Below are 57,671 nucleotides of genomic sequence, written 5' to 3' on the forward strand. Positions count from 1 at the left end.
CCCCTTCTGGATCCGCGGACTGGACCGTCACCTTGGCCTTGCCGGCCGCCGCGCCGCCGTAGATGGCGATGCCCGCAGAATCCGGACCGCGGTCGGTCATGGTGATCAACATGTCCGAGAGCAGCGCTCCGAGCTGAGGCTCCAGACTCTTGTCCTTCAGGAACAATCCAACAATGCCGCACATGGCTGCCATCTCCATTTCTCGATGGAGACAGGGGTAACAGCAGCTCTAGCGGAAATCAATCTGTAAGAATAAATTTTTCCTACGAAGCAATTTTCATTGTTGTGAATAGGAGATGATCGACAGGTAGCGGGCCGGCAGTTTCACCAGCTGCTCGGGGCCATGCGGAGCATCGGCATCGAAGAACAGGCTGTCTCCCGGCTGCATCCGGTAGAGGCTCTCGCCGTGCCGATAGACCACCTCGCCTTCGAGCATATAGAGGAACTCCATCCCCTCGTGCTGGAAGGTCGGAAAGATGTCGGATTCCGCATTGAGGGTGATGAGATAGGGCTCGACCGCGACACCGGAGGTGTTGTTCTCGATATGGCCGAGCAGGCTATAGTGGTGGCCGGCCCGCGTCCCGCGCCGCTCGATGTTGACCCCTTCGCCCGCCTTGACGAAACTGGCGCTGCGCGGCTCCTCGTAGCCACGGAAAAAGGCAGTGATCGGCACGCTCAACGCCTTGGAAAGCGCCTGGAGTGTGCTGAGCGACGACGAGATATTGCCGTTCTCGATCTTCGACAGCATCCCGACTGACATGCCGGTGGCGGCGGCGAGATCGGCGACCGTCAACCCGAGTTTCTTGCGATAGGTCCGAACCTCGTGCCCGATCGCCATCTCCAGATTGTTGGCCCGCGGCTCGCGGACAGCATGCGGATCCTGAGCCAGAACCGCCTTTGCCGTCTTCGCCGATTTGTTGCTGTCCGCCGTCATCCGTCCCTCGCTCCTCGTGCGGGGCCATGCCCTGCCCGCTTCTTCCGAACTACGATCTAGCGGATTTCGGTCGAATGCCAAAACGCTGTTTGTAGGCCCGCGAAAAATGCGACGCACTCGAAAAACCCGTGGCAAAGGCGACCTCGGAGATCGCGAGCGGGCTCTGTTCCAGCAGCCTGCGGGCATGGGCAAGCCGGACGTCGCGATAGGTCTCGAGGAAACCCTGTGCCATCTGCTCGGCAAAGAGCCGGTCGAGATGGCGCGGGCTGATGCCTGCCAGACGGGCCATGTCCTTGCGGCTCAAGGGATGCTCGATCGTCGTCTCCATCGTCTCGAGGACGGTGACCAGCGCCGGATGGCGGGTGCCGAAGCGCTCGACCGAAGAGCCGCGCTGCGGGCCGCCGGGCTCGGCGATGGCGGTGTGCAGATACCAGTCGCTGACCCGCCGCGCGAAGGCCGATCCCATGCGCTCGGAGATCAGCGCATGCATCATGTCGAGCGGCGCCACGCCACCGCCGCAGGTGATGCGATCGCCGTCCAGCACATAGCGCGCCTGGCGGGGAGCAAGGTGAGGAAAGGCCTCGGCAAGTGCCGGCGCATGTTCCCAGTGGATGGTGAAATCGCGCCCGTCAAGCAGGCCGGCGGCGGCAAGCAGGAACGAACCGCTCGAAATGCCGCCGATGCGCACACCCTGCCGCCCCAGACGACGCAGGGTCGGAAAGATCGCGGACGCCGACCGCCAGTCCGAAGGATTGCCGCCCGCCACGACGAAGATCGTGTGGCAACGCGCGCCTTCTTCCGCGAGGTCACCACACGGAATGGCAAGGCCGGAGGAACTGACCACGTCCGAGCCGTCGCACGACAGGGGCTTCACGGAGAAGAGTTTGGTTTGCGCGATCAGGTTGGCGGCGCGCAGGGGCTCGGTAGCGGACGCATAGGACATCAGCGCGAAATTGGGCACGAGGACGAAGCCATAGCCATGGGTCGACGACGAGAGGCTTTCCGACATGGCCCGAACTTATCTCTATTCGTCCCATTTATGCAATTCTCTTCGCATGTTCCGCCGTACCGTCAGGATCTCCTCAAATCAGCAGGCAGCCCTGATGCGTTACTCCGCCCTATCGATCTTTCTCAACGGCCTTCGCGGCAACAGGAACTGGGCGGCCCATTGGCGCCAGCCGGATCCGAAGCCGCATTATGACGTGGTGATCGTCGGTGGCGGCGGTCATGGCCTGTCGACCGCTTACTACCTGTCGAAGGTCTTCGGCATCAGGAACATCGCCGTCGTCGAGAAGGGTTACATCGGCTCAGGCAATGTCGGCCGCAACACGACGATCATCCGCTCGAACTACCTTCTTCCCGGCAACAACCCCTTCTACGAACTGTCGATGAAGCTCTGGGAGGGCCTGGAGAAGGATTTCAACTTCAACGCCATGGTCTCCCAGCGCGGCGTTCTGAACCTCTATCACTCCGACGCCCAGCGCGATGCCTATACCCGCCGCGGCAATGCCATGCGGCTGCATGGAGTAGACGCCGAATTGCTCGATCGCGAAGCGGTCAAGGCGAAGCTGCCCTTTCTCGATTATGAGAATGCGCGTTTTCAGATCCAGGGCGGCCTGCTGCAGCGCCGCGGTGGCACGGTCCGTCATGACGCCGTCGCCTGGGGTTATGCCCGCGGCGCCGACACCCATGGCGTCGACATCATCCAGAATTGCGAAGTGACCGGGATCCGCCGCGAAAACGGCAAGGCCGTCGGCGTGGAGACGACCCGCGGCTTCATCGGCTGCACCAAGCTTGCATTGGCCGCCGCCGGCAATTCCTCGCGGGTCGCCGAAATGGTCGATCTCAAGCTGCCGATCGAGAGCCATGTCCTGCAGGCCTTCGTTTCCGAGGGCCTGAAACCCTTCATCGACTGCGTCGTCACCTTCGGCGCCGGGCATTTCTATGTCTCGCAATCCGACAAGGGCGGCCTCGTCTTCGGCGGCGACATCGACGGCTATAACTCCTATGCCCAGCGCGGCAATCTCGCGACCGTCGAGCATGTCGCGGAAGCCGGCAAGGCGATGATCCCGGCCCTGTCGCGCATTCGCGTCCTGAGATCCTGGGGCGGCATCATGGACATGAGCATGGACGGCTCGCCGATCATCGACAGGGTCCATCTCGACAACCTCTACCTGAACTCCGGCTGGTGCTACGGCGGTTTCAAGGCCACGCCGGCCTCCGGCTACTGCTTTGCCCACCTGATCGCCCGCGACGAGCCGCACGAGACGGCACGCGCCTTCCGCCTCGACCGGTTCCGCCGCGGCTACCTGATCGACGAAAAGGGCCAGGGCGCCCAGCCGAACCTTCACTGATTTCTCCGGAAGCAAAACGACATGGCAAGCCGCATTCCCTGCCCCCATTGCGGGCTCCGACCCAAGGAAGAATTCACCGTCAAGGGCGCCGCACTCGCCCGCCCGGCCCCGGACGCCGGCGAGGACGCCTGGTACGACTACGTCTACCTGCGTGACAATCCGCGCGGTGCCTATGAGGAATACTGGCACCACACCTCCGGTTGCCGCCGCTGGCTGGTCGTTTCCCGCGACACCGCCACGCACGAAATCCACGGCAGCCGCGACGCCGCCGACAAGACGAAGGTGAACGCATGACGTCCCGCCGCCTCGCCAAAGGGGGACTGATCGACCGGTCCCGCACCATCTCCTTCACCTTCGACGGCAAGCCGATGCACGGCTTTGAGGGTGACACGCTTGCCTCTGCGCTGCTGGCGAACGGCCGGCAGCTGGTCGGGCGAAGCTTCAAGTATCACCGGCCGCGCGGCATCCTGACCGCGGGTGCGGCAGAGCCGAACGCCCTGATGACCATCGGTCGCGGCGGTCGAACCGAACCGAACACCCGCGCCACCATGCAGGAGCTCTATGACGGGCTGGAAGCGAAGAGCCAGAACCGCTGGCCCTCGCTGGAACATGACGTCGGGGCGATCAACGGACTGGTTTCACCATTCCTGTCGGCTGGCTTCTACTACAAGACCTTCATGTGGCCGGGCGCGCTTTGGGAAAAGCTCTACGAACCGGTGATCCGCAAGGCGGCCGGCCTCGGCAGGGCGACCTACGAAGCCGATCCTGATGCCTACGAGAAATGCTGGGCACATTGCGATGTGCTGGTCGTGGGCGCTGGTCTGACCGGCCTTGCCGCGGCGCTTGCCGCAGGCCGTGCCGGCGCCCGCGTCATCCTGATCGACGAAAATGCCGAGCTCGGCGGTTACCTGCTGACGGACGGAGCGCTGTTCGACGGAAGTCCCGCTTCCGCCTACGCCCGTGGCTTGATCGGAGAGCTCGACGGCCTTGCGAACGTCCAGCTCCTTCCGCGTACGACGGCCTTCGGCTGGTATGACGGGAACGTGTTCGGCGCGGTCGAACGGGTGCAGAAGCACGTCGCGAACCCTGTCCCGAACCGGCCGGTGGAGCGGCTCTGGCGCATTGCAGCGAAGAAGACGATCCTCGCGACGGGCGCCGAGGAACGGCCTCTGGTGTTCGGGGGCAACGACATCCCCGGCGTGATGATGGCCGGCGCCATGCGCAGCTACCTAAACCGGTACGGTGTTGCCCCGGGCAACAGGACGGCAGTTTTCACCACCAATGACAGCGGCTACGCTCTGGCTGCCGATCTCGAGGCGGCCGGGATCGAGGTCGTCGCCCTGATCGACAGCCGTCGCGACGCGACGCTGTCCTATTCCGGCAAGGCGCGCCTGGTGCGCGGCGGCTTCGTGTCGGACGTCAACGGCGGGAAATCCGTGAAGTCTCTTGATCTGTGGCGCGAAGGCCAGACGGAAAAGCTGGAGATCGACAGCCTCGCCATGTCCGGCGGCTTCAGCCCGATCATCCATCTCGCCTGCCACCGCGGCGGCAAGCCGCAATGGTCGAATGCCCACTCGGCCTTCCTGGCGCCCGAAGGTCTGAGGGACCTGACGCTCGCCGGCTCGGCGGCCGGTGTCTTCTGGCTGAGCGCCGCCTTCACCTCCGGCCTCGATGCCGCCAATGCAGCCCTTTCCGAACTCGGCATGCGCACGGTCGCCATCGACCGGCCGACGATCGAAAACGATGTGGCCCCGGCACCGGCCAAGCCGCTCTGGTCGATCCCCGGCATCAAGACCAAGGCCTTCGTCGACTACCAGAACGACGTGCACCTGAAGGATCTGGGCCTCGCCGTCCAGGAGGGCTATGGCCATGTCGAACTTGCCAAGCGCTACACCACGAGCGGCATGGCGACCGATCAGGGCAAGCTCTCAAACGTCAATGCGATCGGCCTGCTCGCGGAGGCACGACGGATCTCGCCCGCCGACGTCGGCACGACGACCTTTCGCCCGTTATACACCCCGGTCTCCTTCGGCGCCCTGGCCGGCGCCTCCCACGGCAAGGACTTCCAGCCGGTCCGCAAGTCGCCACTACACGACTGGGCGGCCAAGAACGGTGCAACGTTTGTGGAGACGGGCCTGTGGTATCGCTCCGCCTGGTTTCCACGCGCCGGTGAGACCGGTTGGCGCGAAAGCGTCGACCGCGAGGTATTGAACGTTCGAACGAATGCCGGGCTCTGCGACGTCTCGATGCTCGGCAAGATCGAAGTCTGCGGGCCGGACGCGGCCGAATTCCTCAACCGCGTCTACAGCAACGGCTTCCTCAAGCTTCCGGTCGGCAAGGCCCGTTACGGCCTGATGCTGCGCGAAGACGGCTTCATCTACGACGATGGCACGACCAGCCGGCTCGGCGAAGACCGCTATTTCATGACCACCACCACTGCCTATGCGGCGGGCGTCATGAACCATCTGGAATTCTGCGCGCAGGCGCTCTGGCCGGAACTCGACGTGCGGCTCGCCTCCGTGACCGACCAGTGGGCACAGATGGCGCTTGCCGGACCGAAGTCCCGCGCCATCCTGCAGAAGATCGTCGACGAGGATATTTCCAACGAGACCTTCCCCGCCCTGGCGGCGAAGGAAGTCTCCCTGTTCGGCGGCCGCCTCAAAGGCCGCCTGTTCCGCATCTCCTTCTCCGGCGAACTCGCCTATGAACTGGCGGTGCCGGCCGACTTCGGCGAGAGTGTCGCCGACGCCCTGATGGCTGCGGGCAAGGACCATGGCATCTGCGCCTACGGAATCGAGGCCTTGGCGGTGCTGCGCATCGAAAAGGGGCACGTCACGCACAACGAGATCAACGGCACCATGGTGCCGGCCGATCTTGGCTTTGGCAAGATGGTCTCGACGGCAAAGCCGGACTTCGTCGGGAAGCACATGCTCGCCCGCGAAGGCCTGACCGATCCGGCAAGGCCTCAACTGGTCGGTGTTGTCCCGATCGATGCAAGGACGACCTTCAAGACCGGCTCGCACATTCTCGCAAGCAATGCCGCGGCAACGCTCGAAAACGACCAGGGCTATGTCACCTCGAGCTGCTTCTCGCCGCATATCGGCTCGACGATCGGCCTTGCGCTGGTCAAGGGCGGCGCCTCCCGCCACGGCGAAGAGGTTGTGGTCTGGAACGGTCTGCGCAACGAATTCACGCCCGCTCGCTTGACCAGCCCGGTCTTCTTCGATCCTGAAAACGAGAAGCTTCATGTCTGACGCCATCATGTCCGATTTACCCCTGATCCGCAGACCGGCCATCGCAGCCGACGCGCCCTATCATTTTGGTTCGTTGACCCTGGAACACATAGTTGACGGCTCGGTCCTGCAACTGCTCGGAAAGCCCGGGGTCTTCTCAGAAGCTGATGCAAAAGGCGCTCTTACGTCCGATGGCTCGGCGAGCCTGCGGCCCGCTGGCCCCGGGCAATGGTTTCTGGTCTCCGACCGGGCAGCCGATATCGACGGGATAGCTCGCAGCCTCGCCGACAAGGCCTATGTCGTTGACCAGACCTGCGGCAGAAGCCGGATCCGCCTAAGCGGGCCTGCCGTCAGGCAGTCGCTGGCGAAGGGCACCGGCGTCGATCTCCACCCGGACCAGTTCCCTGTCGGCCACGCGACGATGACGCTGATCGGCCATATCGGCGTCAACCTTGCCCGAACCGGCGAAGATACGTTCGAGCTGCTGGTTCTGCGCGGCTTTGCCGAAAGCCTGTGGCATGAGTTGAAGGTCATGAGCGCGGAATTCGCCTGACGGTCAAGCATCTGCGGCCCAGAGATACCGTGCGACAGAGGGAAAACCGCGTTCGTCCACGCGGTTCTTCAGGGAAAGGCTTGCCGTCGTCCGGTTTTTGGTAGACCATAATACCAAACTGATTTCCCTTGGCGGCAATGCGGACATCCTCATGACCAATTCCTCGGCCGAAGGCGCCATTCGCGTCGAACGCCCCTCCAAAACCCTCCGGGAACTGGCGCTCGAAAAGGTGCGAGATGCCATCTTCAGCGGCCACTTCAAGCCGGGCGACCGGCTGGTGGAGCGCGACCTGTGCACGCAACTCGGCGTCAGCCGAACCATCGTTCGCGAGGTCTTGCGCCATCTCGAATCCGAAGGGCTTGTCGCCAATCCGGTCAACAACAAGGGCCCGATGGTCGCCCGGCTGGAACTCGATGAAGCCCGGCAGATCTACGAGATCCGCGCGGCACTCGAAGGAATGGCGGCGCGGCTGTGCGCCGAGAAAGCCGATCCTTCGGTCGTCGCAAGTCTGGAGGAAGCCCTGGCCGGCATCCGCCAAGCCTACGAGGTCAACGACATGGCCGAGGTCCTGGCCCGGACGACGCAGTTCTACGAGACATTGTTCACCAGCATCGACCGGCATGTCGCCTGGGGCGTGGTCAAGCTGATGATGGTGCGGATCAACCATCTGCGATCCATGACGATCAAGACCGAGCGCCGCTCGGTCGAAGGTCCGGCGCAGATGCAAAAGATCGTCGATGCAATCCGCACTGGCGACGGCCCGGCCGCCGAACGCGCGGCCGCCGAACACGTCCAGCGCGCCGCATCGATCGCTTCTGCCGTGTTGCAGCAGCAGGAGCCCGCGGGCGACTGAGACATAGGAATTGACGTCGCAGGCCATGCCGCGACGCCGCCGAGCAATTTGCCCCCTCGCAATCAAGTCGCCAGGGTGGTTTTCTGCACCTAAATTATTCCCAAAGAGAAAAAAACATTCCCTTCCGACAAGTCGCTTGACTCACTTATATGATGGTATACCATAATATCATTCAAGGATTGAGACACGACCATGACCCTTCAGATACGCAAGACACTTCTGCAGATCGAAACCACGCTGATCGAGGGCGGCAAGCAGGCGCCGAAACCCCTCAAGCTCTATTCGGCCTTTGCCGTCGTGAAGAATCCGTGGGCGGGTCGCGGCTTCGTCGAGGACCTGAAGCCGGAAATCCACGCAGCAGCACCGATCCTGGGAGAACTGCTGACGGGTATGATCCTCGAAGCCGTCGGCTCGGGTGATGCGGTCGAAGCCTATGGCAAGACGGCCGTCGTCGGTCTTGACGGCGAGATCGAGCACGCCTCGGCGCTCATCCACACGCTGCGCTTCGGCAATCACTATCGCACCGCCGTCGGTGCAAAGTCCTACCTCGCCTTCTGCAACACCCGCGGCCCGGCCAATACGGCGATCATGATCCCGCTGATGGACAAGAATGACGAAGGCCGCCGCTCCCACTACCTGACCATCCAGACGTCCATCCCGGACGCCCCCGCCGCCGACGAAATCGTCATTGGCCTCGGCGCTTCAGTCGGTGGCCGTCCCCATCACCGGATCGGCGACCGCTACCAGGATCTCAAGGATCTTGGTCAGGACGTCAAAAACCCGGCCGGCGTCTGAGCGAGACAGAGACGATGGCCGCCCTCGACGCTCCCCTCGCAAGCATGGCGCCGCCTTCGTTTCGGCGCATGACCGCATCGAACGGCGCGGCCTATTACGAGGCCGGCCAGGGGGAACCGCTCGTCCTCATCCACGGCGTCGGCATGAGGCTCGACGCCTGGGCGCCGCAGATCGCGGTGCTGAGCGAAAGCCATCGCGTCATTGCCGTTGACATGCCCGGACACGGAGAGAGCAGGCCCTTGCCGACCGGCAGCGACCTGACAGCTTTTGTCGCTTGGCTCGCGACCGTCCTCGATGCCCTGTCGCTCAAGCGGGTGAACCTCGCCGGTCACTCCATGGGCGCCCTCATCTCGGGCGGTGCGGTCGCGACTTTTCCCGAGCGCATTCGTCGCGTCGCCCTGCTCAACGGGGTTCATCGGCGCGATGCGGCGGCAAAGGCGGCCGTCCTCGCCCGCGCAGCCTCGATCCCGACGACAGGCATCGACATCGCTGGCCCGGTCTCCCGCTGGTTTTCCGAGGACGAGGCAAGCCTCGTCGCCCGCGAACTGACCCGGAAATGGCTGAGCATGATGGATGTCGAAGCCTATGCCACCGCCTACGGCGCTTTCGCCGCCGGCGACGAGACTTATGCCGACCGCTGGCGCGATGCCACGTGCCCCGCGCTATTCCTCACCGGAGCGGACGACCCCAATTCGACACCGGCCATGGCCGAGGCAATGGCCGCGAAGGCACGGAACGGCTATGCCCGGATCATCCACGGCCACCGCCATATGGTGAACCTGACCGCCCCCGAGGAGGTCAACCGCCTCCTTCTCGAATGGCTCGAACTGCCGGAGGTCCCAGCATGACCGCGACCGCATTTGACCCACGAAGCCTGCGCGATGCCTTCGGCGCCTTCGCCACCGGCGTAACCATCGTCACCACCGTCGGTCCGGACGGCCAGCCGCTCGGCTTCACCGCAAATTCCTTCAGCTCCGTGTCCCTCGACCCGCCGCTGCTGCTGATCTGTCTGGCAAAGACCTCCCGGAACTTTGGCGCGATGACGGAGGCGAAGGGGTTCGCCGTCAACATCCTATCGGATGGCCAGAAGGACGCGTCCAACACCTTCGCCCGTCCGGTCGAAGACCGTTTCGCAACCGTGGAATGGCATCCCGGCCCGCACGGCTCACCCGTTCTCGCCGACGTCGCGGCCTGGTTCGACTGTAGCCTGGAGCAGGTGATCGAGGCCGGCGACCATGTCATCCTCCTCGGACGCGTCGAAGCCTTCGAAAACAGCGGACGCAACGGTCTCGGCTATGTGCGCGGCGGCTATTTCACGCCGACCCTTGCGGCAAAGGCTGTCTCCGTGGCCAGCGAAGGCCATCTGCATCTGGGCGCCGTGGTCGAACGCGCCGGCGAGATCCTGCTCGTGGGCGAAGACGCGAAATCGCTGCCGGGTTGCGACGTCGATGAAGGCGAACCACTCGAGGCGCTGAAATCCCATTTGGAACAGCTGACCGGCCTGCCGATCACGATCGGCTTCCTCTATTCGGTCTACGAGGGATTGAGCGACGGCCGCCAGCACATCGTCTACCGCGCCTTCGCCGGCGAGGGGGATCCGAAGGCGGGAACCTTTGTCAGTCTCGACCAGCTGGCCAGGACCAGCCTCTCCGGCTCGGCCACGGCCGACATCCTGAACCGCTTCGCCATGGAAAGCTCGATCGGCAATTTCGGTGTCTATTTCGGCAACGAGACCGCCGGCCGCGTTCATTCAATCGCCAGGAAGGCACAAGCATGAAGTTCTCGCTTTTCGTCCATATGGAGCGGCTCGACGCGAGCCAGAACCACAAGAGCCTCTATGAGGAATTCGTTCAGCTCTGCGAGATTGCCGACAAGGGCGGCATGCACGCGATCTGGACCGGCGAGCATCACGGGATGGATTTCACCATCGCGCCCAACCCCTTCGTGACGATCGCCGATCTTGCCCGCCGCACCGAAAACGTGCGCCTCGGCACCGGCACGGTGATCGCACCCTTCTGGCATCCGATCAAGCTCGCCGGCGAAGCCGCAATGACCGACATCATCACCGACGGTCGTCTTGATCTCGGCATCGCCCGTGGCGCCTACAGCTTCGAATATGAACGTCTTCTGCCGGGACTCGACGCCTGGGGCGCCGGCCAGCGCATGCGCGAACTGATCCCGGCAGTGAAGGGCGTCTGGGAAGGTGACTATGCCCACGACGGCGAATTCTGGAAATTCCCGGCAACGACCTCGGCCCCGAAACCGCTCCAGGCTCCGATCCCGATGTGGGTTGCGGCCCGCGACCCGAACTCCCACGAATTCGCCGTCGCCAACGGCTGCAACGTGCAGGTCACGCCGCTTTGGAACGGCGACCCGGAGATCGAAAGCCTGATGGGCCGGTTCAACGCCGCCTGCGACAAGGCGCCGGACGTCGCGCGGCCAAAGATCATGCTGCTGCTTCACACGTATGTCGGCTCGGACGGCGACGACGTCGCGCAGGCGACGAAGGAGCTGAGCGTCTATTACAATTACTTCTTCGCCTGGTTCAAGAACGAGAAGCCGATCCGGCAGGGACTGATCCAGCGACTGACGGAAGAAGAGATGGCGGCGAACGCCAACCTCTCGCCCGAGGTGATGCACAAGAACCTGCCGATCGGCACCGCCGACGATGTCATCGCCCGCCTGAAGCACTACGAGGCGCTCGGCTATGACGAATACTCCTTCTGGATCGACACCGGCATGAGCTTCGAGCGCAAGAAGGCCTCGCTCGAACGCTTCATCCGGGACGTCATGCCGGCCTTCGCGGAGTAAAGCCCATGCAGCGCTTCCAGCTCTATATCGACGGCCAATTCGAAGACGGCGAAGCGCGGTTCGAGAGCCTCGACCCCGCAACCGGAACTGCATGGGCCGACATGCCGGAGGCGCGCGAGGCCGATGTCGACCGTGCCGTGGCGGCAGCAACGCGGGCACTGCAGGACGGCCCCTGGGCGAAGATGACGGCCACCCAGCGGGGAAAGCTGCTCTACAAGCTGGCGGACCTGATTGCGGCCAACGCGCCGAAGCTTGCCGAGCTCGAGACCCGGGACACCGGCAAGATCATCCGCGAGACCTCCTCGCAGATCGCCTATGTCGCGGACTATTACCGCTACTATGCCGGCATTGCCGACAAGATCGAGGGCTCCCACCTGCCGATCGACAAGCCCGACATGGAAGTGTGGCTGCGGCGCGAGCCCGTCGGCGTGGTCGCCATGGTGGTGCCGTGGAACAGCCAGCTCTTCCTCTCTGCGGTCAAGATCGGCCCGGCGCTTGCCGCCGGCTGCACCATGGTGGTCAAGGCGTCCGAGGACGGCCCCGCACCGCTGCTCGAATTCGCCCGCCTCGTGCATGAGGCCGGATTTCCGGCCGGCGTCGTCAATGTCGTCACAGGATTCGGCCCTGCCTGCGGGGCAGCGCTGACGCGGCATCCCGGCATTGCCCACGTCGCCTTCACCGGCGGACCGGAAGCCGCGCGCCATGTCGTGCGCAACTCGGCAGAAAACCTCGCGTCGACCTCCCTCGAGCTCGGCGGAAAATCGCCCTTCGTCGTCTTTGCCGACGCCGACCTCGAAAGCGCGGTCAATGCGCAGGTTGCCGGCATCTTCGCGGCGACCGGCCAGTCCTGCGTTGCGGGATCGCGGCTTATCGTCGAGCGGAGCATCAAGGACGAGTTTCTCGCCCGCCTGAAGGCCAAGGCCGAGGCGATCCGCATCGGCTCACCGCTCGACATGGCGACCGAGGTCGGGCCCCTCGCGACGCGGCGCCAGCAGGACCATGTCGACAACCTCGTCCAGTCTTCGCTATCCGCGGGGGCAAAACTCCTGACGGGAGGCAAGCACCCGACCGGAGCCGGAAACTTCTATCCGCCGACCATCCTCGACTGCGACGGCATCGCTTCCCCCTCGCTCGTCAACGAGTTCTTCGGGCCCGTTCTCTCGGTCGTGTCCTTCGACACCGAGGCCGAGGCGGTCTTGCGCGCCAATGACACGCGCTACGGTCTGGCGGCAGGCGTCTTCACCCAGAACCTCGGCCGCGCGCATAGGCTGACCCGCGCGATCCACGCCGGCGTGGTCTGGGTCAACACCTACCGCGCCGTTTCCCCGATCGCTCCCTTCGGCGGTTATGGCCTGTCTGGCCACGGACGCGAAGGCGGCATGGCGGCCGTGCTCGACTACACGCGCACCAAGACGGTCTGGCTGAAAACGTCGGACGATCCGTTCCCAGACCCCTTCGTGATGCGGTGAGCCGATGTTCTACGAGATCCGCACCTATCGCCTGAAGAACGGTTCGATCCCCGGCTACCTGAAGGTCGTCGGCGAGGAAGGCATAGCCATCCAGAAGAAGCATCTCGGCCAGCTCATCGGTTACTTCTTCTCGGAGATCGGCCCGATCAACGAGATCGTCCACATCTGGGCCTTCGAAAGCCTCGACGACCGTGAGGCGCGGCGCACGCGTCTCGCCGCCGACCCGGAATGGCAGGCCTTCCTGCCGAAGATCCGCGACCTGATCGAGGTGGCGGAAAACAAGATCATGAAGCCGGCCCCCTTCTTTGACGAAGGAAAAAGCTGACCTCACGAAGAAAGACAGAAGGTTGCGGCCGGAACGACCACAAGAAGCAGACCGGCGGCCAAGACCCTGAAAACGCAGTCACGAACAGCGCAACGACAAGGACAAGGGAACATGAAAAGCAAGACGATCATCGCATCTTTCGCCCTACTGCTGGGCGTCTCCGGCCAGAGCTTTGCCGCCGACATGGTATTCACCAGCTGGGGCGGCACCACGCAGGACGTCCAGAAGTCCGCCTGGGCAGACAAGTTCACCGCCAAGGAAGGCATCAACGTCCTGCAGGACGGCCCGACCGACTACGGTAAGATCAAGGCCATGGTCGAGGCCAACGGCGTGACCTGGGACGTCGTCGATGCCGAAGGCGATTACGCCATCCAGGCCGGCAAGCAGGGCCTCCTCGAAAAGCTCGACTTCTCGATCATCGACAAGAGCACGCTCGACCCCCGTTTCGTGACCGACTACTCGGTCGGCAGCTTCTATTACTCCTTCGTCGTCGGCTGCAACAAGGACGCGGCCGCCGCCTGCCCGAAGACCTGGGCCGACCTCTTCGACACCAAGGCCTTCCCCGGCAAGCGGGCCTTCTACAAGTGGTCGGCGCCCGGCGTGATCGAGGCCGCACTCCTTGCCGACGGTGTTGCCGCCGACAAGCTCTACCCGCTTGATCTCGACCGCGCCTTCAAGAAGCTCGACACCATCAAGGCCGACATCATCTGGTGGACCGGCGGCGCCCAGTCGCAGCAGCTTCTCGCCTCGGCGGAAGCGCCGTTCGGCTCGTTCTGGAACGGCCGTCTGACAGCCCTCGCCGCGACCGGCGTCAATGTCGAGACGTCCTGGGAACAGAACATCACGGCCGCTGACGCCCTCGTCGTTCCGAAGGGCACCAAGAACAAGGAAGCAGCGATGAAGTTCATCGCCTATGCGACCTCGCCCGAAGCCCAGGCGGAAATGGCGGCCGGCACCGGCTATGCGCCGACCAACACCAAGTCGCCGGCCCTGATGGATCCGGCCGTCGCCAAGACGCTGCCCGACCAGCAGACCGCATCGCAGATCAATGCCGACATGGCCTACTGGGCCGAGCATCGCGACGAGATCGGCGAGCGCTGGTACGCCTGGCAGTCCAAGTAAGCGACATTCGACAGGTCCGACGGGGTGCAAGCCGCCCCGTCGGGCACCGATCGGCCGGCCGGTGATGTTTGAAAGGCCGAAGCCGAGCGAACAGAAAATTGCGTGAGGTGGTGCAATGGTTTCTTTCGCCGAATCTGCAGAAGGCAGGCAAGCGCCGGGCCGCTCCCGTCGCGCCCCGCGCGGGTTGGCGCCGACACTGCCGGCCTTCGTGCTGGTGCTGGTGTTCTTCGTTCTTCCGGTCCTGGCCCTGTTGACGCGCAGCGTCACCGAACCGACCTTCGGCCTGCAGAACTATGCCGACCTGCTCGGCAGCTCCACCTATCTGAAGATCTTCTTCAACACCTTCTTCGTATCGGCGCTTGTCACGGCGATCTCGCTCGTCATCGGCTTCCCAGTCGCCTGGGCGCTCGCGATCATGCCGAAACGGCATGCCAACATCGTCTTTGCGATCGTGCTGCTGTCGATGTGGACCAACCTCCTCGCCCGCACCTATGCGTGGATGGTCCTGCTCCAGCGCACCGGCGTCATCAACAAGACGCTGATGGGAATGGGCATCATCGACCAGCCGCTGGTGATGGTGAACAACCTCGTCGGCGTCACGATCGGCATGACCTACATCATGCTGCCCTTCATCATCATTCCGCTCTACGGCGTGATCCGCAAGATCGACCCGGCCATCCTGCAGGCCGCCGCCCTCTGCGGGGCGACGAAGACCCAGTCGCTGTTTCGCATCCTGTTGCCGCTAGCGGCGCCCGGAATGCTCTCCGGTGCGCTGATGGTCTTCGTCATGTCGCTCGGCTATTTCGTGACGCCCTCGCTGCTCGGCGGAACGGCCAACATGATGCTCGCCGAACTGATCGCGCAGTTCGTCCAGTCGCTGGTCAACTGGGGCATGGGCGGGGCCGCAGCCCTCGTGCTTCTCGTCGTCACCTTGAGCCTCTATGCGCTCCAGCTGAAGCTGTTCGGCGTCGCAGGACAGGAGAAACACTGATGCTCCTCAACTTCAACAGCCTCGGGGCATGGAAATGGGCGCTGCTCGCAATCACCGCGGCGACCTCCCTCTTCCTGCTGCTCCCCATCCTGTTCATCGCCGCCCTCTCCTTCGGCTCCTCGCAATGGCTGATCTTTCCGCCGCCGTCGTGGACGCTGAAGTGGTACGGCGACCTGCTCGCCGACCCGCGCTGGCTCGAAGCGGCCTGGACCAGTTTCCGCATCGCCGTCATGGTCACGATCCTGTCGGTTCTGATCGGCCTCGTTGCCTCGTTCGGCCTGGTCCGCGGGCGCTTCGTCGGGCGTGTCGCATTGCGCGCGCTCTTCATGACGCCGATGATCCTGCCTGTCGTCGTTCTGGCGGTCGCCCTTTACGCCTTCTTCCTGCGCCTTGGCCTCAACGGAACGACCATCGGCTTCGTCATCTCCCATCTCGTGGTCGCCCTTCCCTTTTCGATCCTTGCTCTCACAGGCGCGCTCGAAGGCTTCGACAAGTCGATCGAGGACGCAGCCGTCCTCTGCGGCGCCTCTCCGCTGAGGGCCAGGATCACCATCACCCTGCCCTGCATCAGCCACGGGCTTTTCTCGGCGGCCATCTTCTCCTTCCTCACCTCCTGGGACGAGGTCGTGCTGGCCATCTTCATGTCGAGCCCGACGCTGCAGACCCTACCGGTGAAGATCTGGGCCACGCTCCGCCAGGATCTGACCCCCGTGATCGCCGCCGCCTCGACCCTCCTCATCGTCGTCACCATCGTGCTGATGCTTGTCGCAGCCGCGGTGAAGAAAGGACTGAAATCATGACGCCCTTCCTGGAAATCCGCGGCATCCGCAAGCAATACGGTCCGGTGGTTGCGGTCCATGACGTCAACCTCACGGTCGACCACGGGGAGTTCATGACTTTTCTCGGGCCGTCCGGCTCGGGCAAGAGCACGACACTCTACATTCTCGCCGGCTTCGAGCAACCGACACTCGGCGACATCCTCCTGAACGGCAGGACCATCCTCGACACGCCGTCGCATCAGCGCAATATCGGCATGGTCTTCCAGCGCTACACGCTGTTCCCCCATCTCTCCGTCGGCGACAACATCGCCTTTCCGCTCAAGGTGCGCGGCTGGTCGAAGGCGGCGATCACCGAACGCGTCCGCCAGATGCTGTCGCTGGTGCGGCTCGAAGGTTTCGAGGATCGCAAGCCGGCCGCCATGTCCGGTGGCCAGCAGCAGCGCGTCGCGCTCGCCCGCGCGCTTGCCTATGATCCGCCGGTTCTCCTGATGGACGAACCGCTCTCCGCACTCGACAAGAAGCTGCGCGAGGAGATCCAGCACGAGATCCGCCGCATCCACCAGCAGACCGAAGTGACGATCCTCTACGTCACGCACGACCAGGAGGAGGCCCTTCGCCTCTCGGACCGCATCGCCGTCTTCTCCCACGGGGTGATCGACCAGATCGGCACCGGCGAACAGCTCTATTCGGATCCCGCAACCCGCTTCGTCGCCGAATTCATCGGGGACAGCGACTTCCTGCCCTGCCGCATCGTCGAGCAGCGCGACGGCCGCGCCCTGATCGCGCTCGATGGCAACCTCACCGTTCCTGACGTTCCCCTGCACGGCAAGGCAGGCGCCAAGACCGACGGGCTGCTGATGCTGAGACCCGAGCGTCTTTCGCTCTCGACCGAGAGGCAGGAGCGGGCGCTGTCGGCGACCGTGGAGGACATCACCTTCCTCGGCACCCATGTGAACGTCGCGGCGCGAACCCCGGACGGTGCGGCCCTTTCGGTTCGCCTGCCCTTCGGCCATCACGCGATTGCCGGTCTTCCGCGTGGCGCCGATGTCTGGCTGACCTTCGAGCCGGACGCCGCCCACGTCTTCCTCTGAGCCCCGAGTCGGGCGAGCGCCGGACCTGTCCGATTTGGGTAGAAACGTCGCGAGACCTACCCATTCCGCAGGGGTGGAAAAGACGAGCCACCCGGCGACCTAAGCCGGATGTGGATTTTGTAACCGCGTGCGCGAAGGACTACCCTCGGCGTTGATCCACCGCTTCCGGGAGGCGGGGACCGCTCGAACGGAGAAGCGTGATGGCACGGGTTGGCTTGCGGGAATGGCTGGCGATTGCACCGGTGATCGCATCGGGCAAGCTGTCGCGCTACGGCAACGAGGATGGCGGGCCGCTGACGCGCTTCGAACGGGATTTCTCCGCTGCCTTCGATGTTCGGCACACCCTGACCGTCAGCAGCGGAACGGGGGCCCTGATCGCCGCACTTGTGGCCGCCGGCATCGGGCCGGGCGACGAGGTCCTGGTTCCTGCCTATACCTGGATCGCGACCGCCGCCGCACCCCTCGCCGTCGGTGCCGTGCCGGTGCTCGTGGAGATCGACCAGACGCTGACCATTGACCCCCAGGACATCCTACGCAAGATCACGCCAAACACGCGGGCGATCATCCCGGTTCACATGGCCAACATGGTCTGTGACATGGACAGCATCATGCGCATTGCCCGGGAACACGGCCTGCTGGTGATCGAGGACGCCTGCCAGGCCGTCGGCCTGACCTACAAGGGCCGTCGCGCCGGCACCATCGGCGACATCGGCGCTTTCAGCTTCAATCAGTTCAAGAACATCAGCATCGGCGAAGGCGGGGCGATCGTCACCAACGACGACCACCTCTTTGCCCGTGCACGCATGTACCACGACATCGGATCGGTGTTTCGCGGCCATCTCGACAATGCCAACGAACCGCTCATTCCCGGGATCAACCTGAAGGCAAGCCAGATTCAGGGCGCGATGCTCAATGTCCAGTTGAAGAAGCTGGACCCGATGGTCCGGCGCATGCGGTGCCGATACGACGCGATGGCGGAGATCCTGATGAGCGACAGCGACCTGCGGGTCGGTCCGCACAATGATCCCGCCAACGCCGCCGGCCTGCACGTGATCTTCGATACGGAAAGTGAGGCCAAGGCCTTCGCCGCGCGCAACCGGCGCGGCGTCTACCGCCTTCATGATTCAAGCCGCCACGTCTACACCTTCTGGCAGCCGATCCTCGAGCAGAGGGCCGTCCACCCGAAGATGAACCCCTATGCCTGGGCAGATCGCAAGATCGATTACTCGCCGAATGCCTGCGCACGCTCGCTCGACATCCTGAAACGGACCTGCCGTATCGGGCTCGGCGAGAACTATCCGCTGCCTCTGATACGCTACATGGCGAAAAAGATGACCGGCCAGCGCAGCGACGACCTGCAGAGCCTCGTCACGACGCCCGGGGTTCCATGACGACGACCTTCGATCGATCCGGAGCATCGCCGGCACTGATCGATGTCTGGAGCTGGTCTCTCAACAGGTCGCCATCCGGCATACCGGACCCGGCGGCACTCCTTTCTCCGGACGAGAGGGCACGGGCCACGCGTTTTGCGAGAACACGCGATGCCGAACGCTACATCGTCGGCCGATCGACATTGCGCATCGTGCTCGCCACCTATCTCGACAGGCATCCGGAAGAACTCGTCTTCGCCTACAACGAGTTCGGCAAGCCCTGCCTTGCCGAAGAAGACGGGTCCGATCTTCATTTCAACCTCAGCCACAGCGAAGACATCGCGGTGCTCGCCGTCTCCGATCGTTTCCCCCTCGGCATCGACATCGAGGCGGAGAAACCGATCGCGGAAGACGTGGCCGGGCATTTCTTTTCACCGAACGAATGTATCCGGCTGAGGTCGCTTCCGCTTCAACAGCAACAGCCGGCCTTCTACCGTTGCTGGACCCGCAAGGAGGCATTCGTGAAGGCCCATGGCGCAGGCCTGTCGCTGGCGCTGAATTGCTTCGACGTCCCCCTCGTCGGCACCGAGGGTCTTCGGATCGAGCGTCTCGACGATACGGTCGGGCTGGCCGGCGACTGGAGCTTGCTCGACCTCAGGGTGCCTCGGGGCTTCTTCGGCGCCGTTGCAGCCATGACCGAGGGTGCTTCGGTCGCGCTACGCTATTGCCCCGGCAATCCCTAGCGATCCCGTCGCGCGTCGATGATATAGCGTCCGCCGGCAGCATCGAAGTGATGACAGCCGTAGAGACCGGGCTTGAAATCCGGGACGACCGTGCGGACGCATCGTTCCCGGTAGTTGTCGAGATCGAGCTGGTCGATTTCCATGATGTTCAGACCATAGCCATAGACGCCATATTCGTTGCGCTGCGACGGTCGGTAAAGCCTGCCGTTTCGTTCGAACATCCGTCCGGCATTGCGGGCGAGCGTGCTGTCGATGACCACGGGATTGCGCCGATGCGGAACGATCCGCTTGAGAGCCGGACCGTCGACCTCGAAAACATGAAGCTCGCTGCAGTGGTCTTCATAGGCGTGAAAGTCGGAGAGATTGGTGAAGAGCCACCACTTGCCGTCGATCTGGGTCAAGGTGCTGTCGGCAGCAGACTGGCCTTCGAGAGCCGTCGAATAGAGCTCCCACTTGAGCGGAAACTCGACGCAGCGCCAGACCTCGATGCGCCGGGCCTGGTTCGTCTCCGGCATCATGAAGAGGTCTCCGTCATGCCGGAACACGAAGGGATAGGACAAGTGGTGTTCGCTCTGGAGCGCGATGCCGAGACGCTCCAGTCGGTCACCGACGAAACGGCTGACGGCGATATGAGCCCGATGCTGCCCCTGCGCATAGGCCTCATAGAAGAGATAACACTCCCCCTCATGTTCGAGCAGGAAGGGATCGGCACGGATCTCGTCGTCGTCCGGAGCGATTTCGACCGCCTGCCGCGGATCGAAATCGTCAATCGTCCCCCGCCCCGTATAAAGCGTCCAGACTGCGGACCCACCGCCCATCCTGGATTTCAACGCCTTCCCCGCTCGCCCGATCAGCGCGCTGGAGAGCTGAAGGCCATAGGCAAGCAGATCACGATCGCGCGGCAGGGGCTCCGGGGCCACTTCCGCATTGGTTTCAGCGGGCAACTCTCGTCCGCGCTCGTCGAGACTTCTCCCGAGTTCGCGCATCAGCAGCGTGACGGCCCGTTCCTTGACGAAATCGGCATTTCGCACGGCGCTGAACTTCGTGTTGAAGGATGATGCGGCAAGGCAGACCGTCCGGAGAGGATCGCCCCGCCGCACCTCAAGCCGCAGCGGCGTGGACGGTCGCGCGCCGATGACGCTGGCATAGCCGTACCAATCCGCGGCACCGGAGGTCTCAGCGGTGAAGGACAGGTGCCATTCGCCGAGCGGCAGGAGACGCACGGCTGCGTCCGGCAGGCCATCGGGCAGGAGCGAGATGACCAGGTCGAAATCCATTTCCTCGACCGACTGCACGAGGCGTCTTCCCGCCTCACCCTCGGCGCCGATGTCGACGTCTTCGAAACGCTGGCGATCCGGATCGAAGTGAGTCGGGATGAAGGCTGGCTGCCGGGCAAGCGCTGCGCGCTCCAGCCGGGAAGCGAGGCTCAGCAGAGGAGACTGAGAAGCCTTCTCTGACTTCTCAGAGGTCGCCATGAGGAAACCGGCCAGCTCAAAGCGCGGATCGGAGACGATCCGATCGAAGACACGGAGCTGCCAGTTGTCGAAGCCCCTTTTCTTCGAGGCAAGGACGCCGATCCGCAGAGGCCGGAAGGCTCCGCCCGGAACAGGTCTCGTATCCGGTGCAGGAACCGTCAGCATGTCAGACCGGCTCCCTAAGGAGCCGCCCTTCCACGGAAGCCGCAAGCTTGCGAATGCCGTCCACCGTCAGCGAATCCTCATGCCAACCCTCGAGATCGATCACGCAGGCATCTTCGCCCGCGCTGTCTCCCCATCCGAAACGCAGCTTGCCGGCGCGCGGATGGTTGGCCTGGCTGCGGAACAGCAAGGTCGCGCCGCCCTTGCCGGGACGATAGTTTCTGGCGGCCTTGACGAGCAGCTCGGTCACGGCGGCGTTGGCGGTCTCCTCGGTGGACGGTTTTGCCGCGGCGATACCGAGCTTCTGCATCAGCGCGAGCGTCAGGTTGAACTCCTTGAGAAACACAACGGGTTTGATGCGTCCCGAAAGGAGCTTTCGGCTGAAATAGCCGATGCGCTTGATCCGCCTCTCCGCATTCCACCAGCGCTGCCGGCTCCTGGGCAGAGACCGAACATAGCCGGGAGCCCAGCTGTCGATGATGGCGGAAAACGCCACGTCCACGCCTGCCGCGCGCAGCTGGCGGGCGACCTCGATCGCCAGCACGCCGTTCACGCAAAGACCGACGATCGCGATCGGACCCAGCCGTTTATCGACCTCCATCGCCTCGATCGCCTGAGCCGCAATCGCCTCGAGCGTCATGCTCTCACCGGTCTGGTCTTCGGACGCCTTGAACATGTTGACGTTGAAGATCGAAATCCGGTCGTCCAGTTCGTTCGCCAGCCGATAGTAGAGGAAAGGATGGTTGAGCGTGTAGACGGAGAAAGGCCCGCTCCCGGTCTTGTAGACGGTCATGTCCCAGGGCCTTTTCGCTGGCGCCGCCTGTTCTTCTTCCGGCCCGTCTCCGAAAAGTGCCTGCGCAAAATCCCGGAACGTCGGCTCCTTGAACAGCAGCGCCAGATCGGCCTTCACGCCGAAGCGCTCCCGCGCGGCGGCCAGCATGCGCAGCGCCAGCAGCGAATGGCCACCCAGCGCAAAGAAATCGCCGTCCGGTTCAACGGTCCGGACATTCAGCACTTCGGCCCAGAGGCTTGCCAGTGCGGACACGCGCTCCGCCCGCGAAGGGCCCGTGGCCCCTTCCGTTCCGGCATCAGGCCGGGATGCGCGCGCCTGCAAGAGGTCGACGACCGGAACGGTCGAAGAGCCTGCCGCGGTGGAAATCCCGCGATCGGGAACGGCGAGCGACGAAAGATGCGCCTCCCCATCGCCGAGCGCAAGTTCATAGGCGTCCTGCCAGAGTTGGAGGAGCCCCTCGATCGTGCTGCGATCGAAGAGGTCGGTGTTGTACTCGATCGACATGCGCCAGCCGGACGGGCGACCGATCATGATGAAGCTGAGATCATAGATGACCCCGGGCGACTGCGACGGAGCGCTTATCAACTCGAAATCGCCATAGCGCCGATCTTCGAGAAACGCCTTCTGAAGGTTGAAATTCACCGAGATCAACGGGTTGCGCGACGGATCGCGAACCGGGTTGACCATCTCGACAAGCCGGTTGAACGGCATGCGCTGGTGGTTGAGTGCCGCAGTGACCACTTCGTTCGTGCTGCCCACATGCTGCGCGAAGGAAACATCCGGCGTCACCTTGAAACGCAGCACCAGATTGTTGATGAAGACGCCGATCAGGTCTTCCAGGTCGGAATGGTCCCGCCCGGCAATCTGCGTGCCGAAGAGGATGTCGCCGGCTCCGGTGAAACGGTGGAGCATGGCGCTGATGATAGCCGCGCCGTAGCTATAGAGAGAAACCCGCTGTTCGCGTGCAGCCCGTTCGATCCGCTCGTTGAATTCGAGCGGTTTGACGACGGACAGGATGTTGCCGTTGTTGGTCTTGATCGCCTGGCGCGGATGGTCTGTCGGAACCTCGAAATACGGTGCGCCGACCAGCTGTTCCCGCCAGAAGGTCTTCTCCGCCTCTGCGCCGTAGCTTGCCAGATACTCCTCCTGCCAGAGAGCAAAGTCGCCGTATTGCAGGGGAAGCTCGGGCAGGACGGGCTGCCGCCCCGCATCGATCGCTGCCGCGATCTCGCCGAGTTCGCGTCCGAGAACGCGGATCGACCAGCCGTCGAAGCAGCTCTGATGCGCCGTGATCAGCAGGAAGGCCCGATCGTTCTCGACCATCAGCAGTGCCACCCGGAAAAGCCCGGCCTGCCCAAGGTCGAACGGTGCAGAGGCCGTTTCCTCGCCGATGGACATGATCAGCTTTTCACGCTGCGCAGACGGCACCGTTCTCAGATCGATGACAGACATCTTGAAGTCGACGGCGTCGACGACCTGCTGGAACGGCTGGCCTTCCTTCTCGACGAAACGCGTCCTGAGGATCTCGTGGCGCTGGATGATCTTGCGGAAGGCCGCCTCGATCGTCGAGGCCTTGAAGGCACCGCGGATTTCCCAGCGCACCGCCACGTTGAGGGCCGGATTGCCCGGCTTCAGCTGATCGAGCACCCAGCAACGCAACTGCGTCTGCGTGCAGGGAAACTCGCCGACAAGCTCCGGAGAAACGCTTGTGGCACCCGTACTGACGTCGATCTGACTCATGACACACTCTCGATCCGGCGGCGCGCGCCGTTCCTGAAATCCTTGAGAGACGGGATCTGGTGAGCGACGGTGGGAAGCTCCTGATCCTTCTGCTCATCGGCATAGGCTGCGAGCTCCGCGATGGACGGATGGCGAAGCAGGTGTTTCGCCTCCAGCGGCAGGCCGGCATCCAGCATTCGGGCAGCGATCCGGAAGATGGTGAGAGAATCCGCACCGAGCGCGTAGAGATTGTCCTCGACGCCGATGTTGTCGTTGTCCAGGACGCCTTTCCAGATCGTCCAGAGCTTCTCTTCCATCGGCGTACGCGGCTTGACCTTGACGACGGCGACCACCTCCTGAGGACGGACCTCGCGGTTGGTCAATGCCTTCCGGTCGAGCTTTCCGTTCGCGGTCTGCGGCAGTTCTGTTTCCAGTACCCAGACGGCCGGCACCATGTAGGCGGGCAGGTTCACCCGCGCATGGGCGGCCAGCGTCGCGCTGTCGGGTGCGGGACCGTCGGGATCGGCGACGTAATAGCAGACCAGCGAAACGTCGCCCTTGGTATTGCGGACCCCGACCACCGCGCACTGGCGCACGCCCTTCACCGCAGCGACGACGGACTCGATGTCGCCGAGCTCGATGCGGAAGCCGCGCAGCTTGATCTGGTTGTCGCGGCGGCCGAGCAGCTGCAGGGAACCGTCGACAAGACGCCGGCCGACATCGCCCGTCCGATAGAGCCGACGAGGACCGCTGCCGTCAATATCACGCTTCACGAAGGCTGCGTCGGTCAGGTCCGGCCGTTCGAAATAGCCTTCCGCCAGGCCGTCGCCCCCGATGCACAGCTCTCCCGTAACGCCCACCGGCGCGATCCGGCCGTGGGTATCGAGAATGAACAGCTGCGTGTTGGCGATCGGATGGCCGATCGTGATCGGTTCGTCATTGTCGAGGATCCGCTGGACGGAAGACCAGATCGTGGTTTCGGTCGGCCCGTACATGTTCCAGAGCTCGCCATCCATCCGGGCCAACGTCCGGGCGAGGTCCTTCGGCAGCGGCTCGCCGCCGCACAGCTTCTTCAACGTCGCGGATTTGCCGACGCCGGCCTCCACGAGCATCTGCCACAAGGTCGGCGTCGCCTGCAGGACGGTAGCACCACATTCATCGATGAGCCGGACCAGAGCAAAGCCGTCCTGGACCTGCGTCCGGTCCGCGACGACGACCTTGCCGCCGGTGACGAGCGGCAGGTAAAGCTCCAGCCCCGCGATATCGAACGAGATCGTCGTCACGGCGACGAGTGTATCGTCGCGGGTGAAGCCCGGCTCGTGCGCCATCGACACCAGGAAGTTGGTGAGCGCGCGATGGGAAACGGCTACCCCCTTCGGCGTGCCTGTCGAGCCAGAAGTGAAGATGACATAGGCGGTGGATGCGGTGTCGGTGGGCAGCGTGTCCGGCGCCTCGGTCGGCAGGCGGCCGAGCGCTTCCTTTTCCGTGTCCAGGCGAATGACAGTGACGCCCTCTCCTGCCAACGCCGCACCGGCTTCGCTGTCGCAGATCATTGCGACGGGACGGGCCGTTTCAAGCGTCTGACGCAGCCGCGGATCCGGGTGGGACGGATCCAGCGGGACATAGGCATGGCCCGACTTCATAATGCCGAGGAGGGCCACAAGCATGCCAAGAGAGCGATCGACCAAAAGAGCGATACGCTGCCCCCCTTGCGGAATGGTCGACCGGATATGGCGCGCAAGCTGGTTGGAGCTCGCTTCCAGTTCGCCATAGGTGATGGTTTCACCGCGATGGACGGCGGCGACAGCATCCGGTTGCTCGGCGGCGCGACGCGAGAAGAGCGAAAAGGCGAACTGGTCCCGCTCGTAGTCCGTGTCGGTCTGGTTGACGCTGCGGACCAACAGTCCGGTCTCAGCCTCCGAAAGCAGGGAGAGGTCAGCAATCGGGCTCTCCATGCCCTTTGCCAGCGCGGTGACCAGCGAGACATAATGCCCGATCCAGCGCTCGACGGTTTCCCGATCGAGGACATCGGCATTGTAGTCGACATCGATGCGGATGCCGTCGCGGCCCTCGATCATGTTCAGGAACATGTCAAAGTTCGAAAATGCCTTGGGATTGGGCTCGAGCTTCGCGGAGAGCCCGTCAAACTCCGCACCGGCCGCAACGCGCTCCAGGTTGAACTGGATGCCGGTCAGCGGCAGACGGCGGGGATCGCGCTTGATGCCGAGCGTCTTGACCAGGGTTCCGTAGGTGTAATCCTGATGTTCGAAAGCCTTGAGCACCAGTTGCTGCGTGTCCTTGAGATGGGCCTCGAAGGAAGAGGCCGCTTCGACCGTCTGCCTGAGCGGCAGGAGATTGACGCAGTGGCCGACCAGGATCCGGTCATCGAGCAGGCTCTGGCCGGCCGACGGCACGGCGATCACCAGATCGGATTGCCCCGACATCTTGGCGACCATCACCTGCAATGCCGCGAGCAGCGTGGAAAACAGCGTCGCTCCCGCCTTTGCCCCGCGCTTCTTCAGCTCCTTGTAGATTTCCGGTCCGACATGACCGGTGCAGGTTCCGCCTGCAAAAGTACGCCGTTCCGGATAGGGCCGGTCGAACGGCATTTCCGGCAAGTCGGGAATATCCTTGAACTGGTCGAGCCAGAACTTTGCCGTCGCCCCGTCGACGTCTGCTTTCGGCGCCAGTTCGGTCGCGTAGGTCGCAAACGACAGGGCCGGTTCGAACTGCGGGCGATCACCGTGCACAAGGCCGGAATAGGCCGCCGACAGCTCTTCGACCAGCACGTTCATCGACCAGCCGTCGCAGACGATATGGTGCGCGCTGAAGATGAAGGCATGCCGCTCCGACGCCAGGCGAACCAGCCGGGCGCGGGCCAGCGGACCGTTGACCAGATCGAAGGGGCTATGAGCCTCGTCGTCGATCAGATCGCGCAGGGCAGCGTCCGTATCCGCCTCCGCCGAGAGGTCGATCACCTCCACATCAAGGCTGAAATCGGGAATGAAGCTGAACCGCGCGCCGGTCCGATCGAACCGGATATGCAGCGCGTCGTGGCGGGAAACGACGCTCTTCGCTGCCTCGATGAAGGCGGACTGGTCGAGCGTGCCGTCCAGCATCAGCGTGAAGGACTCGTTGAAGGAGCAGGATGCTTCATCGCCCGCCTGCGCCGCCAGCCAGATTTCCGATTGCGCCTCCGTGAGCGGCGCCGTCTCGGGTCGAACGACCGATGAAACGATGACGGCGGGCGACGAGGACGTCAGGGCCTTCGCCGCGATCGTCCCCTTGCCGGCCATGATGCCGACCGACTGAAGGGCGTCGATGCCGTCGCGGAACGCCTTGGCGATCGAGCGGAAGTCCTCCTCACTATGCGCCGTCGTCAGGAAGCAGGGATAGCCGTCCTGGATGTGGATGCCGTTCATCCTGAGGTGCGGATAGAACAGGCCGCCGAGCGGATCCTGGTTGCCGAAATCGACGACGAACCAGCTCTTGTAACCGTTGACGACCGGCGCGATGCCACGCTTGCCGAGGTCAGCATTGATCTCCTCGACCAGCGCCTCGGTGCGGGCCGCGACCCGGCTGTAGAGTGCGGCCCCCTCGCCCTTGATGTGCTGCAGCACCGCCCGGACGGCGGAGAGAACGACAGGATGGCGCACGAAGGTACCGGCGAAGAAGGTCGGCGCGACCATAGGAACGGAATCGTCGCCATAGTTCCAGTGGCCGCCGTCGAGGGCGTCGAGGAAACGGCTGCTGCCGGTAAGAATGCCGATCGGCATGCCGCCGCCGATGACCTTGCCATAGGTGGCCATGTCGCCCCGGATGCCCCAGACGGCCTGCATGCCGCCCGGATCGACCCGGAAACCGGTCACAACCTCATCGAAGACGAGGGCGAACTCGGACTGCGTTGCAATATCCCGAAGGCTGCGGACGAAATCCTGCGGCCGGAGTTCCGGATGGCGGCTCTGCACCGGCTCGATGATGACCGCCGCGATGTCCCCGGCATTGGCCCTGATCCAGTCGAGGCTTTCCGGCTCGCCATAGCGCAGGACGATCATGTTCGACACAGAGGCATTGGGAATGCCGGCCGCGATCGGCAATGCCACGGGATTGTTGGACCGGTTGCGCCCCTTGATCAGAACTTCGTCGAACTGGCCGTGATAGTCGTTGGCGAACATGACGATCCGGTCGCGGCCGGTGACGGCGCGCGCCACCCGCATCGCCGCCATCACGGCTTCCGAACCGGTGTTGCAGAAGGTAACCCGCTCGTGCCCGGTCATGGCGCAGATCAGCTCGGCGACCTCGCCGGCAAGCGGCGTCTGCGGCCCGATGGCGAAGCCCGCATCCATCTGCTCTTTCATGGCCTCGACCAGGAAGTCCGGCGCATGGCCGAAAGCCGTCTGGCCGAAGCCGTTCACCAGGTCGATGTATTCGTGGCCGTCGATGTCCCAGATGCGCGATCCCTTGGAACGGTCGGACACGATCGGGAAGATCATCTCCTTCCAGTCGGCGCGGAAGCCCGAAGCCGTACGGGGATCGGCGAGCCGACGCCTGTTCTTCTCGGTGAACTCCTTCGACTTTCTGTTTCGAGCGACGTAGGCGGTGATCAGATCGGCAACGAACTTCTGCTTTTCCGGCGTCAGTTCCGGTCCAGCGCTCCTGGCACCAGGCTTGTAGAGGCGGATGCGATCCGTCCCGATTTCGCCTTGCTCCTCGGGCGCTGCCGCGGTCGCAGCCGGCGGAGCGACGGACGAGGTGGCCGGCGCGGTCTGAACGGCAGCAGCCTCGCGGACGACCGGCACATCGACCCGGACGGGGGAAGGAGCCATCACCACGCTTGCCGTGCTTGCCGCCTGGAGAACCTGGAATTGCTGCGCAAACAGCGTCTGGGCCAGACTGAGCTGCGACTGCAAAACGGCCTCCAGGCTCGCATCGAGGCTGGTTGCGCCGCGTGCAACGGGCATCATCGGCGGCGCGATGGTTGCAATGGCAGGGGATGCCGTGACAGGAGCGGCAATAGCGGCCGGCATCGTGACAGGCACAGGCGCGGCGACGGCGGCCGGCGCCGGCATGAGGGGCGGCGCGGCTTCCACAGTCCTGGTCTCGGCAGGCATGGCCTTGTCCAGATACTGCGCCAGCGCAACGATCGACGGAATGTTGCTCAGGAGCTCGCGAAACGAGATCTTGATGCCGTACTGTTTCTCGATCTTCTGGGCGAACTGCCCGATGAACAGGGAATCGAAGCCGAGTTCCAGGAAGCTCTCGGCCTTGCTTCCCGGATCCAGCGGTTCTCCGGACATGTCACCGAGCAGCGTCAGGAGTGACGTCTCCAGTTCGGGGATGCGGCTTGCGACGGGAGAAGGACTGATGGCGTTCATGGTACTCATCTCACTCTTGGTTTCGGTCTCGCCTTGGGAAGGTTGTTGAAGCACCTGGATCGGTGCCGTCCCCATCAGCGCCATGCGTCGCGCCGAGGGTGGCGCGTCGATCCAGTGGCGTTGTCGCTGGAACGGATAGGTGGGCAGGGGCAGCGCACGCTCGCCCCCCGCCGGAAGCTCGGGCCAGTTGAGCTCGCGGCCGACCATCCAGAGCCGCCCATGGGCCTCCGCCAGCGATGCCGCGGCGGCATAGGCGCGATCATGTTCCGGCATCGACTGCACGATGCTGGCAACACCATTGCGGCTGATCGTCTGTGATGCGAAGACCGAAAGCGTGCGGCCCGGGCCGACCTCGACGAGAACCGGTTTCCGGTCCCGGCACAAGGTAGTGAGACCGTCCGAGAACCTCACTGGTTCCCGGCAGTGCCGCGCCCAGTAATCGGGCGACCGGCCGAGCTGGTCGTTCTGCCAGTCACCCGTCACGCAAGAGATGTAGGGAATGGTCGCCTTGCCATAGGTGACCTTGGCCGCCAGCTCCCGCAAGTCGTCGATGCACGGGTCCATCATCGCCGAATGAAACGCATGGGATGTGTGCAGTCGGCTAAACGCGATCCCCGCCTTTTCGAGTGCCGCGCAAACCGCATCGATATCGTCGAACGGACCGGAAACCACGCTGAGCTTCGGCGCGTTGATCGCGGCGATTTCCGCCATACCGGACAAATGGGCCTCAAGCTCCTCCGGCGCTGCCCGCACGGAGATCATCGCACCCGCCGGCTGCTTGTGCATCAGCCGTCCGCGGGCTGCGACGAGGGTCAGCGCGTCCTCGAAGGAGATAGCATTGGCAAGCGTTGCGGCCACGAACTCGCCGACGCTGTGGCCGATCATCGCGTCCGGTTTCAGGCCGCGGCTCATCCACAGCCGCGCCATCGCGTGCTCGACGAGATAGAGGCACGGCTGCGCGATCCGGGTCTCGCGTTGCTCCTCGGCCATCGCCTCCGTCACCGGCCCGGTGTGGCAGATGTAGTCGCGGATATCGACGCTGGAACTCATCTTGAGGACTTCGGCGCCCCGATCGATCCAGCGGGTGAATTCCGGCTCGCGGTTGTAGAGCCCGGCGCCCATGCCGACATACTGGGCGCCCTGCCCCGGGAACATGAAGACGACCGGAGGACGGACGTCCTCGGCAACCGCCGTCAACACCTTTTCGGCTCGCAACTGCTCGATCGCCGCTGCCTCGGAATTTACCGCGATCGCGCTGCGATGCTTGAAGTGATGGCGGCCGGTCTGCAGCGTGCGGGCGACCTGCGACAGCGGCAAGCCAGGATTTGCTTCGAGATAAGCGGCAAGGTTTGCGCGCATGGCTGCCAGCGCGTCGTCGGAACGCGCCGAAAGCGGGAGTATGTACGGTCCTTGACCATCGTCGATGACGGCTCGCGGACGTACCGGAGCTTCCTCCAGCACCACGTGGATATTGGTGCCGCCGACCCCAAAGGAACTCACCCCGGCCCGCCGCGGCGCCATCGCGTCGGGCCAGGTCGTCGTGCTCTGCGGAATGTAGAATGGGCTCCGATCGAGATCGATCCTCGGGTTGGGAGCCTTGTAGTTGGGCATCGCCGGGATCTTGCGGTTATAGATCGAGAGCGCCGCCTTGATCAGACCTGATACGCCCGCCGCCGCATCCATGTGCCCGACGTTACCCTTGACCGAACCGAGCGCGCACCGGCCAGCCGTTTCGGACATGCCGGAAAATGCCCCCTTCAGTCCGGCAAACTCGATCGGGTCGCCAAGCGGGGTTGCCGTTCCGTGGCATTCCACATAGCCGATGGTGGATGGATCGAACCCTGCATGGGCAAGCGCTGCCGCGATGACCTCGGACTGGCCTTCGGCACTCGGTGCGGTGAACCCGATCTTGTCGGAACCGTCGTTGTTGATGCCATATCCGCGAATGACCGCGTAGATCCGGTCGCCGTCCTCGAGCGCATCCTCGAGCCGCTTGAGCAGCACCACGCCGGCCCCGCTCGCAAAGACGGTGCCGCTGGCATCGACGTCGAAGGGACGGCAGATCCCGTCCCGCGAGACCATACCGCCTTCCTGGTAGATGTAGCCGCGCTTCTGCGGAAGGGTGATCGAAACGCCGCCGGCCAGAGCCATGTCGCAGCTGTAGGTCAGGAGGTTCTGGCACGCCTGGGAAACGGCAAGCAGCGATGTCGAGCAGGCCGACTGGAGCGTGAAGGCCGGTCCCCTCAGATTGAACTTGTAGGCGACCCGCGTTGCGAGCGCATCGGCCACTGACCCGACGATCTGGTTGAAGCAGCCGATCTGGTAGTTCGAGGTGAACTCCTCGACCTTCGCCCGATCGCCCAGCACGTTGTTGAGCAGGTAGGTCGGCATCGAGCAGCCGGCGAAGACGCCGACCAGCCCCGCATTGCGGTAGGGATCGTAGCCGGCGCTTTCCAGGGCCTCCCAGCAGACCTCGAGGAACACACGATGCTGCGGATCGGTGACAGCCGCCTCGCGCGGATACATGCCGAAGAAGTCGGCGTCGAACTGCTCGACTTCATCAAGGAAGGGGCGCGACGCCACATAGTCCGCGCCTGCCCTCTCCTCGTCGGTGAAAGCGTCCTCGATCTCATCCGGAGCAAATGTCGAGAACGACGTTTCGCCCGCCTCGATCAGCCGCCAGAGCGCCTCGACGGTCGGAGCGCCTGGAAATCTGCCCGACATGCCGACGATCGCAACACCACCGGGCGCAATGGCGTCAATCTCGTTCTCTCTCATGGGGAGCTCCTGCGGAACTGGGAGACGGTTCTTCTCTGCAAGGCGGCGCGTTGGGCGAGCGTCATGGACCTCTCGGCCTGCAGCTGCCGTCCGTCGAGAAACTGCGCCAGCTCACGAATGGTCGGATGTTTGAAAAGGGCGAACACGTCCACGTTTCGCCCGAGCTCGGCCTCGAGCCCGGCATGGACGCGCAGAAGCTGGAGCGAGGTCCCGCCGAGATCGAAGAAGTTGCGGTCGAGGGGGATGTCGGCGGCGCCGAGTGCGTTCTGCCACAGTCGCGTGAGGATTTCCTCGTTCTGGCTTTCCGGCGCTTCGGTCTTGACGTCCTCGACGGCCGGAAGCGGCAACTTCGCCCGATCCACCTTGCCTGCCTTGGTGAGCGGAAACTCACGAAGGACCAATGCAGCGCTCGGGATCATGTAGGCCGGCAACGCGCTGCGCAGTTTTTCCATGACCGCGGGCACGAAGCCGGCATTGTCGATGTCGGCCTCGTTGCGCGGCCGGAGATAGGCGACGATGCGTTTGATCGACGGCCCCTGATCGTGGCACGTCACGAGCGCATCGAGCAGCCGGGGGTCGCGGCGCAGCGCCGCTTCGATCTCGTCGAGTTCGATGCGCTTGCCATTGATCTTGATCTGCCGGTCCCGACGCCCCTTGAAGAACAGCGTTCCGTCCTCGCCGATCGTCGCGAGATCACCGGTGAGATAGCAGCGCATGGGACCGTCGGCCGTCTCGACCGAAACGAACTTTTCGGCCGTCAGGTCCGGCCGGTTGATGTAGCCGATCGCCACCCCGTCCCCGGCAAGCGCCAGTTGCCCCTCGACGCCGGGAGGCAGAGGCTTCATCGCGTCGTCGACAACCATGACCCCGGTGTTGGAAATGGCCTTTCCGATCGGCAATTCCGGCTCCTGGAACCCTTGCGGCACGGTGAAGGCCGTGGCGATGACGGTGCATTCCGTCGGGCCGTACGCATTCGTCAGCCGGCAGCCGGGATAGGCAGCCTGGAAACGGCGCACGTGGCCGGCCGAACCTGCCTCCCCGCCGAACAGCGCATGGCGCAGGGAAGGCAGGCCGGCGCTCGCATGGTCGCAGAAGAGGTTGAAGAGCCCCGTCGTGAGGAGCGCGACCGTCACGCCGTTGTCGCGCATGACGTCGCAGAGGTCCGTCAAAGAGAAACTCCCGCGCGGCATGCCGACGAGAAGCGCACCGTTGACCAGCGCGCCCCATATTTCGAAGGTGGCCGCATCGAACGAGATCGTCGCCGTGTGCAGTACGACGTCGCTCCGGTCGAAATCGATGTAGTTCTGGTCGAGCACCAGGCGGGTGATGCCCCTGTGTGGAATGGCAACACCCTTCGGCCGGCCGGTCGAACCGGATGTGTACATGACATAGGCTGCGTCGCCGCCGCTCACCACCGGAAGTTCGACGGATGCGTCCAAGTCGAGCTGGACGAGAAGTTGGGGCAGATCGACCAGTCGGCTGCCCACGTCCGGCAGCGCCGGCATGTTGATGCCGGATGCTCCGTCGACGAAAACGACCTTGGGCGCGCACTCGCCGATCACATAGGCGAGATGGTCGGCCGGGAAAGTGGGATCGATCGGCAGGTAGGCGCCGCCAGCCTTCAGGATGGCCAGCTTTGCGACAACCGTATCGAGAGCCCGCGGTACGAGCAGCCCGACGACATCGCCCTTCTCGATACCCTGCCTGACGAGGTAGCCGGCAAGTGCATCGGACAGACGGTCGAGTTCGCCGTAGCTGATCGAACGGTCACCGAACAGGATGGCCGTGGCCGAGGGGTTGGCACGTGCATGTTCCCGAACGACGTCGTGAACGCTACGCTCCCTGTCATAGCGGATGCGCGCGCCGTGGCTCGTCTCCGGCACCGAACCCGTGCCCGTCATCCGCTGTTCTCTGGAATCACTCATCGGCTTTTCCCGTGCGTGGATGGTCTGCAAAACACATCGATCAGAGAGACGGCATTCATCTCGAGGCGACAGGGTCTCGAATGCGGCCATTCCTCAGCAGCCAGAATTTCATGACGGGGAGAAATAAAAAGCTGATCATTGGGCTGACCCGCGCGACCGATCGGGATCATTGACCTAAGTCATTTGGTCAGGGAGCCGACCCAACTTCACCCTTCGCGGTGTCGGATGGCCAAGCGATCACCGGACTGCAAGAGCCGGCGCAAGGAGCACAGGCCGCACATGCGCAATTCGCGCCGGCCGGCCTGCCCGACTGGGTCAGTTCAGCCTGTAGGCGCGGGCGTAGTCGACAAACATGTGGGATGGATTGGGCGCCGCGTCCTTGGTCGGCCCATCGGTCAGGGCAAGATTGAGCAGCATGTACATCGGCTGGCGATGTTCCGCCTGGGTTTCCGTCTTCCAGACAAGCTTGCGATCGAAGTAGATGCGGATGAAGGCGGGATCGACCTTCACGCCGTAGGTATGGAATTCCCCGGGATCTGCATCGCGAAAGGCCTCGACCCGGGTGCCCTTGACATAATGCCGGTCGTCCCTGAACCAGACATGCACGACCGAAGAATAGGCGCCCGGCTTGTCCCCGTTGTATTCGAGGACATCGATCTCCGCGGTCGACTTGCTGCGGTCCTTGCCGATCAGCCAGAAGGCAGGCCAAAGCCCGGGGCCCGTCGGCAGACGCGCCCGCATTTCGAAATAGCCATATTGCTGCGCAAAGCCATTGTCCTTCGGATCCACCGAGGCCAGCAGGCCCGAGTGCCAGTCTCCCTCCGCATCCCGGCGCGCTTCGATACGAAGGACGCCGTCCTGGATGTGGAAAGGACCTTTTGGCCCGGGCGCGCCGAACCGGGCACCTCCAAAGTCTCCCGACCAGGGCGTGTGAGCGATCCACCGCGTACCCGGCCCCCATTCGGAAGCACTGAGCTCATCGAATTCATCCGAGAACGCAAGCGGCATCCGATCGGGATCGATGGCATCGCCGCTGTCGCCGGGAGCATCGCCATTCGCAGTGGCTGCGCCGCCAAGGGCCAGCATCAATCCCAAAGCTACGGCGAGCCGCACCCCGGAGATGCGGCGCGGGGAAGACGACAGGCAGCGTCGGAGGGCGGAGTACAACATCATCCGCGTTGCATAGCGTAGGGATCCTCCCGCGAACTACCGCCAAAATCGGTTCGTGCCCTACCGAAAAAGGCTTAGCTGGAGACGTAAATACAGTCGGTCCCGTCGCATGATAATTTACCGAGCATTGGCAATGCGTTGAATGGCCGGTGTACGGTCAGGGGCCTGGCGGCCTTCGACAGCGAACAGGGCGCAAGATGAGATGAGCTTTCAGTTTATGGGACTGATCACCCTCGTCGCAGGCCTGATCATCCTCGCAGCACCGGTCACCTGGGCCTTTCCGGTGATGGTTCTTTCCACGGCCTTTGGCGCCGCCGCAGCAATCGGACTGCCTGCGCTGGGCGGCGCCTCCGTTCTGGTGCCGAGCCTCTTTCTCGTTTTTTTCACGCTGCGTGTCTTCATGGCCTGCGGCGAGGGCCAGATGCTGACTGCACTTGCACCCGGACGCCCCGGTTTCTGGCTGCTTGCGCTGACGGCCTTCGGGCTGTTGAGCGCGATATGGTTCCCCCGGCTGTTCGAAGGCATGACCGAGACGATGACGGTCGAGCGGGTCGCGGGGGCACGAAACGTCATCGCGCTCACACCGTTGCGTTTCACCTCCAACAACATCACGCAATCGGTCTACGCCCTTGGCGGCCTCGTCTGTTTTGCCGCGACCTTCGCCTATTTCCGTCATGCGGGAAGGCCGGAGCACCTGGTGAAGGCCATCCTTGCGGTGGCCATGCTCGATCTCAGTTTCGCGTTCGCCGACGTCCTGACCTATTTCACCGGCACCGAATACCTCATGAGTTTCGTCCGCACCGCCAATTATGCGATGCTGACAGCCGCAGAGAAAGGTGGCTTGAAGCGTATCTCCGGGTCCTTTCCCGAGGCGTCGGCGTTCTCCGAATATACACTCGTGCTCTTTGGCGTGACGGCCAGTCTCTGGCTGGACCGCGTGAAGACTGGGAAAACGGGAATTGTTGCGGCTCTGTTGCTCGCGGCTCTGCTCCTGTCCACGTCTGCGACAGCCCTGATCGGAGTGAGCATTGTGCTGACCCTCCTGTGGATCCGCACTGCAGTGACGTCGATGCACACACCCGGTACAGGTCGCCCCGCTTTTCTGGTGGTCAGCCTTGCGGTCATCCCGGCGATCGCGCTGACCCTTGCCACCCTGTTTCCGGCGGCCACCGACAGCCTGCAGGACTTCATGCATGAAATGCTGTTGTCCAAGGCCGACAGCCAGTCCGGGCGCGAACGCGGCATGTGGAACGCGATGGCCTATCAGGCATTCCTCGACACCTTCGGGTGGGGAGCAGGCCTGGGCAGCGCGCGTGCCTCGAGCTACCTGCTTGTTCTCATGTCGAACCTCGGCGTTCTTGGCGTCGTGCTCTTCGCGATCTTCACCGGCACGGTCCTGCTGTCTCCGTCCCCCTCCACGCACCAGGGCGTCGAAGACGTGACTGCCGCAACCATTCGAGCAGCCAAGATCGGCCTTGTCTCCGTTCTGGCGGCAGCTCTCGTGTCCGGCACTGTCTACGACCTCGGCATGATGTTCTTCGTTCTCGCAGGCAGTGCCGTTGCGCTCGGTGCTTCCAGACTGCCTGCCGCAACACCCCTCTATTCCACTACACCTGGCCGTCACCACCACCCGGCCCCGGAGAGCGTCCGATGAAGCTCGTCGTTTTCAATGTGAAGTTCAGTGAAAACCTCGGAGACGGGCTTCTGGCTGCATGCATGGAGACCGCCCTTTCGGAACAGGCGGACATCGAGGTGGAAACGATCGACCTCGCCGGACGCAGGGAGTTCGGGACCACCAGCCGGAATCGCCGCCGTTTCATCCGCATCCTTCACACGCTTCCTCCCTTCGCGCGACGGCTCGTGGTGCACCTGGCCCTCCGTTCGAAGCTGGCGGAGCTCCGCCAGGAATGGGACAGCAAACTCGCCACAGCCGACGCGGTGGTACTTGGTGGCGGCAATCTTCTGCAGGACGACGACCTGAACTTCCCCCTGAAAGTCGGCACATTGGCGGACTGCGTGCGCAGGCGCGGCATACCGCTTGCCGTCTATGCCGTCGGCGTCAGCGGTCACTGGTCCGCGCGGGCCCACTCTCTCTTCTCGCGCATTGATCAGGCTGGGCTCGTCCACATGTCGGTCCGAGACGAGACGGCCCGCGCCAACTGGATCCGCCACTTCCCGGAGGGACCGGTGCCGATCGTGCTTCCCGATCCTGGCCTTTTGACCGGGCGCAGCTTCCCACCAAATGCGCAGGGTCGGCAGTACGATGCGGCGGATGTCATTGGCGTCTGCGTCACCGACCCGATCATCCTGGTTCATCACGCCGACAAGAATGGCGCGGAGATCGGATTGCGAACGGTCGACGATTACAGCGAACTCGTCCGCCTCCTTGTCCGGCAGGGCCATCGCGTTCGCCTGTTCTCCAACGGCGCCCGTGAGGACCAGGCGTTTGCGGAACAGATATTCACCAGCCGCGAATTAGCTCCCCTCAGAGGGACGGAACAGCTCGAGCTTGCGGATCGCCCGACTTTACCAGAGCAGCTGGTCGGGATCATCGGATCGACGTCGGGCATCATCGCCCACCGCCTGCATGCCTGTATCGCCGCCTACGCGATGGCGATCCCCCATGTCGGACTGGGGTGGGATTCCAAGGTGGAAAGCTTCTTTCGGTCAGTGGCAAGGGAAGCCTTTTTCGCCAAGGGGGAACTCGCTACGCCCAACCGTCTCGCAGCACTGATCGATGCCGCCCTGCGCCAGGGAATAGACAGGACCGAGCACGAGTCACGTATTGCGGCGACATTCGCCGGTGTCGCCGCTATGAAAGCCGCTCTCTTGGAACGTAGCGGAAATGTCCGTTTCGGCGAGATGAGCCAAACCGATGCAGACCAGGCAAAGCATTCGCTGCAACCGGCATGGCTGGAGCCGCCATTCGCGCTCGAAAGCTAGATCGCACCCAAAATTGGTTTCACCAGGCGCGTCTCCCACCAAGAATACCCAGTGACGAGATTTTTTTGTCACTCTACCATTAAGTTCAAACGGGTATCTTAAACCAGCATTTTCTGATATAGATAGATGTGCTGATGGGTAAGAGCGGGTGGGTGGTTGGATGGCAGTCGATGATCTGTCGGACAATAGGCAGACCGTAAGCTTTCAATACAGTAAGAACGGCTCGAAGGTAGCCGGCGCCTTTTTGCGGACCTATCCCGCCGGCGCCACGATCTTCGAACCCGACAGTGACGTGTCCCGTATCCTTTTCATTAACAATGGCTGGGCGCTTTCCAGCAAGCACTTGTCCAATGGAACGCGGATCGTGACCGAATTCGCCTTGCGCGGCGACATGCTCTCGTCCGTATCCTCTGCGCTGGCACAGGAAACGGTTCAGGCGGTATCGACAGTCACCGGCTACGAATTCATCGGACATTGGTCCGGCAAGGGATCCGAACTCTCCTCGCAACTCTCCCTGATCGTCATCGTCGAGATGATGAGGCGACAGGCACGGATGGCCGAGCGCCTGGCAAACATCGGACGCAGGGATGCGCTCGAGAGAACCGGTCATCTGCTGCTCGAGCTGGCGATCCGCGCCGGAAAGAGCCCTCGGCCTAATTTCGACGGGTTCGAATGTCCCCTCAAGCAGTCGGATATCGGCGATGCTGTCGGCCTGTCGACGGTGCACATCAACAGGGTCCTCAAGGACATGCGGGTGAACGGCTTGCTGTCGTTCCGAAACGGGATCGTGGAATTCCTCAACCGCAACAAACTCGCGGACATCGTCGAATTCGATCCAGGCTACCTGACGAACTACATCAGTTAGACCTGACCGCCGCCCTCAAACCACTCTCCGGAAACATCTCTCGCTGCACCACTGGCCAGCGTAACCCGGTATTCTTAATTCCAGGGCGCATCGCTGCGCTAGACACTAATCATTTTGGGTTACAATCTATCAAAATGAGGCAATACCCAAGAAATTGAGGCAGAAATACTACCCTTTTTTAGGTAATAATTAACCCACGTTAATGCGACCATTATCAATTTATGAAATTCTTACCCCATCTATCGCGCACCAAGACCAGAAGGCCGATAAGCACTTTCACATTCAAAACACGAAAACGGACATTGGTTGCGGTAACGATAGCAAAAATAACAATGCATCACATTGTAAGGGTAGGAGAGATGCAGATGAATACGCACACAATGACTCCGGAGAGAATATTACCGCTTCAGAAATCAGAAATTGAATCCATCACTTCGTTGACCGTCGGCGCGAATGCTGAAGAGGAGATGGATGAATACGTGCTTATCATTGACCCCCGTGCTCTGGACCGGGAATGCCTGTCTCGGAGCCTGTCGACGTACAACCCGGCCATGAACATCGTTACGGCCGGATCCATAGACGAATGGCGCAAACGTCATATGCATGACGACCCTTCCGCCATCCTCCTCGTCTTCGGTAGCAAGAAACTGACCGAAGCCGGCTCTTGCGAGAAGATCGCGAGCGTCGCGGAAGCGTTCAGGCAAAGTTCGGTCATCGTCATCGCCGACTCCGACGATCTCGGCGACATTTTGAAGGCGGTGGAATGTGGCGCCCGTGGCTACATCCCCACCAGTGTCAACATCAGCGTGGCGGCGGAAGCCATTGCGCTGGCACGTGCAGGCGGGGTATTCATCCCCGCAAGCAGCATTCTCGCTATGAAGGAAGTGCTGACCTCGGTCGTCACCGGGTCCAGCTACTCGAACGACACCTTCACACCCCGCGAGATCGAAGTTGCCGAAGCTCTGCGCCGCGGCAAGGCCAATAAAATCATCGCTTACGAGATGAACCTCTGCGAAAGCACCGTGAAGGTTCACATCCGCAACATCATGAAGAAACTGAACGCGACGAACCGCACGGAAGTCGCCTTCAAGCTCAAGTGATCGCGGCAGATACTGGCAGGCATCAATAAGATCGGTCGAATGGTGCAGCGAAGGCACGAGTTCGCCCAGGCCGCACCATCGACGAACCAATGATACGGCCCCGAATGACAAGGGATCTACCCTGATCATTCGGGGCCGAATGCTGTCCGACTTCTGGAATGGCAGAATGAATTGGTCTCTGGAGGTAACAACCCGAAGAAGATGCGCGCCCGATCGCTACTCTCGCACCACCCGCGCTTCGACAAACATCAGGAGAATGATCGCGCCCAGGATGGCAAACCCGACAAGGTAGAAGAGTGCATATTCGAGCAGGCAGGGAACAAACAGAAGATATCGTGGACCACGCGGCAGTCGTCGCCAGGCTGCCATTCCATGCCTGTCGAGCTCGCCATACCGTTTCAGTATCAGGGTCATCGTTACACTCCTTGCGGGGTCCGGGCGACAGGGGGCTCAATGCAAGGGTATCGGCGTCTCGCCGTTGTAGGTGCGTGGTACAGCCATGATCTTTGCGTCGCTTGGAGCAACCCTCCGCCTTGAAGCCAATTCCTCGTCGATGATCTTCTGCATGCTGCTGCGGAACTTCGTGGCGCTGAACTGCGAGGCATGCATGCGAATGATATCGGGCCGGAATTCGTAGTCGCCGTGCTCGAAGAGATTGACGGCGTCGACCAGCGCCTCGACCGTCTGCTCGTCGAACAGCAATCCCGTATGGCCATGCACTACGGTCTCCAGTGCGCCGCCACCGCCGAAGGCGATCACCGGCCGGCCGCTGGCCATCGCCTCGACCGGCACGATCCCGAAGTCTTCCTCGCCGGGGAAAATCAAGGCGCGGCACCGCGCCAGCTTTGATTTGAGCACCGGAAAGGAGGCACGCCCGAGAAAGCGCACGGTCGGGCCCGCCATGCGCTTCAGCGCATCGATGTCGCCTTTCGCGCCGTCACCGATGACCACCAGGTTTCGCTTCATTTCCGTAAAGGCCTGGACCGCGAGATCGATCCTTTTGTAAGGCACGATCTGCCCGGCGCAGAGATAGAAATCCTCAAGCTCGTTCGTGGGCACGAATTCGTCGACGGCGACCGGCGGTGGGACAACGGTTGCCGTGCGTCGATAATACTTGTCGATACGGCCGGCGACGTGATGGGAATTGGCCACGAACCGATCGACCCGCAGGCTCGAATTCGCGTCCCAGGAACGCAGGAGCGGCGCGAGGATCGGCATCAGGAACCGCGCCGTACGTCCGGCGTGGCTGCGATAGGCATGATAGTGATCCCACAGATACCGCATGGGCGAGTGGCAATAACACACATGGACCGCATGCGGCGGCGGAATGATGCCTTTGGCAGGTCCGGATTCGCTGGAGATGATAAGGTCATAGCCGCGAAGATCGAAGCTCTCGAGGGCGAACGGCATCAGCGGCAGAAGCGACTGGTATCGCTTAACCGCCCCAGGAATACGCTGCAGGAATGACGGGATGATCTTATGGCGCCGGATCTTCTCCGAGACCTGGGCCTCGTCATAGACCAGCGTGAAGATATCCGCATTCGGATACATGTCGCACAATGCCTCGACGACCTTCTCGCCGCCGCGCATCGACACGAGCCAATAGTGAACGATTGCGACCCGCATTTCACGTCCCCACTCCCGAGCATGGAGATGCATAATAAATGGGCCGTGATCCTTCGGCACAGGACCACCTTAGGTTTGCAACCCTAGCCAAAGTGAGAGGACCGCAGCCAGCCGCACCGGCCGATTGACCGATCGGGTAGTCGCTTAGCGCGATCATCGACGCGGCATCATCCGATTGGGGTGAGAGACTAAGCCCGTCTGCCAAAAGGGACTAGTCCCGGCCACACCCGCAGGGGATTTACTCATCTCGGATTGCGCTGATTATCGTTTTTGACAGTGCTCAAGCCCGGCCCGCTTGGATCCGGCTCGGGCGGCCGAATGCGTGAGGTTACGCTATGCCGATTTTGCCTCTTGGAAAGCAGGTACCGTCTCACCGCCGGAACAGGATGGCGCTGGGATGCCTGTTGATCGGCCTCTTCCTGCCGCCAGCCATCGCAGCAGATCAGGCCGCGGCGGCGAACGACAGCTACCGCCTGCGCCCCCAGACCCATATCAAGGTGACAATCGTCGAATGGGTCGCCTCGACCGGCGAATACAAGGAGTGGTCGGCGCTGAACGGTGAATACTCGGTATCTCCGCTCGGAACCATTTCGATCCCGCTTCTTGGCGAAATCGTCGTCGCGGACGACACCACGTCCGGAGTGGCTGAACGCATTTCCCGCACATTGAAGGACAAGACCGGCCTGTCCACGCCGCCGATCGCCACGGTCGAAGTCGTCCGCTACCCGATGATCTATGTGACGGGTGTCGTCGACCGCCCGGGCGAAATGGAATTTAAACCCGGCCTGACCGCCATGCAGGCCATCGCCATGGCCGGTGGACGGGAACGCAAGTCCAACCCGACCGGCTATTCGGAACTCGAACAGATCCGTTATCTCGGCGAGCTCAATCGCTACGAACTCTTGTTGAAACAGCTGATCGCCAAGCGGGCCCGTCTGGATGCCGAGATGCGTGATCTTCCTGCAGTCAACTTCCCCAAGGAACTCGCCCAGGTGACGGACGAGACCACTGGCCGGCCGATCACCGAAAGTGAAAACAGCCTCTTCATCGCCCGGGCCGAAGCCCTCAAGCACCAGCTAGAATCCCTCGATGAGCTGCAGTCGCTCCTCCAGAACGAAATCAAGGTTCTGGAAGAAAAGACGGTCGTCCAGGACCGGCAGATCAAGATCGCCCAGGACGAACTGTCCAGCATCGCTTCGCTTGTCGACACGGGAACCCTCGCAAGGTCGCGCGAAACCTCGCTCGAACGGGTTGTCGCGGATCTCAGCAGCGACAAGCTCGATCTCGTGGTTGCAGCCATGAGGGCGAAGCAGAAGCTCAGCGAAACGCAGCGCGATGCGCTGACCCTGAAAGGGGATCGCCGCACCCAGGCCGGCCGGGACCTTCAGGAGGTCGAGGCGGAAATCGAAGACACCAAGCTGAAGCGCAACACGACCATGCAGCTGCTGGAAGCAACCGGCGCCTCGGTGTCACGCTACAAGGCCCTCGAGGCAACCGCGCTCCAGCCTGTGGAATACTGGGTAACCCGCAAGGGCGACGTCCGCTCCCCGTTCAGGATCCAGCAGACCGCAGCACTTGAGCCCGGCGACGTGCTCGACGTCCGCTATGACGTCTCCGCCGCGATGGCAGGCCCCGTCGCGTTGTCCACCGACACGGGGCAGTCCCAATAAGAAGAACGAGCGATCCAGGAAAGCAGGGTGATGCATATGGGCTTCCATGAGTTCGGAAACATTGAGACGAGGTCCCACACCGACAGGAAAGACGGTGCACAGAGGGAATATGTCTCCTTCCGCGACCTCCTGTCCTTCCTGCGCCGGAACATGATCCTGCTTGGGGCATTTACCGCCGCTGGCACCGTGCTGGGCGGCATCTATGTGCTGTCCGCCCAGTCGACCTATCTGGCAACAACTCGGCTCGTCATGGACCCGGAACAGGGGCGGATCGTGTCGCAGGACACGTCGACAGGAGCCGTGATTATCGAGGCTGCCGAAATCGCCAGCCAGGTCGAGATCGTCAAGTCCGAGGCAATCGCCCAGGACGTCATTCGTCAGCTTGACCTTACGGAAGATCCGGAGATCATCAACAGCCGTTCCTGGCAGTCGCGCGTCCGCGGTGCCTTGACCTCCGTGCTCGGCTTCTTCTCGGGTGGAGAGGATGAAGACGCTGCGCCCTCCAGCGACGAAGAACTCATGCGCAGGACGATGGGCGGTTTCCTGTCGCGCGTCTCGGTGCGCCGCGTCGGCCAGTCCTACGTGCTTGAAATCGGCTACATGTCGTCGGATCCGCAGAAGGCGGCGCGGACGGCGAACGCGCTCGCCGAAGCCTATATCCGCAACGGCATGGATGATCGCGCCAATGCCGCCAAGCGGGGGGCGACTTGGCTGGAGAGCCGCTTGATCGAGGTGGGCCACAAGGCCCGCGAGGCGGCGATGGCGGCCGAGGAATTCCGCAATCGCAACGACATCACCGCGATGGGCAATTCCTCGTCGCTCGACCAGCAGCAGCTCTCCGAAGTCAGCAGCCAGATGCTGGCGGCACGCGCCGCCACTTCGGCGGAAATGGCGAAGCTGACGACGCTCCAGCGCCTCATCGGTGGCGGCGCGACCGATGGGGCAGTCGACGAAGCCTTCAACAATCCGCAGATCCAGAAGCTGCGTGATGACATGAGGGCTGCGCAGACGAAGCTCGAAGGGCTGAAGGGCCGCTATAGCGAGGGAAATCCGGCCGTCACGGCCGCCGAAGCGGACATCGTTCGCCTCCAGGCATCGATCGACGGCGAGTTGCGCCGGCTGGAAGCCGTCTATAAGTCGAATCTCGAAGAGGCCCGCACCCGCGAACACTTGGCGGAGGAGCAGTTCAAAGCCGCCACGCAAAGGGGCGCGGACAAGAACATCGCACGCGTCGAGCTTGCCGAAATCGAGAGCCGTGCCAATACCTACCGGCGTCTCTATGAAGGCATCCTGCAGCAATTCGTCGGAACCATGCAGACGCAGTCCTTCCCGCTCGGAAAGGCCCGTATCGTGACTGCCGCCACCGCTCCCTTCGGGCGGATCTGGCCGAAGCCGTCGATCATTCTGCCGTTCTCCATGATGCTCGGCTTTGCCGGCGGGATGCTGGTGACCATACTCCGGGCCGGCCTCGACAGGCGAACCAGCTCGAGCGAGATCCTGCAGCGTGAACTCGGGATTACGTCGCTGGGACATGTCCCGCTCTACGATGCCCATGCCAACAACCGCCGGATGGACATGCCGACCACGCTCCTGCCGTTGCGGTCTATCCTCGACACACCGTATTCCCGCTTCTCCGAAGCCTTGAGAAGCGTGAAAAACTCGCTCGATTCCATCATCCCGGCCAACGGTTCCGTAGTGATCGGCATCACCTCGGTGGGGTCCGGCGAAGGCAAGACGACGATCGCAACGAACCTTGCGCAACTCTATCAGAACGAAGGACAGTCCATTCTGCTCATCGACGCGGACTTTGTCGGGGCGAGGCTCTCGCGCCTGGCAGCCAGTGCCGCCGCCGACTTCGGCATGGAAACCATTGAGCTGTCCGATGTCGACGAACATGCAGCCTTCGCTCAAGGGGCGGCCCTTTCCGGGTCAAGGGTCTACCGGCAGGTGGCCTTCTCGCCCAGAGAGAAGGACCATCATCCGGAGGCAGAGAACGGCGAGACAGGCGCGTCCGCATTGCCGCTGCTGACGATCGAACGGACCAGGGAAGCCGCCCCGCCGCATCAGCGCTATGGCCACCTCTCCGCCCTCAAGGAAGCGATCGCTAGACTGCGCCGGCAGTACAAGGTCATCATCGTCGACATGTCGGGCTTCGAGGATTCGGCCGACACCCGGGCGATCTGCACCTATCTGGACGGCATCGTCCTGGTCCTTGGAAACTCGAACAAGATGACGATCGAGCGTCTCGCCGACGCGCTGACGACATTCGGGAAATCACGCATCGCCCTTCTGGGCGTGATCGCGAACCGCAGCCGGCTTCCGCGCTGGAACCCGACGCACAACAGAGGCACAGGCAGATGACCCTTCGCCCTGACTTCTCGTCTGCGAACTCCAGACATGACGCCGGCGCCCACCCCCTTACCCTGGTTGTCGGCATACCGAGCACTGGGCGGAAAGAAATTCTTGCATCCGCCCTGCCCTATATCGCACGCCAGACGCGCCTGCCCGACGAGATCGTCATCTGTGTAGCCACTCCCGCCGACGTGGATCAGGCCCGGATCGGGGAGATCCCCTGCCCGGTGCGCATCCTGATATCCGAGCGGGGAAGCTGCCGGCAACGCAATCATATCCTCGAATCCGTTCCGGACGCCGACATCGTGGTGTTCCTTGATGATGATTTCCTGATGTCGCCCTCGTATCTCGCGGAAACCGAGAGGCTGTTCGCGAAGTATCCCGACATCGACATCTGCACGGGGACGGTCATCGCAGACGGTATCGGCGGTCCCGGAATGTCGGTCGAGGAAGGCATGGAGCTCCTGCAACGCGATCCGGGGCCGAAGAACAGCCTGCCCGCCATGCCGGTCTATAACGCCTATGGCTGCAACATGGCGGTGCGAATGTCCTCCGTGCGCATCGGCGACCTGCGCTTCGACGAAAACCTGCCGCTCTACGGCTGGCTCGAGGACGTCGACTTCAGCAGGCGTGCCGCACGCTACGGGCGCGTCGTATCTTCACCGAGGTTGATCGGCGTCCATCTCGGAACAAAGGTTGGGCGAACCTCCGGCACGCGCTTCGGCTACTCGCAGATCGCCAATCCGGTCTACCTGATGCAAAAGGAGACGATGAGCAGCCGCCGCGCCCTTCTCCAGATGGCTCGGAACATCATCGCAAACCTGGCAAAGATCTGGCGCCCCGAACCATGGATCGATCGCAAGGGCCGCCTCAAGGGAAACCTGCTGGCCATCTATGATCTCGTGGTCGGGCGCCTCGCGCCGCAGAATGTCGAGAGATTGGACTAGCGCCATGGCGCATCAGCCGGACCGCGTGGTCATCATCAATGACCGTTCGACCACCGTCGGGGGCGCATCGAACCTCGCCATCCTTTCGGCCGGCTTGCTCGAGAGCCGTGGCGTGAAGGTGACCTATGTCTCCGGCGACCATCCGGGGCCGCTGAAACCCGCGAACGACACCATCAACCTTGCCGGCACGCCCCTGACCCAGCAGGGCAGGCTCGCCGCCTTCTCGGGGGGCATCTATAATCAGAAGGCCTACGAGGTCCTCCATGACCTGATAGCGGCCGAAGATACTCCCTCGACGATCTATCACGTCCACGGCTGGTCGAAGATCCTGTCACCCTCGATCTTCCGCGCTCTTTCCGACGTGCGTGAACGCACCATCCTTCACGCCCACGACTACTTTCTAGCCTGCCCGAACGGCGGCTTCGCCAATTACCGCACGCAGACGATCTGCGACCTGAAGCCCATGTCGGCGCAGTGCCTGATGACCCAGTGCGACAAGCGCGGGTATCACGAAAAGCTGTGGCGGTCCGCGCGGCATTTCCTGCGCGAGCATTTCTATCCGACCCACGACATGCCGGCGAACATCGTCGTCGTCCACGAACAGATGCGGGCGATCTTCGAACGATGCGGGATCAACATCGAGCACGTCGACACCATCCGCAATCCGGCCGACCCTTTCGTCACCGAGGAACTGGCTCCCTGGACCCAGCGGACATTCTACTTCATCGGCCGGCTGGAACCGGAAAAGGGCTTCGAGGAGGCGGCCAAGGCGGCCCGACTGGCAAACGCCAGGCTGCACGTCATCGGCGACGGGGCAGGCCGTGCGATGCTCGAGCACGACTATCCCGAAATTCTCATCCACGGATGGCAGTCGCGGGAAGGTTTGCGCGCAATCGTCCGTGACGCCCGGGCGATCGTCATCTCGTCACGCGTGCCCGAACCGTTCGGGCTGGCGGCGATCGAAGCCATCGGCAGCGGCATACCGGTGATCATGCCGGACTCGGCCCTGCTTGCGGAGGAGATCGCCGCGCAGGGCTGCGGGCTGAATTTCAAGAACGGCAGCGTCGAGTCTCTGGCCGACGGTCTGCGACGCATGGCCTCCGACGACGAACTCATCCGAACCATGAGCTTGAACTGCCGGCATGAGGCATCCGGCCTCGCACACACGGCCAGCACCTGGATCGAGGCGTTGATCTCACTTTACGGCCGGATCCTCTCGGAAGCGAACCGCCCCGCAACACCCCACGCCTGAATGCCTCTCTTTCAAATGCATGGACATGATCGAAACCCTCGCCCCGGAATGGCGCGGCGGTTGCGTGGCATGCCGGTCCGGCCGATGGACCTACGCCATTGTGACTAGCCGGATGCCGCCTTGATCAATTGAAAATTGCCGTCACGGCTGGCAGCGTCATGAGTGCAATAGAGGTGGAAAAGGCGAAACGGAACGACCGTGTCGACGTGGCTGCCGATGGAAAGAGCGGCATCCGGGCGCGAATCACCCGCCGTTGAAGACTGTCTCGGGATCGTCGCAAGGATGACCGATCCGTGGCCGGGCGGTCGCCCCAGCGCCGCGACGACTGGCGCCTCAACAGAATAAAAGGAATGCCACGATGCTCCAAACGGCGAGGCAGAACAGTATGATAAGCCAACGAAGGCTGTATTTCAGATGCCACCCAGACCGGCCAATCATACTTGACCTTCTCCTCATTCCCGCCGTTCGTCCCGCCGCCGCGCAGAGCCGGCTACTTTCTGCGCATGCGATATTAGCGCGCAAATTCTGTCGAAAACAAAGCACGTTGAATATCAGGACCGGAATCGGCGGTCGCAAGGATGCGATCGGACGCCCGGAAGAGCTGCGATGAGTACGATGTTTCGACGGCTGAATCAGCGCCTGCGAAAACTGCTTTCAGCCGTTTCCGCCCGCCTGCCGAAGCTCGTCAGCGACGGCATGTTCACCATCGCCGCCAAGGGCACGTCCCAGGTGGTGCAGCTTGCGATCTTCATTCTTGCCGCGCGCGTCCTGACCTCCGCCGAATTCGGGTTTTTCGCGTTCATCTCGGCCTTTTTGGTCATGCTGATCGTTCTGGCGGAAGGTGGCTGGGGGGAATTCCTGCTGAAGTCGCACGACACCGAGGCCGAACTGGACAAGATTGCCACCACAGCAATCGCCTCCGGTGGCATTGTGTCCGTGGCAACCTTGGTCGGAGCCGTTGTCATGACCCTCTGGCTTGCCGATCCCGTCCCCGGAAAGGTGCTGGGCATCTTCTCCGTTCTGATCTTCCTGTCTGCTCTTTCCACGATCTACGATGCCATTCTCGTCTCACGCGGCCGGTTGAGGACCCAGGCGATCATCCGCATTGCTGCCGAACTTTTCGGCCTCGTCTTCGTGGCTTTTGGCCTGTGGGCAGGGTGGAACATTTTCGCACTTTTCGCGGGACGGCTCGCCATGCAATCCATGACGCTCTTGGGCTCTGCCATTGCGGTGGGCTGGGTGCCACGATTGCGCATGACCCGTCCATTTCTCCGCGAGATCCTGGGCTTCTCGAGACATATTCTGGCGAACCGGCTGATCTTCTTCCTGCGTTCCTACTCTGCCACACTCGCCGTCGGGAGTTTTCTCGGCCTGTCCGAAGCTGGTTACTATCGGGCCGCCGAGCGTATCGTCTCCGGCATCTCAGAGCTTGTGGCCGAGCCGGCACGCATGCTTTCCTGGGTCGTCTTTCGCCGTGCGCGCGAACGCAACCCCCGTGAAGCCGGCGATGATGCGGCAATCATTGCCCGGGCGGCCAACACATTCCTCGTGCGCTTCATCGCGCTCGCCGCTCCGCTCTACCTCTGCCTTGCCCTTGCCTCCGGTGCGCTGGTGCATTTCGTGCTAGGCGAGACGTGGATGCCCGCGGCTGTGATCGTCAGCATCCTGGCCGTGCGTCAGATGCTGCTCATACCGTCGAGCATCATAGAGCCGCTGCTTTCGATGGTCGGTGAACTGAGGCGCCTTCCGCCGATTGCGCTCGCAAATGGCTCCGTGGCCATCCTGTTTATCGTCATGTTCGCCCCCTTCGGCCTGATACCGCTCGCTGTCGGGCAATGCCTGGTCGGTGCCTTCTGGCTGACGACCATGATCCGCCTGCAACAACGCTACGGCGGTCTCGATTGGATCGGCATCACGCGGCGCAGCGGACCAACCTTCGTCGCCCTCGCGGCCATGCTGGCCGCGGATACCGCGATCGATTTCATCGCCCTGCCGGATCTGATGCCGAGCGCCTTCACAAGCGGCTTCGAGATCTTTGCAGGTGCGTTGGTCTACGTGGTGGTTCTCGTACTCTTCCACAGAATGGCGGTGGTGTCCGCCGCGCCGGCTTTCAGACAAAACAACTAATGAGGCCCTCTGGCGACAGATGCTCGCAGACGGCCAGGAAAGGGGAACAGACATGGCAATGATGAGCTCCGAAGCGGCAAACTCGATCCGGACCCTCGCCCACGGGCTACGGCGGGGAATGGAACCGCTGCGCATTGCGGGCGGGCGGATGAAACTCCTGTCCCCCTTCCCGCCCCAGTTTTCCGGTGCCTATGCCACTTACGACCTCGCCGTTGCGGCGGGTAGGCCCGGCAGCAAGATCGGCTTCGACCACGAAGACCTGACGGACGTCGCATTCGAACGGATGTGCGAAATCACGCCCTGGGACTATCCGGTCCTCTTCTGGCTGTCCCGCCTCCTGCCGGAGATCGACCTGCTGGTGGATGCCGGCGGTCACATGGGCACGAAGTTCCGCGCCTTCCGCAAGCTGCTGCCGATCGAGTCGGAGGTCGACTGGGTGGTCTATGACGTCCCGGCGATCGTTCGGGCCGGCCGTCGCCGGGCGGAACTGGACGGTCTCGACAGACTGCGCTTCGTCGAGCGCATGGAGGACGCCGGGGCGCCCGACCTCTTCATCGGATCCGGCCTCCTGCAGTATCTGGATGTCCCGCTGACATCGCTCCTGTCGCGCCTTCCTGAGTTGCCGAAACACGTGATCCTCAACAAGGTCGCCCTTCGCCAGGGCCCGACGGTCTTCACGCTGCAACGCTTCGAGGATGTCACCGTCCCCTACCAGATCCGCAACGATGCCGGCTTCATGGCGGAGCTGTCGAGGCTCGGCTACCAGATGATGGATCGCTGGACGATACCGACCCTGTCGCACACGATTGAAACCCATCCCGAGCTCGGCGCCAGCGAGAGCACCGGCTTCTACTTCCGCCGGCCCTGAACCCGCAATGCACGGATGATGTATCACGCGATCCTTGGCCGCGCCCCCGTCGCGGCCATTGCCTTGACGGCAAGCTGCTAGCCCTCCACGGCGAGATGCGAGTGTTGAAACCGAAAGCCGAGTCGCCCTCCGATTCCCATCACGGCATGCGACACCGGCGTCTGAACGAGTGAATGCCGTTCAGGGCGGGTGTTGATGGATCCTGATGGACGGGTGGAACCGTGGTGGCGGACGTCGTGGACCTGCTTGGCTCAGCGCTCATTCTGCGCAAAGAGCACCACGCCGACGGTCTTCACGATGATGCCGATATCGGTGAAGAACGAGGCCTTGTGGAAATAATCGACATCGAAACGCACGCGCTCCTCATATGTCGTGTCGGCGCGGCGCGAAACCTGCCAAAGCCCGGTAATACCGGGCATCATTGCAAGATAGCAGTTGATCTGCGGACCGTAGCGCTCGAGTTCATCCGCGATGATGGGTCGGGGGCCGACGATGCTCATCTCACCGCGCAACACATTGAACAATTGAGGCAGTTCGTCGGCACTGGTCATGCGCAGGTACTTGCCCAGCCAATGCACGCGGGGATCTCCCTGCAGTTTCTGGGTCTGGGTCCATTCCTCCTGGCGCACGGGGTCGGTTGCAAGCAGATCCGCCAGCACCCTGTCCGCATCGCGGCGCATGGTGCGGAATTTCAGGCAATGAAAGGTCCGGCCATTCTGACCGACGCGCTTGTGGCGAAAAATGATCGGGCGGCCATCAACGAGCAACAGGGCCGCCGCGATCAAGATCAATGCGGGTGACAGGAAGAGAAGAGCCGAAAGAGAAAAGATGATGTCGAATGCGCGTTTTCCGCCACGGCTTCCGCTTCTCTTCACGGAAGAGACGTTGGAATGCCGCTGTGCGACATTTTCGGAAAACAATGACATTTCTTCACACCTCCAGCTATCGCCAAAGCTGCCTGTCAAAGTGCGACTATGCAATTGCCCCTGAGGGGCACCGCTTCGTCACATTGAGGTAGATGAGAACTCCCATTTTCGGCCGAGCGGACGTGGGATGAAAGGGACAAGGCAGGGACTGGCCCGACCATGCCATGCCAGCCTAGGGATTGAGGAGAGCGCCGCTGGAGGGAAGTTTCCGTCATCCAGGAGGGCTATGAACGGATGTTGGAATATGCGAGACGGCACGAAGCCGCCTCGCGAAAGATGTTCGTATGACTATTCCAGAGGTTAGCTGGAAAGACCGTTCGCCGTCAGTTCAGGACGGTCCACTGCCGCGCAACGTCGTCGGCGCTTTTGGTGAGATGCACGTGCTCATCGACGTGGTCGACCCAATCGAGCGGGATGAGATGATGCTTGCCATCCGGAGAGTCGGTCTTCGTCAGCTTGATGCGGCTCGACCCTTCGAGATGATCGACGGTGCCGACATGGGCGCCATCAAGCGCACGCACTTCCATGTGTTCACGAATCTGGTCAGCGGAAATCATCTGATTTCTCCTTTTTCAGAATTTGCCTCGAATTGCCCTTGGGCAAGGGACTAACTCCGGGCGACTGACTTGGTTCCTGAAAGGGGCGTGTTGAGCCGTGACGGGTATGGGTCGGGTATCTACCCGTCCAAAAACGGCCTGGTCGGCGTGACCGCGCGAGAAGGTCGGCGCGACCGGAAAGCCCCGGGGGACCTGCCGGCCGCTTCGACGACTATTCTTCTCCGCCGCCCTGCGACCGCGGGCCAAGGATCTCGCGCTTGCCGACATGGTTCGGCGCGCCGACGAGACCGTCCTGTTCCATGCGCTCGACCAGCGAAGCGGCACGGTTGTAGCCGATCGAAAGCCGGCGCTGGATGTAGGACGTCGAGCACTTCTTGTCCCGCTGAACGATCTTGACCGCCCGCTCATAGAGATCGTCGCCCTCGTCTTCGGCGCCCATCGCCGTATTGTCGAAGACGGCCGTGTCTTCGTCGTCCTCGCCGGCACCGTCCTCGGTGTCTTCGGTGACGCTGCCGAGATAGGCGGGCTGCCCTTGCGTCTTGAGATGCGCGACGACCTTCTCCACCTCGTGGTCGGAGACGAAGGGGCCGTGGACACGGGAAATACGGCCGCCGCCCACCATGTGCAGCATGTCTCCCTGGCCGAGCAGGTGTTCTGCGCCCTGCTCGCCGAGGATCGTCCGGCTGTCGATCTTGGAGGTCACCTGGAAGGAGATGCGAGTCGGGAAATTGGCCTTGATCGTGCCGGTAATGACATCAACCGAAGGACGCTGGGTCGCCATGATCAGGTGGATGCCGGCCGCGCGCGCCATCTGCGCCAGCCGCTGGATCGCGCCTTCGATCTCCTTGCCGGCGACCATCATCAGGTCGGCCATCTCGTCGACGATCACCACGATATAGGGCAGCGCCGTCAGGTCGAGTTCCTGGTCCTCGAACGTCTGTTCTCCCGTCGCCCGGTCGAAACCGGAGGGCACGCTCAGCATGATCGTCTCGCCCTTGTCGCGAGCCTCCGCCACGCGGGCGTTGAAGCCGTCGATGTTGCGCACGCCGAGCCGCGACATCTTGCGATAACGCTCCTCCATCTCGCGCACGGCCCACTTCAACGCCAGAACCGCCTTCTTCGGATCGGTGACGACGGGGGTCAGGAGATGCGGGATGCCGTCATAGACCGAGAGTTCGAGCATCTTCGGATCGACCATGATCAGGCGGCATTCCTCCGGCCGGAGGTGGTAGATCAGGGACAGGATCATCGTATTGATCGCGACCGACTTGCCCGAACCGGTGGTGCCGGCGACGAGCAGGTGGGGCATCTTGGCGAGCTCCGCGATCACCGGTTCCCCGCCGATCGTCTTGCCGAGGCAGAGCGGCAGCCGATAGTCGGTGCCGACATAGCTGTGGCTCTCGATCAGTTCGCGCAGGAACACCGTTTCGCGTTCGACATTGGGAAGCTCGATACCGATGACATTGCGTCCGGGCACGACGGCAACACGCGCCGAGAGCGCCGACATAGAACGGGCGATGTCATCCGCGAGATTGATGACGCGCGAGGACTTGACGCCCGGTGCCGGCTCGAATTCGTAGAGCGTGACGACAGGACCGGGGCGCACGTCGATGATGTCGCCCTTGACCCCGAAATCCTCGAGAATGCTCTCAAGCAGGCCGGCGCTCTGTTCCAGCGCTTCCTGGCTCATCGGCCCCGCCAGCCGCGGCAGCGCCGACTGCAGCAAATCGACCGCGGGGAAGAGATAGTCTTCCGTCTGGACGAAAGAGAGCGGACCGAGCGAACGGCGCGCGGAATGTCCGTGAAAACTCGTCTCGACGGGGGCGGGCGTCTGCGGCAGGGCCACTGATGCAACCGGAGCCGGCTCGACTGCGGGAACCGGCCCATTGGCAACCGGAGCCGCTGCAAGATGAAGCTCCCCGGCGCTTGCGACCGGCTCGCTCCTCAGAGGCGCCCTCATTTCAACTTGCCGGTAGAGATGCACCGTTGACGGTGCGGAAGACACCTGCGGCACCGTCGGCATGATCGGCGCGGCCGACACATCCGCCACGGGCTCGGGCGGAAGCGTCATTCGGATGACAGCTCCGACGACGGGTTTGACCGTCGCGACAGGCGTCGTAATCGGCGCCGGTCTCTCGATCCGCGGGGTTGGGACCGACGGTGCAATCGGCGTGGTTCGCGCAGCGCGCGATGCTGCATGAGCCGGCGCACTGTCCGACGCGCCAAGGCTCATCATTTCCCAGAGCAGATGATCCGGAATGCCGGCAAACGGGCGGACGGGAGTGGTTTTCTGAGGCGTCACGGCGGCGGAAATCCTTTGTGCCGCCGCCAGCGGGCGCGTCGGGGAGGCTATGGCAGCAGACGCGGGGGCAACGACCTGCTCGATATGCGGGACCGACGGTGCCGCAGATGGAACCGCAACGGCAGGCGCGATCGCAGACGGCGGCGTATTGACGGTCGGGCATACGGGTTCGTTGCGCGTAACTGTATGGGCGCCACGCGGCGGCACCCGGAGGGGGGCGCCGGTCCGCGGCGGCAGAACGAGGCCGGACGTGGCTTTCGATCCAGCGGCGGCAGGTGACGCCTCTCCCTGATGAAGCGCCTGTACGATCTGTCGCTGAAGATCGCCGACGGGCGAAGATGTGGCCTGACCGGGCGGCGTCCAAACCGGATTGCCGCGACCGATGATGTAGCTGCCGGCGCCGCCATGCGTCTCGCCAGCAACAGCCGCTGCGCCGCCTCCGCTGGAAGCGTCAGCCGCCGGCGGGACCTCTCCTGCCCCCTCGGTCTCGCGCTTTGCGTAGGTCGGACCCGGCGTGCGGGTGAAGCGCACATTCGGTCCGAGGATGAAGGCGCGCTGCCAGGTCGGCAGTTTTTCCGGATCCAGAATGACGGCATCCGTGACCGGCTGCGGCACCATCTCCTCATCCGCACCCTGGGCGTGCGGATGCACCTGCGGCCCTCGAACCGTATACGGCGGCTCGCTGTCCTGGGCCATGGCGTCGGGATTGGAATTCGGAATACGGGAGGAGGGATTTTGCATGCTACGCGAGACCATCACACAAGCTGTCACACCAGTCTCGTTAATAGAAAGAAAACCTTAACCAGGTCTTGCCAAAGCCGCGATCGGCCCCTCCATTTCGAAAAATCTTAAGAACGGAGCGGGACGTTGTGGGGCCCTCTCGCGGTGTACCCGGAGGCTAGGGACGCCGAAGTTCCGCATTGAGATGGTCGGCCAATCGGATCGCGAAAGCGAGGATCATCAAGGTTGGATTGGCGTGCCCGCTGGTCGGAAAGACGGAGCCGCCGGCGACGTAGAGATTGGGCAAGCCGTGGACCCGGCAGTCCGGATCGACGACGCCCGTCCGCGGATCGGCCGACATACGGGTGGTGCCAAGCGTATGCGCCATATCGATGATGACGATGTCCTCCGGCCTGCGGTCGGCGGCCCAGTCTTCCAGCACCGGCACAGGCAGTCCGGCGCCGGCAAGCGCGGTCCGGGAAAGCTCGGCGAGCCGCAGCAGGGTGCGGCGTTCCGCATCGTTGATCCGCCAGTCGACCTTCGCAACCGGCACGCCAAACCGGTCCTTGCCCGTCCCGAGGCTGACCCGGCTCTCGGGGTTCGGCGCCTGCTCGGAGATTGCCTCGATCCGAAGCCCCGCGAGCTTGTGCGGCAGCCCGTGATCCTGGAACTCGTTCGCCACCATGTTCGGCGAGAACCGAATGGCGGTGTTGATCACCAGGTCCTTGAGGGCCTTGGGCGTACGCTCGTCGGCCAGAACCTTCATGCCGATCCCCTTGACGAGAAGACCGGAACCACCGGCCACCGAAAGGAGATCACGCCCCACCGCCTCGCTGCGGCGCCTGAGCAATCGTTTCAGCGCATCCCAGGGATCGTCAGGCGCCCGTTCGGTCGAGAAATAGACCGCCGCATTGAGCAGCTGTTCCCGCTCTTGTATTTCCGGAGACAGCGCAAGCCCGTGCATGAACATGTGAGCCCGACCCTTGTGTCGAATTCCGTAGAAACCGAACAGTTTGGCAAGGACTGCCATTTGCTCGGTCGGTATTCGCCCGACCCGGGACGCGGCATGATCCATCAGATAGCGCCCGACCACGTCATGATGATTGCCGATGCCGTTGCCGTGGACGTCGTTCGAGGCAAGAAGCAGGCGCGCATTCTCGATGCCGCTCGCCGCCAGCACGCAGTATTTCGCCTCGATCCGGGCACGCCTGCCGCCAATGCTCGACACATCCAGATGCGAGAACCGTGCGCCGTCCGGGCTGAGGCCTATATGGGTGACGGAGGCGTCCAGAAGGACATGCATGTGGGCGGACCGTTGCGCCAGGAACTCCCGGCCGAAACGCATCACGTCCATACGATCGACGCGCGAGCGGGCGAACTGCCAGTAGAAGGAACGCAGTCCCTCCCCCGCGAACCGGGTCGGCGGGCTGTCGGGGCAGAGATTGAGCACCGTCATGGCGCGCTCGATGCACGGTTCGATCTGGTCCCGATCAACTGGCCAACCTGAGTTGGCTACCCAGTCGCGGCTGGCGAAATCGATTTCGTCGAAGGGAGCCGATTTTCCTGCCCAGGCATGGGTCGAGCCGCCAAGCGCGCGGCAACGCACGCCGAAGGACTGGACATCCTCCTTCCAGAAGGGGGCTTGCGGGCCGTGAAATTCCACGCGCTTCCGGCGTTGCGCCTCGGTTCGCGGCTCGCCTGCACACTCCACCGCATTGAGCGCGGAATGCTCGGCATTCTCGGTTTCGAGGCCGCTTTCGACAACGAGTACTTTTCGGCCCGCCCGCGCGCACTGTGCGGCGATCGTCAATCCGGTCGGGCCCCCCCCGATGATGACGAGATCCGCATCGATGGTCGAATTGTCGTCATAGTCGGACAACCTTTCGATTTTCATTCCAACCACTTCCGTCCGCACTGGAGATATTCGACCAAAAAGCAGGCGTGAATCGACCGGCTTCCAGAGCAGTCTTCGGCGGGCGGACGGAAGCGACAAGCCCCCTTTCCGGATGAAGTGCCAGCCAGAGGGGCGAATGTCTTCGGGAAAGACTAATCGCGACTCCGTCGAAAGGCGCAGATACGCACTGCTTTGGGGAAAGCTCTCGATGCAAACCCGCATGACAGAACGCCATGCCCCAAGAAGAGCAAGGAACCGGGAAGGACACCGAAACCCGAGGTCCTGGCGGGATTTACCAGGCCTTCAGCCAGGAAAGCCCGTCTTCCGTCGTGCCGGCCGGGCGGTATTCACAGCCGACGAAGCCGTCATAGCCAAGCGCGTCGATCTCGGAGAAGATCAGGGCATCGTTCAGTTCACCCGTCCCCGGCTCGTTACGTTTCGGCACGGAGGCGACCTGGATATGGGCGATCCACGGCATCATGCTGCGAAGCGCCATGATCACATCGCCATGAAGGATCTGGCGATGATAGATGTCGAACTGGAGGCGTAGGCTCGGACGGTCGATCTTCCTGACGATGTCGAGTGCGACGTCGAAATCGTCGAGGAAGTAACCCGGCATGTCACGTCCATTGATCGGCTCTATGACCAATCCGACGCCGGCGTCCTCGGTCGCGTCGACCGCGAACTGCAAGGCGTCGAGAT

At 62.9% G+C, this 57,671-nt stretch carries 42 protein-coding genes (2 of these 42 cut by a window edge); 27 read left to right on the forward strand and 15 right to left on the reverse strand.

All coding sequences use genetic code 11. The features are described from left to right. The 3 genes from HHL25_RS21645 to HHL25_RS21655 all read right to left on the reverse strand — a co-directional run. Window positions 1-184 carry the 5' portion of a class II glutamine amidotransferase gene (locus HHL25_RS21645; RefSeq protein ID WP_169595317.1) on the reverse strand. It extends 722 nt beyond the left edge of the window, so 184 of the gene's 906 nt are visible here — the first part of the coding sequence; its start codon is at window positions 182-184; its stop codon lies off the left edge, out of view. 93 nt (window positions 185-277) lie between these two features. Beyond that, window positions 278-934, reverse strand: coding sequence for a helix-turn-helix domain-containing protein (locus tag HHL25_RS21650; protein WP_169595318.1), 657 nt, complete (start codon window positions 932-934; stop codon window positions 278-280). 49 nt (window positions 935-983) lie between these two features. After that, the gene (locus HHL25_RS21655; protein WP_169595319.1) at window positions 984-1,943 is read right to left on the reverse strand and encodes a GlxA family transcriptional regulator; all 960 of its coding nucleotides are present in this window, start codon (window positions 1,941-1,943) and stop codon (window positions 984-986) included. 94 nt (window positions 1,944-2,037) lie between these two features. Between HHL25_RS21655 and HHL25_RS21660 the strand changes: the two genes are divergently transcribed. The 17 genes from HHL25_RS21660 to HHL25_RS21740 all read left to right on the forward strand — a co-directional run bounded on the left by HHL25_RS21660 (window position 2,038) and on the right by HHL25_RS21740 (window position 19,423). Further along, a complete protein-coding gene (locus HHL25_RS21660; RefSeq protein WP_169595320.1) occupies window positions 2,038-3,288 on the forward strand; it encodes a sarcosine oxidase subunit beta family protein in 1,251 nt (416 codons plus the stop codon). A 21-nt stretch (window positions 3,289-3,309) separates the two neighbouring features. Beyond that, window positions 3,310-3,582, forward strand: coding sequence for a sarcosine oxidase subunit delta (locus HHL25_RS21665; protein WP_169595321.1), 273 nt, complete (start codon window positions 3,310-3,312; stop codon window positions 3,580-3,582). After that, complete coding sequence (locus HHL25_RS21670; RefSeq protein ID WP_169595322.1) at window positions 3,579-6,542, forward strand: sarcosine oxidase subunit alpha family protein; 2,964 nt, start codon at window positions 3,579-3,581, stop codon at window positions 6,540-6,542. The genes HHL25_RS21665 and HHL25_RS21670 overlap by 4 nt, the downstream gene beginning before the upstream one ends. Next, window positions 6,535-7,074, forward strand: a complete 540-nt coding sequence (locus HHL25_RS21675; RefSeq protein WP_169595323.1) for a sarcosine oxidase subunit gamma — start codon at window positions 6,535-6,537, stop codon at window positions 7,072-7,074. The genes HHL25_RS21670 and HHL25_RS21675 overlap by 8 nt, the downstream gene beginning before the upstream one ends. Before the next feature lie 151 nt (window positions 7,075-7,225). After that, a complete protein-coding gene (locus tag HHL25_RS21680) occupies window positions 7,226-7,927 on the forward strand; it encodes a GntR family transcriptional regulator (protein WP_169595324.1) in 702 nt (233 codons plus the stop codon). A gap of 192 nt (window positions 7,928-8,119) precedes the next feature. Beyond that, window positions 8,120-8,722, forward strand: coding sequence for an amino acid synthesis family protein (locus HHL25_RS21685; protein ID WP_169595325.1), 603 nt, complete (start codon window positions 8,120-8,122; stop codon window positions 8,720-8,722). A 44-nt stretch (window positions 8,723-8,766) separates the two neighbouring features. Beyond that, window positions 8,767-9,570 (forward strand): alpha/beta fold hydrolase, encoded by an 804-nt coding sequence (locus HHL25_RS21690; RefSeq protein WP_390624535.1) that lies wholly within the window; start codon window positions 8,767-8,769, stop codon window positions 9,568-9,570. After that, window positions 9,567-10,499, forward strand: coding sequence for a flavin reductase (locus tag HHL25_RS21695; protein ID WP_169595327.1), 933 nt, complete (start codon window positions 9,567-9,569; stop codon window positions 10,497-10,499). The genes HHL25_RS21690 and HHL25_RS21695 overlap by 4 nt, the downstream gene beginning before the upstream one ends. Then, window positions 10,496-11,533: an LLM class flavin-dependent oxidoreductase gene (locus HHL25_RS21700; RefSeq protein WP_169595328.1), complete on the forward strand. Its 1,038-nt coding sequence runs from the start codon at window positions 10,496-10,498 to the stop codon at window positions 11,531-11,533. The genes HHL25_RS21695 and HHL25_RS21700 overlap by 4 nt, the downstream gene beginning before the upstream one ends. 5 nt (window positions 11,534-11,538) lie before the next feature. Continuing rightward, window positions 11,539-13,002 carry an aldehyde dehydrogenase gene (locus HHL25_RS21705; RefSeq protein WP_169595329.1) on the forward strand — a complete coding sequence of 488 codons (1,464 nt, stop codon included), beginning with the start codon at window positions 11,539-11,541 and terminating at the stop codon, window positions 13,000-13,002. 4 nt (window positions 13,003-13,006) lie between these two features. Beyond that, window positions 13,007-13,327, forward strand: coding sequence for an NIPSNAP family protein (locus HHL25_RS21710; RefSeq protein ID WP_169595330.1), 321 nt, complete (start codon window positions 13,007-13,009; stop codon window positions 13,325-13,327). A 111-nt stretch (window positions 13,328-13,438) separates the two neighbouring features. Next, complete coding sequence (locus HHL25_RS21715) at window positions 13,439-14,449, forward strand: ABC transporter substrate-binding protein (protein WP_169595331.1); 1,011 nt, start codon at window positions 13,439-13,441, stop codon at window positions 14,447-14,449. Between the two features lie 115 nt (window positions 14,450-14,564). Then, window positions 14,565-15,440, forward strand: a complete 876-nt coding sequence (locus HHL25_RS21720) for an ABC transporter permease (protein ID WP_169595332.1) — start codon at window positions 14,565-14,567, stop codon at window positions 15,438-15,440. Then, on the forward strand, window positions 15,440-16,240 hold the full coding sequence (locus HHL25_RS21725) for an ABC transporter permease (protein WP_169595333.1): 801 nt from the start codon (window positions 15,440-15,442) through the stop codon (window positions 16,238-16,240). Before HHL25_RS21720 ends, HHL25_RS21725 begins: the two co-directional genes overlap by 1 nt. Continuing rightward, complete coding sequence (locus HHL25_RS21730) at window positions 16,234-17,310, forward strand: ABC transporter ATP-binding protein (RefSeq protein ID WP_169595365.1); 1,077 nt, start codon at window positions 16,234-16,236, stop codon at window positions 17,308-17,310. Before HHL25_RS21725 ends, HHL25_RS21730 begins: the two co-directional genes overlap by 7 nt. A 200-nt stretch (window positions 17,311-17,510) precedes the next feature. Then, the gene (locus HHL25_RS21735; RefSeq protein WP_169595334.1) at window positions 17,511-18,701 is read left to right on the forward strand and encodes a DegT/DnrJ/EryC1/StrS family aminotransferase; all 1,191 of its coding nucleotides are present in this window, start codon (window positions 17,511-17,513) and stop codon (window positions 18,699-18,701) included. Then, entirely contained in the window at window positions 18,698-19,423 is a 726-nt protein-coding gene (locus HHL25_RS21740) for a 4'-phosphopantetheinyl transferase family protein (protein WP_169595335.1), read from the forward strand. Before HHL25_RS21735 ends, HHL25_RS21740 begins: the two co-directional genes overlap by 4 nt. Here HHL25_RS21740 and HHL25_RS21745 read toward each other — a convergent pair. The 5 genes from HHL25_RS21745 to HHL25_RS21765 all read right to left on the reverse strand — a co-directional run bounded on the left by HHL25_RS21745 (window position 19,420) and on the right by HHL25_RS21765 (window position 34,736). Then, window positions 19,420-21,063: a glucosamine inositolphosphorylceramide transferase family protein gene (locus HHL25_RS21745; protein WP_169595336.1), complete on the reverse strand. Its 1,644-nt coding sequence runs from the start codon at window positions 21,061-21,063 to the stop codon at window positions 19,420-19,422. The genes HHL25_RS21740 and HHL25_RS21745 overlap by 4 nt on opposite strands. Before the next feature lies 1 nt (window position 21,064). Continuing rightward, a complete protein-coding gene (locus tag HHL25_RS21750; protein WP_169595337.1) occupies window positions 21,065-23,593 on the reverse strand; it encodes a condensation domain-containing protein in 2,529 nt (842 codons plus the stop codon). After that, a complete protein-coding gene (locus tag HHL25_RS21755) occupies window positions 23,590-31,725 on the reverse strand; it encodes a non-ribosomal peptide synthetase/type I polyketide synthase (protein ID WP_169595338.1) in 8,136 nt (2,711 codons plus the stop codon). Before HHL25_RS21755 ends, HHL25_RS21750 begins: the two co-directional genes overlap by 4 nt. Further along, complete coding sequence (locus tag HHL25_RS21760) at window positions 31,722-33,650, reverse strand: amino acid adenylation domain-containing protein (RefSeq protein ID WP_246701933.1); 1,929 nt, start codon at window positions 33,648-33,650, stop codon at window positions 31,722-31,724. The genes HHL25_RS21755 and HHL25_RS21760 overlap by 4 nt, the downstream gene beginning before the upstream one ends. 315 nt (window positions 33,651-33,965) lie before the next feature. Then, window positions 33,966-34,736, reverse strand: a complete 771-nt coding sequence (locus HHL25_RS21765) for a glycoside hydrolase family 16 protein (RefSeq protein WP_169595339.1) — start codon at window positions 34,734-34,736, stop codon at window positions 33,966-33,968. A 286-nt stretch (window positions 34,737-35,022) separates the two neighbouring features. Here HHL25_RS21765 and HHL25_RS21770 point away from each other — a divergent pair, with 286 nt between their 5' ends. The 4 genes from HHL25_RS21770 (at window position 35,023) to HHL25_RS21785 (ending at window position 39,728) form a co-directional block, all read left to right on the forward strand. After that, window positions 35,023-36,474, forward strand: a complete 1,452-nt coding sequence (locus HHL25_RS21770; protein ID WP_205927974.1) for a hypothetical protein — start codon at window positions 35,023-35,025, stop codon at window positions 36,472-36,474. Continuing rightward, window positions 36,471-37,763 (forward strand): polysaccharide pyruvyl transferase family protein, encoded by a 1,293-nt coding sequence (locus HHL25_RS21775; protein ID WP_169595340.1) that lies wholly within the window; start codon window positions 36,471-36,473, stop codon window positions 37,761-37,763. The genes HHL25_RS21770 and HHL25_RS21775 overlap by 4 nt, the downstream gene beginning before the upstream one ends. 160 nt (window positions 37,764-37,923) lie before the next feature. Continuing rightward, entirely contained in the window at window positions 37,924-38,628 is a 705-nt protein-coding gene (locus HHL25_RS21780; RefSeq protein ID WP_169595341.1) for a Crp/Fnr family transcriptional regulator, read from the forward strand. A gap of 365 nt (window positions 38,629-38,993) precedes the next feature. Further along, a complete protein-coding gene (locus tag HHL25_RS21785; RefSeq protein ID WP_169595342.1) occupies window positions 38,994-39,728 on the forward strand; it encodes a helix-turn-helix transcriptional regulator in 735 nt (244 codons plus the stop codon). A 216-nt stretch (window positions 39,729-39,944) separates the two neighbouring features. On the opposite strand, the gene HHL25_RS21790 is transcribed toward HHL25_RS21785, so the two are convergent. Both HHL25_RS21790 and HHL25_RS21795 read right to left on the reverse strand, forming a co-directional pair. Next, entirely contained in the window at window positions 39,945-40,142 is a 198-nt protein-coding gene (locus HHL25_RS21790; RefSeq protein ID WP_169595343.1) for a hypothetical protein, read from the reverse strand. A 36-nt stretch (window positions 40,143-40,178) separates the two neighbouring features. Further along, window positions 40,179-41,354 (reverse strand): glycosyltransferase, encoded by a 1,176-nt coding sequence (locus tag HHL25_RS21795; RefSeq protein WP_169595344.1) that lies wholly within the window; start codon window positions 41,352-41,354, stop codon window positions 40,179-40,181. A gap of 404 nt (window positions 41,355-41,758) precedes the next feature. On the opposite strand from HHL25_RS21795, the gene HHL25_RS21800 reads away from it, so the two are divergent. The 6 genes from HHL25_RS21800 to HHL25_RS21825 all read left to right on the forward strand — a co-directional run bounded on the left by HHL25_RS21800 (window position 41,759) and on the right by HHL25_RS21825 (window position 50,570). Next, a complete protein-coding gene (locus tag HHL25_RS21800; protein ID WP_246701934.1) occupies window positions 41,759-43,024 on the forward strand; it encodes a polysaccharide biosynthesis/export family protein in 1,266 nt (421 codons plus the stop codon). 30 nt (window positions 43,025-43,054) lie between these two features. Beyond that, complete coding sequence (locus HHL25_RS21805; RefSeq protein WP_246701935.1) at window positions 43,055-45,385, forward strand: exopolysaccharide transport family protein; 2,331 nt, start codon at window positions 43,055-43,057, stop codon at window positions 45,383-45,385. Then, window positions 45,382-46,323, forward strand: a complete 942-nt coding sequence (locus HHL25_RS21810; protein WP_169595346.1) for a glycosyltransferase family 2 protein — start codon at window positions 45,382-45,384, stop codon at window positions 46,321-46,323. Before HHL25_RS21805 ends, HHL25_RS21810 begins: the two co-directional genes overlap by 4 nt. Window positions 46,324-46,327: 4 nt before the next feature. Continuing rightward, window positions 46,328-47,575 carry a glycosyltransferase family 4 protein gene (locus tag HHL25_RS21815; protein WP_169595347.1) on the forward strand — a complete coding sequence of 416 codons (1,248 nt, stop codon included), beginning with the start codon at window positions 46,328-46,330 and terminating at the stop codon, window positions 47,573-47,575. A 606-nt stretch (window positions 47,576-48,181) separates the two neighbouring features. Continuing rightward, window positions 48,182-49,702 (forward strand): oligosaccharide flippase family protein, encoded by a 1,521-nt coding sequence (locus HHL25_RS21820; protein ID WP_169595348.1) that lies wholly within the window; start codon window positions 48,182-48,184, stop codon window positions 49,700-49,702. A 52-nt stretch (window positions 49,703-49,754) separates the two neighbouring features. Continuing rightward, window positions 49,755-50,570 carry a methyltransferase, TIGR04325 family gene (locus HHL25_RS21825; protein WP_246701936.1) on the forward strand — a complete coding sequence of 272 codons (816 nt, stop codon included), beginning with the start codon at window positions 49,755-49,757 and terminating at the stop codon, window positions 50,568-50,570. Between the two features lie 251 nt (window positions 50,571-50,821). Here the strand turns inward: HHL25_RS21825 and HHL25_RS21830 are convergent, their stop codons facing one another. The 5 genes from HHL25_RS21830 to otnI form a co-directional block, all read right to left on the reverse strand. Further along, entirely contained in the window at window positions 50,822-51,496 is a 675-nt protein-coding gene (locus HHL25_RS21830) for a sugar transferase (protein ID WP_169595369.1), read from the reverse strand. Between the two features lie 323 nt (window positions 51,497-51,819). Beyond that, a complete protein-coding gene (locus HHL25_RS21835; RefSeq protein WP_169595349.1) occupies window positions 51,820-52,053 on the reverse strand; it encodes a DUF2171 domain-containing protein in 234 nt (77 codons plus the stop codon). 211 nt (window positions 52,054-52,264) lie between these two features. Continuing rightward, complete coding sequence (locus tag HHL25_RS21840; RefSeq protein ID WP_169595350.1) at window positions 52,265-55,096, reverse strand: DNA translocase FtsK; 2,832 nt, start codon at window positions 55,094-55,096, stop codon at window positions 52,265-52,267. Between the two features lie 157 nt (window positions 55,097-55,253). Further along, the gene (locus HHL25_RS21845) at window positions 55,254-56,969 is read right to left on the reverse strand and encodes a GMC family oxidoreductase (RefSeq protein ID WP_169595351.1); all 1,716 of its coding nucleotides are present in this window, start codon (window positions 56,967-56,969) and stop codon (window positions 55,254-55,256) included. A gap of 292 nt (window positions 56,970-57,261) precedes the next feature. Next, a protein-coding gene (gene otnI, locus HHL25_RS21850) for a 2-oxo-tetronate isomerase (protein WP_169595352.1) crosses the window boundary here: on the reverse strand, window positions 57,262-57,671 show its 3' portion. The gene runs 358 nt beyond the window's last position; only the last 410 of its 768 coding nucleotides appear in the window; its start codon lies beyond the right edge, outside the window; it ends in the stop codon at window positions 57,262-57,264.

Source organism: Rhizobium terricola (assembly GCF_012927355.1).
GTDB classification, from domain to species: Bacteria; Pseudomonadota; Alphaproteobacteria; order Rhizobiales; family Rhizobiaceae; genus Allorhizobium; species Allorhizobium terricola.

Bases quoted from the DNA above. Each gene is read 5' to 3' on its own strand.
- HHL25_RS21650 (WP_169595318.1), bottom strand. From the start codon at position 934: ATGACGGCGGACAGCAACAAATCGGCGAAGACGGCAAAGGCGGTTCTG.
- HHL25_RS21655 (WP_169595319.1), bottom strand. From the start codon at position 1,943: ATGTCGGAAAGCCTCTCGTCGTCGACCCATGGCTATGGCTTCGTCCTC.
- HHL25_RS21660 (WP_169595320.1), top strand. From the start codon at position 2,038: ATGCGTTACTCCGCCCTATCGATCTTTCTCAACGGCCTTCGCGGCAAC.
- HHL25_RS21665 (WP_169595321.1), top strand. From the start codon at position 3,310: ATGGCAAGCCGCATTCCCTGCCCCCATTGCGGGCTCCGACCCAAGGAA.
- HHL25_RS21670 (WP_169595322.1), top strand. From the start codon at position 3,579: ATGACGTCCCGCCGCCTCGCCAAAGGGGGACTGATCGACCGGTCCCGC.
- HHL25_RS21675 (WP_169595323.1), top strand. From the start codon at position 6,535: ATGTCTGACGCCATCATGTCCGATTTACCCCTGATCCGCAGACCGGCC.
- HHL25_RS21680 (WP_169595324.1), top strand. From the start codon at position 7,226: ATGACCAATTCCTCGGCCGAAGGCGCCATTCGCGTCGAACGCCCCTCC.
- HHL25_RS21685 (WP_169595325.1), top strand. From the start codon at position 8,120: ATGACCCTTCAGATACGCAAGACACTTCTGCAGATCGAAACCACGCTG.
- HHL25_RS21690 (WP_390624535.1), top strand. From the start codon at position 8,767: ATGGCGCCGCCTTCGTTTCGGCGCATGACCGCATCGAACGGCGCGGCC.
- HHL25_RS21695 (WP_169595327.1), top strand. From the start codon at position 9,567: ATGACCGCGACCGCATTTGACCCACGAAGCCTGCGCGATGCCTTCGGC.
- HHL25_RS21700 (WP_169595328.1), top strand. From the start codon at position 10,496: ATGAAGTTCTCGCTTTTCGTCCATATGGAGCGGCTCGACGCGAGCCAG.
- HHL25_RS21705 (WP_169595329.1), top strand. From the start codon at position 11,539: ATGCAGCGCTTCCAGCTCTATATCGACGGCCAATTCGAAGACGGCGAA.
- HHL25_RS21710 (WP_169595330.1), top strand. From the start codon at position 13,007: ATGTTCTACGAGATCCGCACCTATCGCCTGAAGAACGGTTCGATCCCC.
- HHL25_RS21715 (WP_169595331.1), top strand. From the start codon at position 13,439: ATGAAAAGCAAGACGATCATCGCATCTTTCGCCCTACTGCTGGGCGTC.
- HHL25_RS21720 (WP_169595332.1), top strand. From the start codon at position 14,565: ATGGTTTCTTTCGCCGAATCTGCAGAAGGCAGGCAAGCGCCGGGCCGC.
- HHL25_RS21725 (WP_169595333.1), top strand. From the start codon at position 15,440: ATGCTCCTCAACTTCAACAGCCTCGGGGCATGGAAATGGGCGCTGCTC.
- HHL25_RS21735 (WP_169595334.1), top strand. From the start codon at position 17,511: ATGGCACGGGTTGGCTTGCGGGAATGGCTGGCGATTGCACCGGTGATC.
- HHL25_RS21740 (WP_169595335.1), top strand. From the start codon at position 18,698: ATGACGACGACCTTCGATCGATCCGGAGCATCGCCGGCACTGATCGAT.
- HHL25_RS21745 (WP_169595336.1), bottom strand. From the start codon at position 21,063: ATGCTGACGGTTCCTGCACCGGATACGAGACCTGTTCCGGGCGGAGCC.
- HHL25_RS21750 (WP_169595337.1), bottom strand. From the start codon at position 23,593: ATGAGTCAGATCGACGTCAGTACGGGTGCCACAAGCGTTTCTCCGGAG.
- HHL25_RS21755 (WP_169595338.1), bottom strand. From the start codon at position 31,725: ATGAGAGAGAACGAGATTGACGCCATTGCGCCCGGTGGTGTTGCGATC.
- HHL25_RS21760 (WP_246701933.1), bottom strand. From the start codon at position 33,650: ATGAGTGATTCCAGAGAACAGCGGATGACGGGCACGGGTTCGGTGCCG.
- HHL25_RS21765 (WP_169595339.1), bottom strand. From the start codon at position 34,736: ATGCTGGCCCTTGGCGGCGCAGCCACTGCGAATGGCGATGCTCCCGGC.
- HHL25_RS21770 (WP_205927974.1), top strand. From the start codon at position 35,023: ATGAGCTTTCAGTTTATGGGACTGATCACCCTCGTCGCAGGCCTGATC.
- HHL25_RS21775 (WP_169595340.1), top strand. From the start codon at position 36,471: ATGAAGCTCGTCGTTTTCAATGTGAAGTTCAGTGAAAACCTCGGAGAC.
- HHL25_RS21780 (WP_169595341.1), top strand. From the start codon at position 37,924: ATGGCAGTCGATGATCTGTCGGACAATAGGCAGACCGTAAGCTTTCAA.
- HHL25_RS21785 (WP_169595342.1), top strand. From the start codon at position 38,994: ATGAATACGCACACAATGACTCCGGAGAGAATATTACCGCTTCAGAAA.
- HHL25_RS21790 (WP_169595343.1), bottom strand. From the start codon at position 40,142: ATGACCCTGATACTGAAACGGTATGGCGAGCTCGACAGGCATGGAATG.
- HHL25_RS21795 (WP_169595344.1), bottom strand. From the start codon at position 41,354: ATGCGGGTCGCAATCGTTCACTATTGGCTCGTGTCGATGCGCGGCGGC.
- HHL25_RS21805 (WP_246701935.1), top strand. From the start codon at position 43,055: ATGCATATGGGCTTCCATGAGTTCGGAAACATTGAGACGAGGTCCCAC.
- HHL25_RS21810 (WP_169595346.1), top strand. From the start codon at position 45,382: ATGACCCTTCGCCCTGACTTCTCGTCTGCGAACTCCAGACATGACGCC.
- HHL25_RS21815 (WP_169595347.1), top strand. From the start codon at position 46,328: ATGGCGCATCAGCCGGACCGCGTGGTCATCATCAATGACCGTTCGACC.
- HHL25_RS21820 (WP_169595348.1), top strand. From the start codon at position 48,182: ATGAGTACGATGTTTCGACGGCTGAATCAGCGCCTGCGAAAACTGCTT.
- HHL25_RS21825 (WP_246701936.1), top strand. From the start codon at position 49,755: ATGGCAATGATGAGCTCCGAAGCGGCAAACTCGATCCGGACCCTCGCC.
- HHL25_RS21830 (WP_169595369.1), bottom strand. From the start codon at position 51,496: ATGTCATTGTTTTCCGAAAATGTCGCACAGCGGCATTCCAACGTCTCT.
- HHL25_RS21835 (WP_169595349.1), bottom strand. From the start codon at position 52,053: ATGATTTCCGCTGACCAGATTCGTGAACACATGGAAGTGCGTGCGCTT.
- HHL25_RS21840 (WP_169595350.1), bottom strand. From the start codon at position 55,096: ATGCAAAATCCCTCCTCCCGTATTCCGAATTCCAATCCCGACGCCATG.
- HHL25_RS21845 (WP_169595351.1), bottom strand. From the start codon at position 56,969: ATGAAAATCGAAAGGTTGTCCGACTATGACGACAATTCGACCATCGAT.